The sequence below is a fragment of the Anaerovorax odorimutans DSM 5092 genome, from assembly GCF_000426305.1.
GTDB lineage: Bacteria > Bacillota > Clostridia > Peptostreptococcales > Anaerovoracaceae > Anaerovorax > Anaerovorax odorimutans.
The window spans coordinates 1-56,882 of record NZ_AUFC01000021.1 but is presented as its reverse complement, the minus strand read 5'-3'; the positions used below and the strand labels follow the sequence as shown (position 1 = coordinate 56,882).

Genomic DNA, 56,882 nt, shown 5'->3' with positions numbered 1-56,882 from the left:
CCAAATGATAAGGCACTTTTAAAGTCCCTTTATCTTGCTACACTTCAAGCCACAAAAAAATGGAGCCAGCCACTTAAAAACTGGGGTAAGGTATATGGTGAATTTTCAATTATGTACGAGGAAAGATTCCAATTTTAAAAGCAGCAAAATATGGTAATAAATTACATCTTTATTAAAGATGTTCTTGACATGCTTAGAAAAATTTAATATATTGAAAACAGTTAAGGTCAGCTCAAATGAGCCGACCACATTTAAAATCTTATCATAGAAAGTTAATTTACAGACTTTTTTTCATACACTCTATATAATTTTATTTTCAGGAGGTTAATGTATATAAATTAATATATTATAAGGCAGAACACGTAAGTGGTGAACTGCCCTTTTTTCATTAGGTGATTTTTATTTATATTTATTCATGCATTCCTTTGTATTTTTTTTGTGTAGCCAATCCACCTCTAATATGTCGTTCAGCCTTATTGTTATCTAAAACGGTCTTTACTTCATGGGCAAGCCCCGGATTTATTTCAAGGAGCCGTTCTGTTATATCTTTATGTACTGTTGATTTTGAAACTCTAAATTTTTTTGCTGCCGCACGTACCGTGGCATTTGTCTCAAGTATGTATCTAGCTAACTCCATTACACGTTCTTCTATGTAATCTTTCATAATACACTACACTCCTTTAAATATAATTCACATGCACTTGATAACTTTTAGACAGTGCAAAATTGATTCATTATCCTATGTATATGAATCTAAGGACGAGGATATGAACTTTGATTATAAAATAGTTGAATATGAATATAGTTTAATTTTTCAGATAGGTATTATTTCTGTTAATCTAAAGGTAGTCTCCGTTTATAATACATAGAAAAAGATCAGGGCTAAATAAGGAAGAAATTAAATAGGCTAAGGTTGTTATTTTACTAAGAAATTTATACATATTATATGAATTAATTTATAACATGTATTTTATTGTTATTTTTATAAAAACAGGTATAATAATATACAAATGAATATTTAAGAGGCGGTGTATTTATGGGAAATGTAAAAAAACGGGAAAGTTGGGATATTGCATATGGCTTGATCAAAGTTGATGGATTAGAACCAACGCCTGAATTTAATAAATTAGTTGAAAAAGAAAAACGTGGAGAAATTAAAACAAAAGATATTATAAAAGAATTAAATAAAAAATATACAATGAAGGTATAGATATGAAAGATCCATATGTTTATCCAAATACAGATGTATTAATTAATAAACTGGGAACTAGAGATATAGAAAAGTTAAACAATGCTGAAGCAGATTTCACTGTAGTAAGGATGAAAGAACTTGATGAAAATCCAATTAAAGGGCAGTTTGATTATGAGCATTTAAAGAAAATTCATGCTTATATTTTTCAAGATATTTTTGAATGGGCAGGATTTGAAAGGACAATTAATATTGAAAAACCAGAATATGCTTTAAAAGGGATTTCTGTTGATTATGCAAAAGTAACTCAAATTACTCCAATGATAAATAAAGCATTGATAATTTTAAATGAAAATAATTGGCAAGTAATAAATCGGGAAGAAAGAGTACTAAAATTTACTAGGTTACTTTCCGATGTATGGCGTATTCATCCTTTTAGAGAAGGAAATACCAGAAGTATTTTAATGTTTTTTTATCAATTTGCTGAAATTAAAAATATAAGATTAGATAAAAAATTATTAAGTGATAATAGTGAGTAAGAAGTGCATTAGCTGTATCAGCTTTTTATTTAGAAGGAGAAATAGAAAGAAACTTTGATTATCTTATTAGAATTATGAAAGATGCTATGAAATAAAATATAAAAGAATAGAAGATAGAAAAAATGAACGGCTAAATTCTAACAGATTTAGTCGTTTATTTTTTATCATCTTTATGTACTATTGAACTTTGATTATAAAATAGTTGAATATGAATATAGTTTAATTTTTCAGATAGGTATTATTTCTGTTAATCTTAACATATAAAATTTATTAGAAAGTTTGGAAACTTTTAATAATTTAAAAAATTAGATTGACATTTTGCGTTAATTGTGTACAATTAATACAATACACAAATGTCAGAAAATTTTTAATTTTGCTAAAAATGCTAAAATTTGGTTTTTTCGAAATTCGTTATTATTACTATTTTATTATTATTACCTATTATTACTATTTTATTATTATTTAAAAAAGAAAAGACATTTGTGTAATAAATCTAATCATAGTATCTATGTGAGAAAGAGGAGGAAGAAGTATGGCAGATAAAATCGAAAATGCTGGCAATGAAGAAGTCACTTTACAACGTGACATAAAAGGTTGGCAAGTAGGAATGATTGCGCTTGGAGGAGTAATAGGTTCTTGTTACTTCTTAGGAGTAGGTTGGACTATAAGCGTTATGGGGCCGGCTGTATTAATAGCCTATGGACTTGTTGGGTTCATAGTATACGGACTTATGATTGCCTATGGTGAACTATTGGTTAATCTACCTCGTAAAGGCTCATTTGTTGCATACACAAATGAATTTTTAGGTGGAACTGTATCTGTTGGCTTTGGATGGGCATTTTGGTTTAATTGGGTTGCATATGTACCATCAGAAGCTATTGCAGTATCCATAGTGTTAAACTCCCTCGTACCTGGTAATATGTTCATGTATTCAATAGGAGCATTAGCAGGTATTACAATCTTAAATTCTCTTCCTGTAAAAATGTTTGCAAGAGTAGAATCAACTTTAGCTATGATTAAGGTTATTGCTATTGTTACATTTATAATTGCAGCTTTCGGTATATGGATTGGATTATGGGGACATAACGGATATTTAGGCTCTCAAAACCTTATTACAGATCCAATGAGTGGTATTTTTGACAACTTATTCCCGTTTGGAGGTCTTATAATTATTACACTTATGGTTACTGTTTTAGTATCATTCCAAGGTACTGAGATTGTAGGTTTGGCAGCTTCTGAAGCCCAAAACCCTGATAAAAATGTACCAAGAGCATGTAAAAGTGTTACTTATCGTATTGTAGGATTATATTTAATCCCAATTGCATTAGTAATACTACTTGTTCCTTATAACCAAGCAGATTTAGAAAATGGTTCCATATTTTCTTTTGCCCTTGCAAAATATGGATTGAACGGAGTGGCTGCGGTTATATCAGGAATTGTAATGATTGCAGCATTTAGTTGTGCAAATGCCGGGTTGTACGGAACAGTTAGATGCCTTTACGGCTTATCAATAGAAGGCCTTGCACCTAAATTCCTTTCCAAATTAAGTAATAAAGGAACCCCAAGAAGATGTGTTTTCTTTACTATTATTCCAATGTGGTTGGTTTTGATGTTAGGATATTTTTTACCGGATTCAAACTTTTATGCATACCTTTTGACAATGTCAGGATTTACGGGAACTTTGGCATGGGTTGGTATTATTGCATCACAGATGGTATTTAGAAAAAGATTGAGAAAAAGAGGTTATGTTCCGGAAGAAATGTTAAGAGCGAAAGTAAAACATGAGTGGATACCTGTTTTTGCCATGGTGGCGCAATTAATAGGCTTGGGAGCACTTGCATTTGATCCTGAAATGGCTCCAGTATTTCCACTGGCGGTTAGTGCTGTAATAGGACCTATGATAGTTTATCAAATTGTTAAAAAAATGGGAAAAACAAGAGAAATTGCTGCCTTAGATCCTGATGAAAAGACATTTGATCAAGCTTATCCGCCAATTAAATAAACAAAAGAAGATATTTTATAATTTTATAAAAAGATAAAAGACTCCTTCTGATAATTAACGCAGAAGGAGTTTTTTTAATGAAAACTAAAGCGCAGAATATAAAAATTTAAAAATTAATAAAATGGGCATTCACGTAGAGCTTTTAAATTAAATATTAAAGTAACAGTTAAAAATCAATTGACACAGATTTAAAATAATGTTATCATATAATTAAGTTAGCGTTAGCTAACTAATTTAATTATAATTTTTATAGCGCCATTTAGGCGCTTTCAAAAAGCTAAACGGTTAGCAAATGCTAACCAAGAACAAAAATTAAATAAAATAAATATTATATAAAAGCTCAAATTTGTGATAAAGGAGCATACAGCATAATATGCGGAGGTGTTAATATGTCAAAAGAATTAATTATCAGACACTGCTCACCAACACTGGCAGGACTTAAAACTGGAAGTATTTTTAATTGTTTTTATGAGAGTGAAGATGAATTGAATATGCAAATTGATATATGGAATAACGATTTAAGTTTAAAGGGGGTAAAAATAACTTTATTGAGAAAAAGCGGGGAAAAAGCACTGCTTTATGTTTATAGACCTAAAAAGCTTGAAAACGATTTAGCTCAAGCTGATGCAAAAAAATTTCTTATGTGTCATGGGTATTCTTCTTGCAATGTTCAAGATTGTATTGAGATACTATCAAATAAACTGATTGATTGCGAAGAGTTTCCCCATGAAATTGGTTTGTTCCTAGGATATCCACTGTCAGATATAAAAGCTTTTATTACAAATAAGGGCAAGAACTTTAAGTGTGTTGGCTGTTGGAAAGTATACTTTAATGAATGTGAAGCTATGAAAATTTTCGCAAAGTATAAAAAATGTACAAATGTTTACTGTAAAATGTTTACTCAAGGGGCATCTATTTTAAAATTAACGGTAGCAGCTTAAAATGTTGTTACTATAAAAGAATAATGTAGAAAGAGCCCAACGGATATTACTGTGTTTTTTTAATGAACAGAGTTGTAACAGGGTTGTTTCTGTATGGAAATAGATGTTATAATATTTTAAAGTAAATATGCTGCATTTGATTAATCTAGCGTGCTGAAAATAAGGGATCATTGAATCATATTTGCAATTATTAAACAGTTTGAGATTACATGTTCCAATGATTCCTATAATTCAAATAGCTTCACCGCAAGTTGTAAATCATTAAAGCCGTAAAAGTCATTAAATCATATTTTGTTATGCAGCATGAATATATAATATAGTACAAAGGAATAAAAGGATGGTTGGATATTAATGAGAAAAATTAAGATTCCCAAATCAGTAAAAAATGTACTTAATATACTTGAAGATAACGGATTTGAAGCTTATATAGTGGGAGGATGTGTAAGAGACAGTATCGTAGGGAGAACTCCAAAAGACTGGGATATATGTACTTCTGCAAGACCTATGCAGTATCTTAAATGTTTTGAAAATTTTCATATAATACAAACAGGTTTAAAACACGGAACTGTAACAGTGGTTTCGGATAATGAATTTGTGGAAGTCACATCTTTTAGAGCAGATGGCACTTATTCAGATAAAAGACGGCCAGATAATGTAATATATATAACATCTCTTGAAGACGATTTGAAAAGAAGAGATTTTACAATGAATGCATTATCATATAATGAAAAAGATGGACTTCAAGATTATTTTAGTGGGTTAAAGGATATTGAGAAAAAACAAATAAAATGTGTGGGAGATCCTGAAAAAAGGTTTGCTGAAGATGCATTGCGTATATTGAGGGCATTGAGATTCTGTGCGGAATTAGGGTTCGATATTGAAAATGAAACACTAGAAGCAGCTAAGATGCATGCAGAAAAACTTAAAAATATATCTGTTGAAAGAATATATAATGAATTTGCTCAGATGATTTGCGGTAAATATTGCAAAAAGGCTCTAATCTTGGGTGAAAATATTATAGAAGAATTTATTCCTGAAATAAATATTTTGATGAAAAACTGTAAATGGAATGAAACTTTAGATGTGTTAGACTTAAGCTCAAATAATAAAGTACTTAGGCTTGCCATTTTTTTCTGTAAATTTGATATTAAAGATAGAATTGAGATAGCATATAAAGTTTTAAAGAGATTGAAATGCGATAAACAAACGATGGAAACAGTAGTTACATTGATTAAATCTTTTAATGAAGAAATATACTCAAACAGAATAAGTGTAAAAAGATGGCTTAATAAATTGGGAGAGACAAATTTCAAATTATTGTTAGAATTTCATCTTGCTGATGTAAATACAGAGATTAAAAATGAGGAGAAACGTAAAAATTCAGAAGATATAAAGCAGGCTTTATTGATTCTGGATGACATTATAAATTCAGGGGAATGTTATAGTTTACGGGATTTAAATGTTGATGGAAATGATTTAATAAAAATAGGGGTGCCATATGGAAAGATGATAGGCAGTATACTTCAAAATCTTTTGGAAATGGTTATTAATGAAGATTTAAAAAATGACAAAGAAATACTTCTGAATCAGGTGAATATATGGCTAAAAAGTAATTATAAATTATTTGAAAAAATTTGTTGAAATTTATTACGGGAGGTGTATAATAGAAAGGATAGAAAAAATTATAGGAGGGGAAATTATGCTGTTTAATAAACTTATAATACAAAATAAAGATAAGAATAAATTATTTTTTTTTAATTGTTTATTAAATAATATAATTAACTTCTGTATTAATATTAAAAAAATTTATATAAAAAAATTAAGTAAAAACTTATTATTGATTAATATTTTAAGACCATTGGCGTAAGATATCGTCAGTGGTCTTTTAGCATTATAAAAAGTAATATTTGTATTATACAAAAAAATGAATAAAAAATGAATAAAAAATGAAAAAATATGCAAATGCCATTAATAATATACAAAAAACGTTGACTTTATGCAAAAACATTGTATAATTATAATAAAAAGTATTAAAAGGTAACAGTTATTATAAAATTATAAATGACAACGTAAGGGAAAGGAAAGAAACAATGGCTTATAAAGTTTTCATTGACGGACAGGAAGGTACTACAGGATTAAAAATATTTGAACGTTTTCAGCATAGAGATGATATCGATGTGATTACAATTGAAAGCGAAAAACGGAAAGATTTAAAAAGACGTTTGGAAATGATGAAAAAGGCTGATATTACGTTTCTTTGCTTACCGGATACTGCATCAAAGGAAATAATTGCTGAAGCTCCGATTTCTGCAAGAGTTCTAGACACATCCACAGCACACAGAACGAATAAGGATTGGGTATATGGATTCCCTGAGCTTAATAAAGAACAAAGAAAATTAATTAAAGAATCAAACAGAGTAGCTGTGCCAGGATGTCATGCCACAGGTTTTATATCTTTAGTTAACCCTTTAATTAAGTTAGGAATAGCAAATAAAGATTATCCTTTTACATGCCATTCCATTACAGGTTACAGTGGTGGCGGCAAAAAAATGATCGCAGAGTATGAATCCTCAGACAGAGATAATGAATTAAACAGCCCAAGAGAGTATGGACTTTCTTTAAAACATAAACATTTAAAAGAAATGAAAGCAATTACGGGAATTGATTATGCTCCGGTTTTTAGTCCTATTGTAGCAGACTATTATAGCGGAATGCTTGCCAGCGTCCCTATTCATACAAGAATGCTGAATAAAAAAATAACTCCAAAGGAGCTTCATGAATTACTGTCAGAGTACTATAGCAATCAAAATTTTGTAAAAGTAAAGGCATATGGTAAAGAGCCAGAAAGCGGTTTACTAGGATCAAACAATTTGTCAGGTAAAAATACCCTTGAGATTTTTGTCTTTGGAAATGAGGAACAGATTTTGCTTGCAGCTAGATATGATAACCTTGGTAAAGGTGCATCAGGTGCAGCTATGCAGTGTATGAATATAATGCTTGAATTGCCGGAGCAGACGGGACTTATATGAGTCCGGAGCTGATTTAAGAATGGCTGGTTTGCTTGATTTATATAGAATCAATAGTAAGGAGAAAAATTATGTATATAGAGTTTATAGATGGCGGTATTTGCGCTCCCAATGGATTTAAAGCTTCAGGAGTCCATTGTGGGATAAGAAAAAATAAAAGAAAAAAAGATTTATCTCTTATTGTCAGTGATATACAGTGCAATGTAGCTGCTGTATATACGAAAAATAAAGTAAAGGGAGCACCTATTTATGTTACAAAAGAAAATATAAAAGACGGACTGGCAAGAGCTATTGTATGCAACAGCGGAAATGCCAATACATGTGCCCCTAATGGTATGGAAATAGCACAGCAAACGTGTAAACTTGTAGCAAGAGAATTAAAGATAAGTCCTGCTGATGTAATCGTAAGTTCCACAGGAGTAATAGGGGAACCTATGTGTATAGAACCATTTGAAAAAGGCATACCAAAGGCAGTTAAAAAACTTAGCTATGAGGGTTCATCAATGGCTGCTGAAGGAATTATGACGACTGATACTGTGAAAAAAGAATTGGCAGTATCTTTCATATTGGGTAATAAAGAATGTCATATTGGCGGTATTGCAAAAGGAAGCGGTATGATCCATCCTAATATGGCTACTATGCTTTGTTTTTTAACTACAGATGTGGCTATTTCACAGGATATGCTGAAAAAAGCACTTAAATATGATATAGAAGATACATTTAATCAAATAAGTATAGATGGGGATACTTCTACAAATGATACCGTAGCAATAATGGCAAATGGTATGGCAGAAAATCCTATAATAGATGCAGAAGGTGAAGATTTTGAGTTTTTCTGTAAAGCTTTAAATACTATTAACGCAGAATTATCAAGAAACATTGCAAAAGATGGTGAAGGTGCAACAAAACTTTTGGAATGTATAGTTTCAGGGGCTCCAGATGTAAACACCGCAAGGATTATTTCAAAATCTGTAATAACTTCCAGTTTATTTAAAGCTGCCATGTTTGGAGAAGATGCAAATTGGGGCAGAGTTCTTTGTGCCATTGGTTATGCAGAAGTGGATTTTGATATAAATAAAGTTGATGTTGTTCTTTCTTCATCAAAAGGGAATGTGGAAGTTTGTAAATCAGCGGCATATAATCCTTACAGCGAAGATGAAGCAGCAAAGATTTTGGCAGAAGATGAAATAAAAATATTGATTTCACTAAACCAGGGCACAGCGAAGGGAAGATCTTGGGGATGTGATTTAACATATAATTATGTTAAAATTAATGGAGATTACAGAACGTAAGGAGATAATAATGCAAGAGACTAAAAATAGGGCTCAGGTGCTTACAGAAGCACTTCCATATATACAGAAATTTTTCGATAAAATAATCGTTGTTAAATATGGTGGCAACGCAATGATAAATGAAGAATTAAAAAATGCAGTAATGAGAGATATTGTTCTTCTTTCCATAGTAGGCATTAAAGTAGTACTTGTTCATGGTGGTGGTCCTGATATAAGTACAATGCTGAAAAGAGTAGGAAAAGAATCTAAATTTATAGATGGTCTCAGATATACAGACAAAGAAACAGCTGAAATTGTAGGTATGGTGCTTTCAGGTAAAGTAAACAAAAGTCTTGTTTCCATAATACATCATAATAACGGTAAGGCAATCGGGCTTTGCGGTGCAGACGGAGGAATGATACAAGCTGTTAAGATGAAGGGTAATGTGGATTTAGGTTATGTAGGTGAGATTACAAAGATTGATGCAGCACCAATTGAACTTGCAATGGACAATGGATTTATTCCTGTGATTGCCACAGTAGGAGTAGATCATGAAGGACAGATTTATAATATAAATGCAGATACTGCGGCGGCGGCAATAGCCGGCGCATTAAAAGCAGAAAAACTTATTTCCATGACGGATATAAGGGGACTTTTAAAAGATATAAAAGATGAAGAATCATTAATTACGAGAATTAAGACCACAGAAATTCCTAAATTGATAGAAGAAGGAATTATTTCAGGAGGAATGATTCCTAAGATAGAAAGTTGTGCTGAAGCAATAGAGAACGGACTTAAGGAAGCAGTTATAATTGATGGAAGAATAAAGCATTCAATTTTAATAGAGCTTTTTTCAGATAAAGGAATAGGTACTTTATTCTATTAGAAAGGATGATAATGTAAATGAATACTGAAGAAATAATGAAAAGAGATGCCGAAAATGTTATGGGTACTTATGCAAGATATGATCTTTGCTTAGAAAAGGGAAATGGTGCAACATGCTATTCTCCAGAAGGTAAAAAATATATAGATTTTTCATCAGGAATTGGTGTTAATTCCTTAGGATTTTGTGATAAAGGCTGGGTAGAGGCTATAACTAAACAAGCTAATATGATACAGCATATCTCTAATCTTTTTTACACGTATCCTTGCAGTAAGTTGGCTGAAATGGTATTGAAAAGAACCAGTATGCAGAAAATGTTCTTTGCAAATTCAGGAGCAGAAGCTAATGAAGGTGCTATTAAAACTGCAAGAAAATACAGCTTTCAAAAATATGGTGAGAACAGATATGAAATAATTACTCTGGTCAATTCATTTCATGGAAGAACCATGGCCACTATTACAGCTACTGGTCAAGAAGATTACCATAAATATTTTGCCCCATTTGTAAAGGGATTTTCTTATGCTAAGGCAAATGATATAGATGATGTTAAATCAAAGATTAATGAAAAAACTTGTGCAATTATGTTAGAACTAGTACAAGGTGAAGGCGGAGTTGTACCTCTTGAAAAAGATTTTGTTTCTAATATAAGTAAAATATGCAAAGAAAAAGATATAATATTTATTGTTGATGAGGTTCAAACGGGAATAGGAAGAACAGGTACCTTGTTTGCCTATGAGCAGTTTTCTATAGAGCCTGATTTGGTAACATTAGCTAAAGGTTTAGGTGCAGGACTTCCAATAGGAGGCATACTTTTCGGCAAGAAAACTTGTGATGTATTAAAGCCTGGGGATCATGGTACAACCTTTGGAGGAAATCCAATTACTTGTGCTGGAGGCATTGAAGTTTTAAAAAGAATAGATGATGCATTTTTAAAGGAAGTGTCTGAAAAAGGAGCTTATATAAAAGATGCAGTAGAAAAAATGGATAATGTGGTAAGTGTAACGGGTATGGGAATGATGTTAGGTATAGAAGTAAAAAATAAGACGGCAAAAGATGTAGTTAAAACTTGTATAGAAAATGGTTTGATTCCACTTACTGCAAAAGAAAAAATCAGATTATTACCACCTTTGACAATAACTTATGAAGAATTAGATGAAGGATTAGAAATACTAAAAAAAGCATTAAGTAATTAAATTGATTTGTTTAGCTTGTTTAAATTGAATTTATAACAATTGGTAGTTAAGGAGTAAGAAAAAAATGGAAAAAAGCAGTAAGGAAAAAGAGAAAAAAGATAAGAAGGCTTATTTAATCCTTGCAGATGGGACAGTGTACGAAGGTTACAGTTTTGGTGCAAGCGGTACATCTGTTGGTGAAGTTGTGTTTACAACAGGAATGACAGGTTATCAAGAAACCTTAACAGATCCAAGCTACTATGGTCAGATTGTAACACAGACATTTCCTTTGATTGGGAATTACGGATTGAATGATACAGATAAAGAATCTGCAAAGGTTTGGGTTAAAGGATATATTGTTAGAGAGGCGTGTGAAGAGCCTTCGAATTTCAGAAGTAAATATACAATTGATGAATATTTAAAATCTCAAAATATTATAGGATTATATGGAATAGATACAAGAGCTTTAACAAAAAAAATCAGAGAATATGGCGTAATGAATGGCGCTATTACTACCGAAATGCCAGTTGATTTAGACAGTTTTATTTCAGAACTTAAGAATTATGTAATAAATGATGCAGTAAAATCCGTATCGTGTAAAAAGGCTAAACGTTATAATTCAGAGGACAGTAAATACCATATTGTTCTATATGATTATGGATATAAGGCAAATATTTTAAGAAGTCTTATGGACAGAGGATGTGATGTGACAGTTGTTCCATATAATACCAGTTTGGCTGAAATAAAGACATTAAGTCCAGATGGTATTATGCTTTCAAACGGTCCTGGAGATCCTACCGAAAATATAGAACCAATTGCAATTTTAAAAGAACTTATGAAACTTAATATTCCTGTTTTGGGAATCTGCTTAGGTCATCAGCTTTTAGCCCTTGCTAACGGAGCTAAAACGGAAAAGCTTAAATATGGACACAGAGGTGCAAATCAACCTGTGGTAGATGTAAATTTAGATAGAATCTTTGTTACTAGCCAAAATCATGGATATGCAGTAATAGGCGATACAATACCAGAAGCAGTTGGGTTTGTAAGTCATTTCAGTGCAAATGATAAAAGCTGTGAGGGTATTGAATATTCCAATGGAAATGCATTTACAGTTCAATTCCATCCGGAAGCTTGCGGAGGACCTCAGGATACACAATACCTATTTGATAAGTTTATAGCAATGATGAGTGAGAAAAAGTAGAGGTGCAGTGAAAATGCCATTACGTAAAGATATAAAAAAAATACTTGTAATTGGATCAGGTCCGATTATTATTGGTCAGGCTGCTGAATTTGATTATGCAGGAACTCAAATGTGCCGTTCTCTTAAGGATGATGGACTTGAGGTGGTTTTAGTAAATTCAAATCCTGCCACAATTATGACAGATAAAACTATGGCGGACAAAGTATACATTGAGCCGCTTACTATTCCAGTATTAAAGAAAATTATCAGTGAAGAAAAACCAGACAGCATACTTCCCACTATGGGAGGACAGACAGCTTTAACACTTTCCATGCAGCTTGCAAAAGAAGGTTTTTTAGAAGAGGAGAATGTAAAGCTTTTAGGTGCTACACCGGAAATCATAGATAAAGCTGAAGATAGACAATTATTCAAAGATATGCTGGAATCCATAGGAGAACCAGTAATTCCTTCAAAGGTAGTGACAAATATAGTAGATGCCCTTGAATTCGCAGAAGAAATCGGGTATCCCATTATCGTAAGACCTGCTTATACTCTTGGCGGTACAGGCGGAGGAATTGCAAAGAACAGAGAAGAACTAACAATTATTGGTGAAAATGGTTTAAGATTAAGCCCTATAACACAAATATTAATAGAGAAGTGCGTTTCAGGATGGAAAGAAATAGAATTTGAAATTATAAGAGACAGTAAGAATAATACTATAACCGTTTGTTCCATGGAAAATGTAGATCCTGTAGGTGTTCATACAGGAGATTCAATTGTAATTGCTCCTGCTGTTACTCTTTCTGATAAGGAATATCAGATGCTTCGTACTGCATCTATAAATATCATACAGGCACTTGGCGTGGAAGGAGGATGCAACTGTCAGTTTGCACTAAATCCACATAGCTTTGAATATGCAGTAATTGAAGTAAATCCAAGAGTTTCTCGTTCATCTGCATTGGCATCAAAGGCAACAGGCTATCCAATAGCAAAGGTTTCCACAAAGATTGCAATAGGCTATACTTTAGATGAGATATTAAATTCTGTTACAGGTAAAACATATGCTTGCTTTGAGCCTGCACTTGATTATGTTGTTGTGAAATTTCCAAAATGGCCGTTTGATAAATTTGTCTATGCAAAAAGAGAACTGGGAACACAGATGAAAGCCACTGGCGAAATCATGGCTATTGGTACTTATTTTGAACAGGCTATGATGAAAGCCGTTCGTTGTATTGAGCTTGGACTTGATACATTAAATTTACCAAAATTAAAAAATAAAAAAACCAAGACTATTTTAGAATTGCTTCATAATTGTGATGATGAAAGAATCTTTGTAGTATATGCAGCATTAAAAAGAGGAATTGACATAGATACTATTCATGATATAACAAAAATTGATAAGTGGTTCATAAGTAAGTTAAACAATCTTGTTAACTTGGAATTGGAATTGGCACATGGTGAGCTTACAGAGGAGAAATATAAAAAAGCTAAGAAATTTGGATTCTTAGATACTACTATAGAAAAAATAAGTGGACAAAAGCCACCGCTGAAATTGTATGCATCTTATAAAATGGTAGATACATGTGCAGCGGAATTCTCAGCAGAAACACCATATTTCTATTCTACTTATGATGATGAAAATGAGGCTGCAGAGTTTATTGAAGAACATGAAAGCGGAAAGAAGAAAATTATTGTATTCGGTTCAGGCCCTATAAGAATAGGACAAGGTATTGAATTTGATTATTGTTCGGTACATTGTGTCACAGCATTGAAAGAAGAAGGCTATGAAGCGATTATTGTAAACAATAACCCAGAAACTGTATCTACAGACTTTGATATTTCAGACAGATTATATTTTGAGCCCCTTACTCCGGAAGATGTGGAGTCTATTATAGAGACAGAAAAACCATGGGGAGTAGTAGTACAGTTTGGAGGGCAAACTGCAATCAAGCTTACTAAATTCTTAAAGAAAAAAGGTATGAATATTCTTGGAACATCTGCCGACAGTATAGATGAGGCTGAAGACAGAGAACGTTTTGATAAGCTTTTGGAAAAATGTGCAATTCCAAGACCAAACGGAAAGATGGCATTTACTACAGAAGAAGCAGTAAAAGAAGCTAAAGAATTAGGTTTCCCTGTACTTCTCAGACCTTCATATGTGCTTGGCGGTCAAAACATGATCATTGCTTACAAAGAAAGTGATGTTGTAGAGTACATGAATATTATTACTTCTGTTGAACTTGAAAATCCTGTGCTGATTGATAAATATTTAATGGGTACGGAGCTTGAAGTAGATGCCGTTTGTGACGGAGAAGATTTCTTGATACCGGGAATTATGGAACATATTGAACGCGCAGGTGTACATTCAGGAGATTCCATTTCTGTTTATCCGCCACAGACCATTTCTGAAGATGTAAGAAATTCTATCATTGAATATACAGGCAAACTAGCAAAAGAGTTAAAGGTTTTAGGTTTAGTAAATATCCAATATGTTTTATATGAAGGACAGGTATATGTTATTGAGGTAAATCCTCGCTCATCAAGAACTGTTCCATACATCAGCAAAGTTACCAATGTTCCAATAGTTGACTTAGCTACAAAAGTTATGCTTGGAGCAAGTCTTAAAGAGCTTGGTTACAAGAGTGGCGTTTGTGAAGAAGGTGAATATGTTGCAGTAAAAGTACCGGTGTTTAGTTTCCCTAAACTGCATGATGCGGATAATCATTTGGGACCTGAAATGAAATCCACAGGTGAAGTACTTGGAATTGATAAAGATTTTGAAACGGCATTATTTAAAGGATTAATCGGTGCAGGATATGAACTTCATAAAGTAGGTAATTGTGTCTTAATAACTGTAAAGGATGCGGATAAACCCGAAATAGTACCATTGGCTCAGAAATTTATAGATTTCGGATATAAAATTTGTGCAACAAAGGGCACAGGTAAATATCTCATGGCTAATGGAATTCCTGCAATTGTCATAAACAAAGATGGAGGACCATCTCCTAATACTACGGATTTATTTGACAGCGGTGAAGTTGATTTTGTTGTATCAACTTCAAAAATCGGAAGAAAACCGGCAGTACAGTCAGTAAAAATGAGAAGAAAAGCCATAGAACGTAACATTGCTTGCTTAACATCAATAGATACAGCGAATGCTTTAGCAAATTGTTTGTTAATGAATAAGTCAATTGAAGATTTTAAAATGGTTGATATTGTAAAAATCTAAGAAATTTGTGTACATTTTGTGAAATAGCAAAATAAAAATTGATAAATATGCAAATAGTATATATAATATTATGACGAGGATAAAAGATAATATAGACTTATAATTATAGAAGTACACATTGTGAATTTTCTGTAAGGCACCTATTAGTATTTGTTTTATAAATTACTTAGGTGCCAATTGAGCTTATTATAGATTTTACTATTGAGAACCAAATTAAAAGGAGTGATTATTTTGGCATTTACAGATGAAGTTGGCATTGACTTAGGTACAGCTAATGTTCTAGTTTATATAAAAGGCAAGGGAGTGGTTTTAAATGAGCCTTCTGTGGTTGCCATAAACAGGGATACGAATGAAATACTTGCTGTAGGTGAAGAGGCAAGACAAATGCTTGGAAGAACACCGGCAAATATTGTTGCGGTAAGACCGCTTAGAGATGGAGTAATCTCAGATTATGATATTACAGAAAGAATGTTGAAACATTTTATTAGAAAAACTTGTGGAAGTAGTAAATTTTTTAAGCCGAGAATTATGGTGTGCGTGCCTAGCGGAGTAACAGAAGTTGAAAAGAGAGCTGTTCGTGAGGCGGCAACTCAGGCAGGTGGCAAAGCTGTATTTTTAATGGAAGAACCTGTAGCGGCGGCTATAGGCGCAGGTCTTGATATTTCTAAACCAGATGGATCAATGGTTATTGATATCGGTGGAGGAACAACAGATATTGCTGTTATTTCGTTAGGAGGTATAGTTACAAGTACTTCTGTAAAGGTTGCCGGTGATAGATTTGATGAAGCAATTATTAAATATATGAGGAAAGAGCATAAATTATATATTGGTGAACGTACAGCAGAAATAATTAAAATGACCATAGGTACAGCTTATCCTAGAGAAGAAATGATTGTCAAAGAGTGTAGAGGCAGAGATTTGGTTACTGGATTGCCAAAATCTGTGGAAATCACATCTAAAGAGATGATGGAAGCACTTGATGAACCATTGCAGGTTATATGTGAAGCAGCACATGGAGTATTGGAAAGAACTCCTCCGGAACTTGCGGCTGATATTAGTAACAGCGGAATAATTATTACCGGCGGTGGAGCATTACTTCATGGAATTGATGAAAGAATTCAAGAAAGAACGGGTATACATGTAAGTATTGCGGAAAACCCAAAGGATTGTGTTGCCATAGGTACAGGAAAAGCATTAAATTCAATTGATGCAATTGAGAACAATTCTATGAACAGAAAAAGATCTTTTATCTAAATTTATAAATTAAACGAAACGGGCAGTTACCATTAGTAACTGTCTGTTTTATATAAGAAAGGTTTATTATATTATGAAACTGGAAATTATAGCTACTGCCACATTTGGTCTAGAAGCAATCGTAAAAAGAGAAGTTGAGACACTTGGATATAAAATCATAAAGTCAGAAGATGCAAAAATAACCTTTATGGGAGATGAAAGAGCTATTGTGAAATCAAACTTATGGCTTAGATGTGCAGACCGAGTGCTCCTGAAGATGGGAGAATTTAATGCATTTTCTTTTGAAGAACTGTTTCAGCAGACAAAAGCTTTGCCTTGGGAACAGTGGATACCTGAAGATGGTAAGTTTACTGTAACAGGGTCTTCTGTAAAGTCAAAGCTTCACAGTGTACCTGATTGTCAAGCTATTGTAAAAAAAGCTATTGTAGAAAAATTAAAAGAGGTATACCATTGTGACTGGTTTAAAGAGACTGGATCAGAATATACTGTAAAGATAACTATTTTAAAAGACAGAGTAACGCTTACTATAGATACAAGCGGAGCAGGTCTGCATAAGAGAGGATACAGAGTAGAAGATGTGGCCGCTCCAATTAAAGAAACTCTGGCATCTGCCATGGTTCAATTATCTTTTTGGAAAGAGGGAAGGCTTTTGGCAGATCCTATGTGTGGTTCAGGTACTATTGCCATTGAAGCTGCAATGATTGGAAGAAATATTGCGCCGGGACTATCAAGAAAATTTGCTTCTGAAGGATGGTCAGCTATTTCTGAAAAATTATGGAAAGAAGAGAGAAAAAAAGCGTATGAAGCTATTAAATATGATGCGGATATTAGGATTAAGGCATCAGATATTAATCCTGCTGCTGTAAAGGCTGCGAGAAAAAATGCAGAGGAGGCAGGTGTAGATGATTGTATTGAATTTTCCGTTGTACCATTTAGTAAATTTAAAATAGAGGAAAATTACGGAATAATGATTTGTAATCCCCCTTATGGAGAAAGAATCGGTGAAAAAGAAGATATTCATAAGATTTACAGGGATTTAAATTTATTTTTTAAGAAAAATCCAACATGGTCACTTTATCTTGTAACTACAGATAAAGAATTTGAAAGATTAACTTTTAACAGACCAGCAGATAGAAGGAGAAAACTATATAACGGAAGACTCGAGGTATGTTATTATCAGTATTATGGCGCAAAGCCGGTAAAAGCTTAATTACAATATGATGATTTAATTTACAGATATGAAATAAATAGATTTAAAAATTTTAAGGATATCTTATGTTTGAGTTTTAATAAACATACAGATATTCTTTTATTTTAAATAGAACAGCAAGTTATTTTAATACATAAATTATAATTAAAAAGATAAACATAAAAGTGGAATATTAAAACAAAATTTATGAAGGAGAAGGGAATATTGTTTTCAAATCATAGATATTGGTTAGGTTTTTTTGCACTATTTTTGCCTATAATTGTTGGAGTTTCTATAGTTATTGTACTCCAATTCATGCTAGAAAGTTTTGATTCAATGTGGATTAGTTTTACAGGAGCATGTGTGGGGTCATTGATAAGTGGTCTTATGATGATTTTGATAATGTGGATTACTAAAGATACAAGTGAAATCAGTCAAAAAATGAATGAAAAAAAACAATACTGCAATGAATTATCAGATTTGGTGGCAGAATATTGCATATATGCAAGTTATATAAAGACCCAAATATTATTAAAAAATTCTGGTACAAGTGAGTATATATCTTTGCTGAACAGATATGTAGAAAAAGTGGATTTAATAAGTTTCAAGTTACAGATGAAGTTAAAAATAGCTGAGTGCGGAGAAGAAATAGCAAATAAACTTGAGGAAATAAAAGAATTAATAATAGGCAAAGATGCAACTCCTGAAAAAATAATGAAAGGCACAGATGAGCTGAGAAAATTAACAATTGAGTTTATTAAAAACTATACAAATTAAAATATTAGGTATTATAGAATCAATATGTATATGATTGACATATAGTATAACAAACAATATAATGAGGTTATAATAACTAGATATAAATAGTTTGTTGGAGGTTTAATAAATGAGACATGAAGAATATATGAAAAATATTATAGAAGATTTTTTAAACAATAATAAGCATGATACTGATTCTTTTCCTGATATGGATTTATATATGGATCAAGTATCTAATTTTATGAATAAAAAACTGGAAATTTATAAGAGAAATGAAAAAGATAAGGTTCTTACTAAAACGATGATAAACAATTATGTGAAACATAATTTACTTCCAAGGACAAAGAACAAAAAATATAATAAGGATCATTTAATTATATTAACATTAATTTATTATTTAAAAAATACTTTTCAAATGGGTGAAATTGAAATGTTAATGAAACCTATCATTGATAATTATAATTCAGAATTTGATGATAAAATTGATTTGGAACTTCTTTATAAAAGTATTGTTGATGTACAAAAGGATAATGAAAATGAAATGGCAAAATCAGCAATTGATGATATACAGCATTTAAAAAAATCATTGAGCGATGGAGGCCTTTATGATGATGATATGATTGAACTTTTTACTATTATAGTTAATTTGACTATAAAAGCTGATTTTGAAAAATATTTAGCACAAAAATTACTTAATGAATATTTTATAAAATCGAAGAAACAAAAATAATAAATATGCAATATTATTAATAAAAATATAAAAAATACAGCATTTATTAAAGATTTTCTAATAAATGCTGTATTTTTATGCAAAAGTATATTATAATTATAAACGTAAATTCAAAATTAGTATACTTATTGGTAATAAAGGTAAAAATATATAAGGAGAAAAAATATTATGAAAATAAATTTAAAAGGTAGAAGTTTCTTAACTTTAATGGATTTCTCAAAAGATGAAATAAGATATATGCTTGACTTGGCACATGAACTGAAAGCAAAGAAAAAAGCAGGAATTATAGATTATAAACTAAAAGGGAAGAATGTAGTACTATTATTTGAAAAAACATCGACAAGAACAAGATGTTCATTCGAAGTTTCATGTTTAGATGAAGGTGCGCATGTGACATATTTGGATTCAGGAAGTTCTCAAATGGGTAAAAAAGAGTCTTTAGAAGATACTGCAAAGGTACTTGGAAGATTTTACGATGCAATAGAATACAGAGGATATGAACAAAAGGTTCTTGAGGATTTATCAAAGTTCTCAGAAGTTCCTGTATGGAATGGACTTTCTGATGTAGATCATCCAACTCAAATATTAGCAGATATGATGACTATGGAAGAGCATATGTCAAAACCGTTAAATGAAGCAAAAGTTGTATTTTGTGGTGATATAAGAAATAATATGTCTTATGCATGGATGTACGGATGTGCAAAGATGGGTATGCATTATGTTGCGTATGGTCCTGACTCTTTAAAAGTGGATGAAGAAGTTTTAGGGAAGGTAGAAAATGCAGCCAAAGAATCAGGTGCAATAATTGAAATTTCCAGTGATCCAAAGTGCTTAAAAGGCGCAGACGTAATATACACAGATATATGGGCTTCCATGGGGGAAGAGGATAAAATAGCAGAAAGAGTAAAATTATTATCACCATACAAAGTAACCATGGATTTAATTAAAGCAACGGAGAATCCAAATGTAATCTTTATGCATTGTCTACCGGCATTTCATGATTTTGAGACTACAGTAGCAAAAAAATGTTTTGAAAAAGGTCTGGATATAAGAGAAGTATCAGATGAAGTTTTCAGAAGTAAATATTCAGTTGTATTTGACGAAGCTGAAAATCGATTACATTCAATAAAAGCTGTTGTTGTTGCAACGTTAGGATAAATTATTAAGGGGAGAATTTAAACATGAAGTTAGGGGTAAATGTTTATTCTGAAATTGGGAAGCTGAACAGAGTTATGCTTCATAAATTAGGGGAAGAAATAGAAGGATTGGTACCAGATAATTTTGAAAGATTATTATTTGATGATATACCTTATTTAAAAGCAGCTCAGCATGAACATGACTGCTTTGCACGAGTTTTAAAGCAAAATAATGTGGAAGTATTATATTTTAAAGAACAAGCAATTAAAGCTTTAAGCAGTGATGAAATAAGGAAACAATTTTTAAAAGAATTTCTTAGGGCAAGTGAAATTCATTCAAATAAAGTAAGAGATGCATTGCATGAATTTTTAATGAGTCTAAGCGCAGAAAATATGGTAAATAACATTTTAGCAGGTATAAAGAAAAAACAGTTATTTATAAAAACTAATTCCTTGGCTGATTTTATTACAGAAGAGTACCCTTATTATACAGATCCTATGCCAAATCTTTATTTTACAAGAGATCCCGGTGCTTGCATCGGTGATGGCTTATGCATAAATTCTATGAATACAAGAGCAAGGAAGAGAGAATCACTTTTATTAAAATACATGTTTATGTATAATAAATATGTATTTCCTGATGAGACTAATAAATGGTATGATTATGGTATGCCACACAGCATTGAAGGTGGAGATATACTAGTTTTATCTAAAAAAATTGTTGCAGTGGGATATAGTCAAAGAACTTCAGCCGATGCTATTGAAATATTAGCTAACAGGATTTTAGGCTATAAAGATTTTCAAAAGGTACTTGTATTTGAAATACCTAAATGTCGTGCATTTATGCATTTGGATACAGTGTTTACTATGGTGGATTTTAATAAATTTGCCATACATTCAGAGATCGAAGAACCTTTGAATATTTATGAAGTTACATTGGACAAAGATAAAAAGCCTTTATTCAGTAGTAATTATGATAACTTAGAAATTATCTTAAAAAAAGAGTTAAATTTACAAGATGTTGAATTAATACGCTGTGGGGGTAATGATAAAATAGCAGCACAAAGAGAACAATGGAGTGACGGTTCCAATACATTAGCCATATCTCCCGGCACTGTTATTACTTATGATCGAAATTATGTAACAAATGAACTTTTAGATAAACATGGAGTAAAAGTATTGACTATTTCCAGCTCGGAACTGTCAAGGGGAAGAGGTGGCCCAAGGTGTATGAGCATGCCAGTAAACAGAGAAGATATATAATAAATTCCCTGCAAATATAATTATTAGAAAAATAAATCATTTTATAAGATAGTTATTAATTGGAATAAATATATTGCTTGTTTTACTATAAACTAATATAATATTTTAGGCTAAGGTTTTTAGTTAAATAACATTAGTAAAAGGATGATAAAAAATGGAAAAATATGATATTATTATAGCAGGGGCAGGTGCCAGCGGTGTATTTATGTCTTATGAAATGACAAAGATTAAAAATAATGCCAAAATACTTATGATAGATAAGGGTGCAGGAATAGAAAAAAGAGTTTGTCCAATTAAGCTTGGCAGTACGACAAATTGTATTAAATGTAGTCCTTGCCATATTATGAATGGGTATGGTGGTGCTGGTACTCTTTCTGACGGAAAATATAATATTACAAATCAATTTGGAGGGGATCTTCATAAATACGTAGGTAAAGAAGAAGCCTTAGAATTAATGGAATATGTAGATGAAGTTTTATGCAGTATGGGTGGTGCCGATGCTAAATTATATTCAACTGCCAATTCACAATTAAAAACAACGGCACTTAGAAATAATCTGCATCTTTTGGATGCTAAAGTGAGACATTTGGGTACTGACCGTAACGTTAAAATTATCGAAAGAATTTTTGAATATACAAAAAAACGGATAGAGACACAATTCTATACTCAGATTATAGATGTTGATAAATTAGATGATGGTAGATTTTGTGTTACAACAGATAAGGGCAATAAATATGAATGTAACGATTTAGTTCTCGCAACAGGTAGATCAGGTTCTAAATGGATATCTACAATATGTGATAAAATGAACATTGAGCTGAAAAAGAACAGAGTAGATATTGGAGTTAGAGTTGAACTACCCGGTGAGATTTTTAAACATATTACTGATGAAGTATATGAGAGTAAAATAGTATATAAAACAGATAAATATAATGACATGGTACGAACTTTCTGTATGAATCCGTATGGTGAGGTAGTAGCAGAAAATACAAATGGCATTGTTACAGTAAATGGGCATAGTTATGCTGATCCAAGCCTGAGAACAGAAAACACAAATTTTGCTCTATTGGTTTCAAATACATTTACAGAACCTTTTAAAAACAGTAATGAATATGGAGAATCTATTGCTAAATTAAGTAATATGCTTGGAGGCGGAGTTCTTTTACAAAGATTTGGAGATTTGGTAAAAGGAAGAAGAAGCAGTGCAAGACGTATGGAAAAATGTTTTACAAGACCTACTTTGAAAGCAACTCCGGGAGATTTAAGCTTAGTTATTCCGAAAAGGCAGTTAGATAATATTATAGAGATGATATATGCTCTTGATAAAATTGCTCCGGGTACTGCAAATGAAGATACTTTATTGTATGGTGTTGAAGTTAAATTTTACAATTCTAAAGTTCAAGTAGATAATAATTTAGAAACAAAGGTTAAAGGTCTTTATGCATTAGGTGATGGATCGGGAGTGACACATTCTCTGTCTCAAGCATCGGCAAGCGGGGTTCATGTTGGAAGAATATTAGCTGAAAAATATGCAATTTAAATTTTATGGAAAATAGAAAGTTCGTAAAAATACGAACTTTCTTAAATTCTATGTCAAAAATATTAAATATTTGGCAAAAAACCGCTTTACTAAACAGATACCAAATATTATAATAACGTTGTTGCCGAAAGTCAGTAATAATTATTAAAAAAATGTAAAAATTAATATATATATATTTAATTAAATATATATGAAATAAATAGTAGAATGCTTAGGAGACAAATAAAATATGCAAGCATTAAAGAACAGAATTATCAAAGATGGCGTAGCCATAGGTACGGAAATTCTAAAAGTAGATTCATTTTTAAACCATCAGATAGACGTTGAATTTTTAAGTGAATTAGGTAAAGAATTTAAAAACAGATTTAAAGATAAAGAGATTAATAAGATTTTAACAGTTGAAGCTTCAGGCATTGCCATTGCCTGCATGGCAGCTGAATATTTCGGAAATCCATTAGTGGTATTTGCAAAGAAAACATCACCCAATACTATGACAGATGAATTTTACGGAGCAGAGGTAAAATCCTTTACAAAGGGGACAACCTCCATCGTAAGAGTATCGAAAAAATACATAGAAAAAGGAGATAAAATCCTTATTTTAGATGATTTTCTGGCTCATGGTGAAGCAGCTATGGGGATGGCAGAATTGGTTGAAATGGGAGGAGCAGAAGTTGTAGGTATTGGAGCAGTTATTGAAAAACAATTCCAAGGGGGAAGCAAGAAATTAAAAGAAAAAGGATATCAAGTTGAAAGCTTAGCTGTAATTCAATCAATCAACGATGGAATTATAAATTTTATATAGTTATTTTGGGGATTATTCCCCTTGTTGATAGTTTTTAATTAAAAGAAGGAGAGAAAAAATGAAAAAGTTTTTAGCAGTTGTACTGATATTAGTATTAGCTATGACGGCAATGACAGGTTGCGGAGACAACAAAAGTGATAAAACAAAAGATGACTCGAAAGCAGGTGAACCAGAATTAACCGTTGGATTTATCTATGTTGGACCAGTTGATGATGGCGGATTTACAGAATCACATGATAAAGGTAGACTTGCTATTGAAAAAGAGTTTGGAGACAGAGTTAAATGCCTTAAAATTGAAAATGTTGCGGAAACAGTAGAAGATGTTGTTTCAGCAGGTGAGACTTTAGTAGATCAGGGAGCACAATTAATATTTTCTGTAAGCTATGGCTTTATGGATGGAACAGAAGCTCTTGCTAAAGAATTCCCAGATGTCAAATTTATGCATTTTTCAGGTACCAAATCAAACAATACAAATTTTGGAAATTATATGGGAGCTATGGAGCAGCCAAGATATCTTTCTGGTATAGTTGCAGGTATGAAGACTGAAACAAATAAAATTGGATATGTTGCAGCATATCCTATTCCAGAAGTAGCTATTGGCATAAATGCTTTTACCCTTGGTGTACAGTCAGTTAATCCTGATGCAACAGTTACTGTAGTTATGACAAACAGCTGGTATGATCCTGCACTTGAAAAAGCATCAGCAGTTTCACTTCTTGAACAGGGATGTGATGTAATTGCACAGCACTGTGATACAGCAGGTCCTCAAATTGCAGCACAGGAAGCAGGAAAATGGGCAATCGGGTATAATTCAGATACTCGTGATCAGGCTCCAAAAGCATTTATGACTGCGCCTCTTTGGGATAATGCTACTTTCTATACAGGAAGAGTACAAGCTGTTCTTGACGGAACTTGGGAACCAGGAGTATACTATGGAGATATGTCAGATGGCTATGTTACTCTTGCTCCATTATCAGACGTTGCTCCTGAAGGTGCGAAAGCTAAGATAAAGGAAGTTGAAGATAAATTCCTTGCGGGAGAACCTGTATTTGTGGGACCTATTAAAAAACAGGATGGTACAATAGCAGTACCTGAAGGTGAATCTTTAAAAACAAAAGATGAGATTTGGGCAATGGATTATCTTGTAGAAGGAGTAATCGGAAATTATAATATAAAAAATGATTAATTTAATCGGAGGATATACTATGGAAGAATTCAATAACAATATTGCTATTGAAATGAAAAATATATCCAAGTCCTTTGGTTCAATAAAAGCAAATGAAAACGTTAATCTGACCGTAAACAACGGAGAAGTATTGGCTCTGCTTGGAGAAAACGGTGCAGGTAAGAGTACTTTAATGAACATGCTGTCAGGGATTTATCACCCTGACAGCGGTTCTATTTTTGTATATGGAAAAGAAGTTCGCTTTTATTCACCGAAAGAACCAATAAAGCTTGGAATTGGAATGATCCATCAACATTTTAAACTAATTGACGTTTTTTCAGCTAAACAAAATATTGTTCTTGGACAAAAGGGAACTTTTGTGCGTGGTCAAAACTTATCAAAAGAGATAAAGAAACTATCGGATAAATATGGTCTTGATGTAGATCCTGACAAAAAAGTTTATGATATGTCTGTGGGTGAAAAACAGACTTTAGAAATTATTAAAGTATTATACAGAGGTGCGAAAATACTAATTTTAGATGAACCTACGGCCGTATTAACACCACAAGAAATAAAAAGGTTGTTTAAAATTATTAAAAATATGAAAGAACAGGGATGTGCGATTGTCATTATTACTCACAAATTAAACGAAGTAATGGAGATAAGTGACAGAGTTACTGTTCTCAGAAAAGGAAAATCTATCGATACTGTTGAAACAAGTAAAGTAACAGTACCAAAGCTTATTGAGATGATGGTAGGTAAAACCGTTGATTTATCCATTGACAGGACAGTTGTTCCTGATAAAAACCTTCTCCTTGAAGTAGATAATCTAAGTGTTGTAAACCATGAAGAAGGACATTCTCTTAAAGAGATAAGTTTTAAGCTGTATGGCGGAGAAATTCTTGGAGTTGCAGGAGTTGCAGGAAGCGGACAAAAGGAACTCTGTGAAGTTATAGCAGGTTTGCAAAAATCTGAAAAAGGAAGAATTTTCTTTGAATCTGAAAATATTATCGGCAAAACACCAAGAGATATTATAAAATTAGGTATTCGCATGGGCTTTATTCCTGAGGATAGATTAGGGATGGGTCTTGTTGCTTCCATGGATATGGTATATAATTTAATATTAAAGGATTATCAATTACAGCCGGGGATTATGTTGAAGAAAAAAGCATCCATTGAGAAGGCAAAAAAAATTGTAGAAAGATTAGATATTCAAACTCCTAATATTTATACTCCTGTAAGCAGATTATCAGGAGGAAATATTCAAAAAGTACTATTAGGAAGAGAAATTGATTCCAATCCAAAAGTTCTTATTACAGCATATCCTGTGAGAGGACTTGATATCGGAGCATCATATAAAATTTATGAATTGTTAAATGACCAGAAAAAGAATCATGTAGCGGTATTATTTATAGGCGAAGATTTAGATGTTTTATTAGAACTGTGTGACCGAATTATGGTAATTTGTGATGGAGAAATAACAGGAATCGTAGATGCAGATAAAACCACCAAGGAGGAACTAGGTCTGCTTATGGTAGGCGGAAAGCAGATGGAGGTGGCAAATGATTAATATAACAAAAAGAGAAGATCTGTCAAAACAAAAAGGTATAATAATTAGAATTGCTGCTATAATTCTTTCCATTTTATTTACAGGTATTTTTATAAATCTTTTAGGATATAATTCAATAGATGTATTTTATAATATGGTAACAGGTGCTTTAGGCAGTGAAATGAGACTTCAAAAAACCATTGTAAAAGCTATTCCTATTGCTGTTGCATCACTTGGTATTTTAGTTGCCTTTAAAATGAAATTTTGGAATATCGGCGGAGAAGGGCAGATTATGATGGGAGCCATGGCTGCCACATTTGTTGCTCTAAATTTAGATGGATTTCCTAGGGCTTTAACCTTAGTACTGATGATGCTAGCCGCATTTTTTTTCGGAGCTGTTTGGGCTTTTATACCGGCATTTTTTAAAGTTAAATGCGGTACAAATGAAACTATATTTACCTTAATGATGAATTATATTGCAATAAAGTGGATTACTTATTTGCAATTTGGACCATGGAAGGATCCTAATGCAGGAGGATTTCCTAAAATTGCAACTTATCCGGATAATGCAGTTCTTCCCGAAGTATTTGGTATTAATATTGGCTGGATAATAACTATTATAGCTGCTGTAATTGTTTATATTTTTATGAACCATACAAAGAAAGGTTATGAAATCTCTGTTGTTGGTGAGAGCCTTGCAACAGCAAAATATGCAGGTATGAATGTTAAAATGGTAATTATTACAGCAATGCTTGTATCAGGAGGTTTGTGCGGTCTTACAGGGATGATAATGTCTTCATCTATAGAAAAAACCCTTACTATTTATTTATCTAACGGTATAGGTTATACTGCAATAATTACTGCATGGCTGTCGGGACTTTCCGCACCGTTTGCGGTTATTTCATCCTTTGCATTTGCTGTGTTGATTCAAGGGGGAAAATTTATTCAGATTGCACTGCAAGTACCGGCTTCTGTAGCTGATATGATACAAGGTATGATTTTATTCTTTGTTTTAGGCAGTGAATTTTTCACAAGATATAAAATTTCATTTAAAGGACAGAAAGGGGGAGAAAAATAATGGTATCTTTTTTATGTGCAGCGGTTATTGCTGGCATGCCTCTTCTTTTCGCAACCCTAGGTGAATTAATAACTGAAAAAGCCGGTAACTTAAATCTTGGTGTGGAAGGTATGATGCTTATGGGGGCATCATGTGGATTTATTGCAGGATATATAACAGGAAATCCAATAGCTGCAATATTGGCAGCTATTATAGCAGGTGGAATCGGAGCAGCAATCTATGCTTTTCTTACTATTACACTTATGTCTAATCAAGTAGTGACAGGTTTAGCTCTTACTATTTTTGGTACAGGTTTTGCCAGTTTTGTAGGAAAGGATTATGTAGGTAAAGTTCTTCCTGATACTATAAAAACCTTTTTTATGAAGGTGGAAATTCCAGGACTTTCAGATATACCTGTGATAGGGCCAATGTTTTTTAAACAGGATATTTTTGCTTATGGAGGATATGTAATTATCATACTGATAAGTATATATTTATATAAAACAAGAAAAGGCTTAAATCTTCGTGCAGTAGGAGAAAATGCAGCTTCAGCTGATGCTTCAGGAATAAATGTTACATTATATAAGTATGTCCATATTCTTATAGGTGGTGCTTTATGTGGTCTTGGAGGCGCATATATGTCACTTGTTACTGTTCCTGTTTGGCAAGAGGGAGTTACAGGTGGAAGAGGGTGGATCGCTGTTGCATTAGTTATCTTTGCTTCTTGGAATCCTGTAAAAGCCTTTGCAGGTTCTCTTCTCTTTGGGGGATTATCTATTTTAGGAATAAGACTTCAAAGTATGGGAATTCATATTTCACAATATTTAGTGGATATGCTCCCATATTTGGCTACAGTTGTAGTGTTGATATTAAGTACGTATAAGAGTAGAAAAGAAGATCAGCCGCCTAAAGATTTAGGTAACGCTTATTTTCGTGAAGAGCGCTAAATTATGATATAGTAAATATTCTTGTGATTTAAACTTATTTAAAGGTCACAAGAATATTTCTATATAAGAACATAAAAAATAATGATATTATCTTGCACAGTTGGAGTCATTTCCTTGTAAGATATCAAGACCATGCTTTACAGAAGGAATTATATATTCCAAAGTTTCTTCTATAGCTTTTGGGCTTCCCGGTAAATTAATAATTAATGTGTTGCCGCGAATTCCTGCTTCAGCTCGGGAAAGCATAGCTCTAGGTGTTATTTTAAGAGAAATACTGCGCATTGCTTCGGGTATTCCCGGTGCTCGTTTTTCAATAACTGAAAGTGTTGCTTCAGGAGTTACGTCTCGTTTTGAAAAGCCTGTTCCTCCTGTTGTTAAGATTAGATCTATATTATTTTTATCTGCCATGTTTTTCATTTCATTAGATAAAAGATTTATATCATCAGCAAGCATAATATATTTCTCTACTTTAAAATCTTGAAATTTATTAATGATTTTCTCTATGGCAGGACCGCTTAAGTCAACCCTTTCGCCGATAGAACCTTTATCACTTGCAGTAATAATTCCTACTTTATATGTCATAGTAACCTCCAAATGTGAAAATTAATGTATAAATGTATAATTTTAAAGAACTTTAAGATTTAATCTTGTAATTACGTGAATATTTTATATTATATATGTATAAAGTACAAGTAAACTAATAAAAAATCGTTATTTTTATCTAAGAGTATTTATATATAGTAAAAAGTTTTAATGGGGATTGTAAAAATGAGAGTAATGTATAGAATTTTTTTTGGAGCACTTATTTTAATTATACCACTTATATCAATTATAGGAGCTGGTAATATTGTGCTGAGAATGCCGGATGTGTATACATATCAGTTTAATAGTATGGAATTTTCCGGAGAAGTAACTATTGATAAGACAAATGAAGAATTGGGGGACTTTATTTCGAGTTTCATGTTTGGAAAGATAGAAAACTTTGATTTACGAGGATATTTTGAAGATATTGATAAAGATATATTTAAAACAGAAGAAAATGTAATTATGAATAATTTTAGAAGTTTTTTAAATAAATCCATGATAATTTTTACTATTATTACAATAATAGCCGTAATAATGTATGTTATTTTATTTAGAGCAGATCGTAAATTGGCTCTGAGGATTTCTTTTAAGATAACATTTATTTTTTATTTAATGTTAGTTATAGCAGGTGTTATATGTTTTATTCTTTCTAAAACGAGAGAATATATATATTATATTATATTTAAAAATCCGCTTTTAGAAGACGGAGCATTGGCATCAATAATGACAAATGAGTTAGCTAAAATGTGCGTAATTGGTATTATTATTGTTTCAGCTATTATTTTGGCAGGATTGGCGTCATTAACGTGGAAGATTACTAGACCAAGGAGAATGTTTTCACAATAATTACATAATTTTATCTCTAAAGAGAGGAGTTTTTATGTATTATTTAGGCATTGATTTAGGTGGCACAAATATAAAAATGGGTATTGTAAATGAAAAAGGTGAGATTTTATTAAAAAATCAAGTTTATACAAATGTGGAATCAGGATCGGATAATATTATTTCAAATATTATTAGTTTAAGTAAAAAACTTATAAAAGATGGAGAAGATTATAATTATATTGTTAAGGCTGTTGGAATGGGAGTACCGGGACCTGTTGATGAAAATGGAGTGGTAATTAATTGTATAAATTTAAATTGGTCAGAGATTCCTATCGTTCAAATATTAAAAAAAGAATTAATGCTGCCTATTTTTGTTGAAAACGATGGTAATGCAGCAGCTGCTTGTGAATTGGAGGCAGGTTTACTTAGGGGAATTAATACAGGCATTGTGTTAACCCTTGGCACTGGAATCGGCGGTGGTATTATAATTGATGGCAAAAGTTATACTGGATTTCATAAGATCGGAGCTGAAATAGGTCATATGATAGTAGGTGAGAATTTTTATAATTGTAATTGCGGAAGAAATGGATGTTTAGAAACATTTTCTTCAGCAAATGCTTTGATTAAATATGTGAAAGAGCTTTTGTCTAAAGGAGAGAAAAGTAGCAGCTTATATAGTATGTGTAATGGTGATTTTAGTAAAATACATGGGGCTATGATTATAAGTGCTGCAAAGGAAGGCGATAAAACGGCTAATAAAGCTGTGGAAAGAGCTGCATTTTATTTAGCCAGAGGAATTATTAACTTAGTTGCTGTTTTAGATCCAGAAAAAATTGTAATTGGGGGAGGAATGTCTAAAGCAGGAGAATGGTATTTAGATAAGATTAAAAAGTTTACAGAAGAAGAAAGATATTTTCAGGAATTTCCTATTCCTGAAATTGTTATATCAAATTTTAAGAATAATATAGGTATTGTGGGCGCAGCAATGATTGCAAAATTAAATTATATAGAAAAAGCGGAGGAGGATTAATTATGGTATATGTACATTTAGCAGATGGGTTTGAAGAAATTGAAGCTGTGACTATTGTTGATGTTTTAAGGAGGGCTGGCATAGAAACCAAAACAATCTCTATTATGAGTAAAAAAGAAGTTACTGGTGCACATGGGATGACTTTATCTGCCGATATTTTGTTTAGAGAAGCAGATTATGAAAAATGTGAAATGATAGTTTTACCAGGAGGGATGCCGGGAACAACTAATTTAGGAAATCATAAAGGACTTACAGAAAATATTAAATACTTTGCAAAGCATAATAAATGGATAGCTGCAATTTGCGCTGCACCTATGATTTTAGGACAATTGGGACTTTTAGAAGGTAAAGATGCTACTATATATGTTGGAATGGAATCCTATTTGACTGGTGCAAATTATTCTGAGAAGAAAGTTGTAGTGGACGGAAATATTATTACTTCAAAAGGACCCGCTACGGCTGCTGCTTTTGCACTTGAGTTAGTTACACTTTTACTGAATAAAAATTCTTCAGATAAAGTAAAAGAAGGTATGCTTATAGAATAATTGATGTAAAATTAATGTATTCTAATTCAGCAAAATAAAGTATATCTTTTGGAGAAATTTCATAATGGAACGTTGGAAAATTAATCTATATACTATTTGGGTATCACAAATTTTCAGTTTAATGGGATTTGGATTCGCCATACCTTTTATTCCATACTACTTACAGCATTTAGGTGTTACAGTAGGATCAGAATTAAATTTTTATATAGGTTTAGCATCTACTTTACCGGCAGCCACCATGGCAGTTGCGGCACCTATTTGGGGAATGGTATCTGATAGGTATGGAAGGAAAATGATGCTTTTAAGAGCAATGATAGCCGCATCAATTCTTTTAATTATAATGGGAAGTATTCATTCTGTTTTTTTATTTATGATTCTGCGTGGGCTACAAGGTATTTTTACAGGTACAATAACAGCATCCATGGCATTTGTTTCTGCCAATACTCCGGAAAATAAAATGTCTTATGCTTTAGGTTTTATGACCTCATCAAACTTTTTAGGATATTCTATAGGTCCTTTTGTAGGTGGGTTTTTAGCTGAAATAATAGGATATCGTTTGTGCTTTGCTGTAGGAGGTGTTATTTTACTTTTTGGATTTTTGCTCGTTTTATTTCTAGTAAAAGAAGACCCTAATACATTTGGAGATAAATTAAAAAATATAAAATTAAAAGATGAAGATGAGAAAGAAAGTAAGCTGCTTACACCTTTTATTATCAGCATTTTGATAGTAATTTTTGTAGGAAGAATAACTAGAACAATATTTATACCTTTTGTTGCCTTATATGTACAAGATACTTTGGGAACTTTATCTGGCGCATCTACTTTAACAGGGATTATAAGCGGAGCTACAGGTATAGCAACTGCCATCTCAGCAGTAACTATTACAAGACTAGGAGATAGGTTTAGTAAATTCAAGTTAGCGTTTATACTTACGATAATTTCATTACCAGTTGCATTATTATTAATTCCAAGATATTCAATTTTCTTATTTATCTTTATATATGCGGTATATTTTTTTATTGTAGGTTCTGTTGAGCCTATATTAACATCTGCTGCATCGGAAGCAACAGATTATCGTAAAAAGGGAGCATTATTTGGAATAATGGGCACAGTTACATCAGCAGCTATGATGGTTTCTCCTATGCTTGGAGCGGCTATTTCAGTAAATGCAGGAATTCATGCAATTTTAAATTTTATTCCAATTTTTATAATTATGCAGCTTGTGCTGATTTATATTAACAAGAGGAAAGGGAATGGTGAAGATTAATGGTTGATTTTCATTTACATACTTATTATTCTGATGGTAGTATGTCACCTAGAGATTTAGTTTACAGGGCAAAAAAACAAAATACGGATATAATAGCCATTACGGATCATGATGGCTTAAAAGGCATAAATGAGGCTATAGAAGCAGGAAAAGAGTTTGGTGTAAAGGTTATACCAGGGATTGAATTTTCAGCTGCTTTAGAAGAGGGAAATATATTTAATAGAAATGCACAGCAGGGTCAAGAAATTTATATGCACCTTTTAGGATATGGTTTTGATACAAATAATAAAGAAATAAATTATGCTGTAGAAGAAATTCAAAAAAAACGTAAAGAACGAAACCAAAAGATGTTAAAAGCTTTACGAGATTTAGGCTATGATTTAAATAGAGAAGATTTTCAGGTTTATCCTATGCAGGAATATGTGGGAAAGCCTAACTTTGCAAGAGGACTCTTAAAAAAGGGTTATGTAACTTCAATTAAAGAGGCTTTTAAAAAAGATAAGTTTTTAGGCCATCCTAAAGTTAAATCAATTTACAGAGCAAAAATTGATGCCAAGAAAGCAATTGAACTTATTTGCCAGGCGGGAGGTGTGCCCGTTTTGGCACATCCTATGAAAATAAGCTATAAAGGAAAAAATGAAGAGGGTAGTTTTTTTGATAAACTAGAGCCTCTTCTGTTAAAGTTAAAAGAATTTGGTCTTATGGGTATGGAATGTTATTACAGCAGTCATTTAGTTTATGAAACGGAAAGACTGTTGGAAATTGCTGATAAGTTAGACTTATTAGTTACAGCAGGTACAGATTTTCATGGAAAAGAAGTAAAAGAGGACATTGAGATAGGTGAATTTCCTGTATTACCTGATATGAAAGTTTTAAGTAAATTCTTAAATCACTTTTAATGTCCAGTCTTCTACATTCCAAATATCAGTAACCCAGCTTTCGTAAAAATCAGGTTCATGACAAACTAGTAAAACTGTGCCCTTAAATTCAATTAGGGCTTTTTTTAATTCTTCTTTTGCTTCTATATCTAAATGATTTGTGGGCTCATCTAAAATCAACCAATTTGCTTCTCTTTGCATAAGCTTACAAAGTCTGACTTTAGCATTTTCACCACCGCTCAATACACGCATTTGACTTGTAATATGTTCAGTTGTCAATCCGCATTTTGCTAAAGCAGTACGTACTTCTGCATTAGTATAAGATGGAAATTCATTCCATATATAGTCTAATGCAGTGATTTCAGAGTCTCTTTCAGCTTCTTGCTCAAAATAACCCGGAATAATAAATTCACCAAGTTCTATTTTACCTGAGATAGATTGAATTTTTCCAAGAATTGTCTTTAGTAGAGTAGTCTTACCAAGACCGTTAGTGCCTGTAACTGCTATCTTTTGATTTCTTTCCAGTACAAAATTCACAGGTTTTGTAAGAGGATCATCATAGCCTAACACTACATTTTTTCCTTCAACAATAAATCTGCTAGGGGTACGGGCTTCATTAAAAGAAAAAGATGGCTTAGGCTTTTCTCTTGGTTTTTCAAGTACTTCCATTTTATCAAGCATTTTTTGTCTGCTGTTTGCCATGCCACGTGTAGCTACTCTGGCCTTATTTCTTGCAATAAAATCTTCCATGCGTTCAATCTCTTGCTGTTGTTTCTCGTAAGCCTTTATTTCTTGACTCTTTTTAACTTCATACATTTGCTTGAACTTTTCATAGTTCCCGGTATACCTTGTTAATTCTCCATCATTAACGTGATAAATAACGTTTATAACAGAATTTAAAAATTCCATATCATGAGAGACAAGAATAAACGAATTTTCATATTCTTGCAGATATCTTGTTAGCCATTCTATATGTTCGTGGTCTAAATAGTTAGTAGGCTCGTCTAATATTAAAATTGACGGATCTTCAAGGAGCAGCTTAGTGAGCAGTACCTTTGTACGTTGTCCGCCACTCAAATCTGAGACATCTTTATCAAGGCCAATGGAGGATAGACCAAGACCATTGGCAACTTCCTCGATTTTAGCATCCAATGTGTAAAATCCACTATGTTCTAATATTTGCTGGATTTCTCCTGCTTCTTCCATCATTTTTTCCAATTCATCAGCATCAGTATTAGCCATATCTTCATATAGTTTAAGCATTTCGGCTTCAAGAGTGAACATTCCTTTAAAAGCACCTTTTAGGGTATCTCTTATTGTCATTCCTTTTTTTAACGATGAATGTTGGTCAAGATATCCTACGGTTACTCTTTTGTTCCATTCTACCGTTCCTTCATCAGGCATCAATTGTCCTGTAATTATATTTAAAAAAGTAGATTTACCTTCGCCGTTTGCTCCAATAAGTCCTATATGTTCACCTTTCAATAATCGAAAGGAAGCATCTTCTAAAATTCGTCTGGCCCCAAAGCCATGTGTTACATTTTTTACATTTAACATTTAGTTATTCTCCTTTATACAGGTAATTAGATGAATCTAACGCTGTTATACATTTTATATGCTGTATATCGTTATGTAAAGATAGAAATTTTATTATTATTTTATCATTGACATTTATTTACATATATTATACAATTAATACAAAATATGTAAATAAACAGATAAAAAATTTAAAAAAGAAAGGAATTAAAGGAAATGCCAACAAAAGAAAAAGACAGAGAAGTTACATTTGAAATAACTGAAAAAATCGGAGTAATAGGAAAAAATAATTCATCGGGATGGAAAAGAGAATTAAATTTAGTTTCCTGGAATGGAAATCCGGCAAAATATGATATTAGAGATTGGGATGAAAATCATAAACTTATGAGTCGAGGTATCACTTTAAATAAAGAAGAGGCAAATGTATTGTGTGAGTTACTTAAAGAAGAAAAATTATCTTAAAAGAGAATTAAAAATATCAAATCAATCAAGCGAAATTATAGTAGCGAAAATGGGTGAGGCGCAGTATATACTGCGCCTTACTTTAAGGAATATATAGTTCTCTTATTTCTGTAACATATCCGTCTTTAGTAGTTATTTTAAATGGAATTTGTATATTTTCTTTTTCAAAAGTATTTATTGAATCTTTAATTTTTTCTAAGCTTACTTCTTTTTCATATAAAGTTTCACTGCTTGAATTTATTATATAGTATTTACTTTTTTCATTTATTTGAAAATAATCAGGATATGTTGCGGGATTGTAAATATAATATCCATTATTAAGGGTTTTAGGATCTATTTTTAACTCTTTTAAACGTTCAATGTCTTTTGCAGAAGTGAGCCATTCAACTCTGTCTAAATAAAAATATGTTTTATCGTCTTTCAAAAAATTTGAGATATAGCCTATATATTCACTGACGGGAGTGTCATAAAATTCTTTTAATTCTATATTATCTTTGATTTTTAGATTTAGTTGTTTTATTGTAAATGGCTGATTTAATACATCATTTATATAATTTAATGATACAGCTTTAGGATCTTTCAGCCATTTATAGGATTCTTCATTTGATAGCTCTTGAAGATAGTCATAGTAAGCTTCTATACTTTTATCGGTATCTGGAACTTCATAATATATAGCGCCATTGCCGTCCATCCATCTTTCAACACTCCAAATTCCATCGCTGCTTTGTTTTATGGGTTTTGACAAAAGAAGTCTGCTTGTCTCGCCTGTTGACATTGTAAAGTCTGCAATGGCATGTTTTCCTTTATAACTTTCTTTAGGAATCAAACCATTTTCTTCAAGAAATACTCTAGTTAAAATTTCTTTTCCTGCTTTAGTATAAATATTACCGTTTGAATCATCACCGCTCCACATATTGCCTAAATATTTATATTTTTTATGTTTATTAGTAAATACAAGTAATGGTTTACCCATACTGCTTTCTTCCGTGAGCCACCCATCTATTTCATTCATACCTCCTGCTAATATAACTTTAGAAATATCATCAGGTTTTAATCTATATTTTAATTGCCAAATTTCTACGGAGTCTTTCATAAGATTATCAAACTGTGCAATTTTTTCAAGCTTAGTAATTTTTTTATCTGTTATTTTTATACTGTTATCATTATATTTTAAGTTCTCATAATTTTTCATTTCTTGTTTAATATATAAATTTGCATAGTCTTCTACGGTGGTAACTTTTGCTTTTGGATTTGCAAATAATCCTATTAAAATATAAATAATTAGTATAATTAATAATATTAGAAACCAAAAAGTAGGCTTTTTATAATTAAGAGTATTTTTTATTCTTGTTTTTATATCTCCTTCCCCGAAGAAAAGGGGACCAGCTTTTATATTGTTTTGTTTTGATGCAAGATTTAGCAAGGAGGAAGCATAATCCTTTCTTATATCAGAATCAGTATGTTTTAATACACTTTCATCACAAGACATTTCCATATCCTTCATTGCAAAGATAAAAGCTGCCCAAACAAGGGGATTAAACCAATGTACACATAATATAAAAAAACTTAGTATTCTAATGATATGATCAAACCTTTTTATATGAGTTTTCTCGTGCAGCAATATGTAATTATTTTCTTTTTCATTTAGTCCCAAAGGAATATAGATATTAGGTTTAAAAAATCCCAATACAAAAGCTGTATCCAATCCATCTATGCCATAAACGTTATATTCTATTTTTATTTTCTTTGAAGCTTTAAGTTTTCTTCTTAGAGAAAATAAAGAAAAAAGACTGTGAATAAAAAGTATTGAAATTCCCAGAATCCATATTGTTTTACCTATTGGTATCCAATCTTGAGCTTTATTTATATTTGATTTAACTGTAGGTTGAAGTAAGACTTCATTGTCTGAGTTAGTAATTTTAGCATTTGTATTAATCTCATGACTTTCCATAGACACAATATCATATGAAATAGAGTCAACTTTTGATGGAACAAAACTAATATTACTTTCAAAGGAAAATGGGCATATCAATCTAAAAAGAACGACACTCCAAAGAATATAGGAAAATAGCTTGGGACATTTTTTTAGAAATAATCTTACAAATAGAACGATTATAATAACAAAACTTGCTGTAAAACTCATTTTCAGTATTTGTAAAAATAAATTATCTAACATATAATTTATTCCTCCTTACTATTTTCAATAAGCTTTTTAAGTTCTTCAATTTCTTTTTTGCTAAGTTTATTTCTACGTATAAATGCTGCAACAAATTTAGGAAGAGATCCACTGAAATTTCCTTTTAAAAATAATTCACCTTGCTGAGTCTGAAAATCTTCTTTACTTATGAGAGATATTACTATTCCATTATCATTTTTAAAAATATTTTTTTCACATAATCTTTTCAGCATGGTATAAGTTGTTGATTTTTTCCAGTCAAAGTTTTTTTCGCATAATTTTACAAGTTCTCCCGAAGATATGGGTTCGCTTTTCCATATTAAATCAGCAAATTTGTTTTCCATTTTACCTAAATTAAATCCATTCATTTTTTCTCCTTAAAATTTTTTGTTTATTTTGGACTACAATGATTAGACTTGACGTTAATATTAAGTCTATCATTTGTAGACTTAAATATCAAGAAGAGTTTATTAATAATTTAATAATGATAAATATTTACTGTGTATAATGAAAAAACTGACTCCATTATACTGGAATCAGTTTTTGATAACGTAAATTACATTTTTGAAACAATTGTATATTTATCACTTATTTTATTCTAATACTTCAATGGCTTTTTTTGGATCACTGACTTTTAAAATTAACGGAGCCTTTCCCGATTTTGAATATCCATACATATACGACAAATTAATTCCGTTATCCGATAATTTTCTTAATATTTTATGAAGTTCACCTGAATTATCAGGAACTTCAATACAAATGACATCTGTAATCTTAATGGAAAAATCACATTCTTTAAGAGCTTCTGCGGCTTTATCCGTATCACTTACAATCATTCGTAAAATCCCATATTCAGCGGTTTCAGCAATACTGAGTGCAGTAATATTAATATTATTTTTATAAATCACATCTGTTGCTTCTTCAAGTCTGCCTAATTCATTTTGCAAAAATACAGATAGTTGTTTTATAATCAATTCAGTCACCTCTTTCTATATCTTACGCTTGTCAATTACTCTTTGAGCTTTACCTTCGCTTCGTTTTAAAGTTTTATGTTCTACTAAACTAATTATAACACTAATTCCCAAAATACTCTCTACTTTTTGTTTGATTTTTTTACGAATATGTTCTAATTGAGCCATTTCGTCAGAAAAATATCTGTCATCAATTTCAACTTGGATTTCTAAAGTATCCATAGTTCCCTGTCTGTCTACAATAAGCATATAGTGAGGTTTTGCTTCAGGAATATCAAGAAGTACACTTTCCACTTGTGAAGGGAATACATTAACTCCTCTGATAATAAGCATATCATCGGAACGACCTAATATTTTAGACATTCTGACATTTGTTCTTCCACATTCACACTTATCATATGTTAATTTGGAAAGATCTCGGGTTCTGTATCTTATAAGAGGCATTGCTTCTTTTGTAATAGTAGTAAAGGTCAATTCACCTGCAATACCGGCATCAACAGGAGCTAATGTATCCGGGTTTAGAATTTCAGGAATAAAATGATCTTCTGCAATGTGCAATCCGCTATGATGTTCACAGCTGCAAGCAACTCCGGGACCAATGATTTCACTTAAACCATAAATATCATGAGCAGTAATGTTCAAACCTTCTTCAATCTTCATTCTCATTTCTTGGCTCCAAGGTTCTGCTCCAAAGATACCAATTCGAAGTGGCAGTTCCTTAGCATCAATTCCTGCATCTACCATAGCTTCTGATAAATAAAGTGCATATGATGGGGTACAAGCTAAAATCGTAGTACCAAAATCTTTCATAAGTGTAAGTTGCTTAGAAGTATTACCTCCGGAAATAGGTACTACTGTTGCTCCCAGTTTCTCTGAACCGTAGTGTATCCCAAGACCACCGGTAAATAAACCATAACCGTAAGCAATCTGAATAATATCATTTTTTGTTCCTCCTGCACAGCAAAGGGCGCGAGCAACTACTTCTGCAAAAGTATTTATGTCTTTTCTTGTATAAGCAACTACTGTTGGCTTGCCTGTTGTTCCTGAAGATGCATGAAGTCTGATAATTTCACTTTTAGGAACAGCAAATAAACCAAAAGGATAGTTGTCTCTTAAATCTTTTTTAGTTGTAAAAGGTAATTTAACCAGGTCTTCAATAGTATTAATATCTCCTGGTTCAATACCTAAACTTTGCATTTTTTTTCTGTAAAATTCAACGTTGTGATAAACACGCGTAACCATATCTTTAAGACGGTTATTTTGTAAATTTATCATTTCATCTCTGCTCATCGTTTCCATTGGTTCATTCCAAATCATTTTCTTTTCTCCTTATTAAAAAAATCTACTGTTTTGAAACTTAAAATAATGTGTCCTTTGGGGGAACTATAATGCCTTACAGAGGCTTTTTATATTTTATCAATATTGCTTTGCAATATATTATACCTATAAAAATAAAAAAGGCTCCTATCTCATAAGAGACGGGAAACCCGCGGTACCACTCTAATTGCTACTAAGCCACTCAGGACAAATATATCCATATCCTTGTAACGGAGGAAACCGTACACACCTACTTATATTTTGTTCAATGTGTAAGCTCGAGGGGGAACTTGGGCTAATATTTCGTTATCGGCTCTCACCCAAACAGATATTTTATCTTACCGATTCTCTGTAAACTAAAAAATATAACTTACTTTACCCTGTCATCACTTTTAATTTATTATAATATTATTATAATATTCCTCAGATAAAAAAATGTCAAGGAAAACAAAAGATTTTTTTTAAGCTTATGGAATAAATTGAATTAGTGTAACCTATTTTTTTTAATAGCATATAGTAATATAAAATTAACCTAATTAAAAGGGAGGTATTTCCATATGAGATTTAATGGTTGTGGAGGCATTGATGATAGCCTATTGTTCTTTTTCTTATTACTAGTGGTTATATTCTGTCAGCCTAGCTTATGTGGCTGCAATAACAGTTGTAATGATAACTGCTGCTGCTAGAAGACGTAATAAAGAATCCGGTACATAAAAATGTACCGGATTCTTTAAATTAAAAAAAAAATAAAAAGGAGTGTCTTTATAGAAATATATTCTATTAGAGAACACTCCATTTTGTTTTAGGGCTCTATCTTTTAACCCCTTTTAGGACTGCATAGTATGACGATTTCTGAAAAAGAATGAAATAGCATATATTCCGGCAAGACCAACGATGGCAAATATAACTCTGCTTACAACTTCTAAGTTGCCGCCAAATATACTAGATACTAGGTCATATCTAAAAAATCCTATTAGTCCCCAGTTAATTGCACCAATAATAACTAAAATAAGAGCTAAATTTCTCAAAGATATCACTCCTTTCAGATACTATTTTGTACAATTTAAAAAAAAATATGATATAATATAAAAATATTTATTTTTAATTAGGTTAAATTTTGAATTTAATAGAAGTTTAAAGGGAAAAATACTTTAAAAATTATATATTTTGAGGGAGAATTATGGAAATAGATGTTAATATTAAAATAGAACCTAGAAGTGATTTTATAAAAAGAACTATTGAAAGTGGAACTAAACTTGAAACTATTGCAAACGAATTTCAAAAAGATTTACCTTATACTATTTTAGCAGCTAAAGTAAATAATAAACTGGAAGAACTTACTAAAAAAATTGAAAAGCCCAGTAAAATAGAACTAATTGATATGAGAAATCAAAATGGAAATTTGATTTATCAAAGGAGTATCTCATTAATTTATTTAAAAGCAGTTCATGATGTTTTAGGAAATAGTTTTGTAAGAATTGAAAATTCTTTGAGCAAAGGACTATATACAGATATTAAATGTAAGGAGAATATTACTTATGAAACTTTGAAATTAATTGAAGAAAGAATGAGACAGATTGTAGAATTGGACCTTCCCATTATCAGGCAAGTTATGCCTAAGGAAGATGCAATGAAATATCTCATGGAAGAAGGATATAAACAAAAAGCAAAAATGCTTGAAAAAAATAAAGATGTTAAAAAAGTAAAATTCTACTCCTTAGATGGCTTTAGAAATTTTTTCTATGGTCTGATGGTACCCTCAACAAAGTATATACAATATTTTGAACTTGTAAAATATAGAAGAGGAATTATCTTGAGATTTCCACATCCATCTACACCTAATGTAATTCCTAAGTTTGTGGATGAATCTAAGCTGTATCAGGCTTTTGGAGAAGCAACAAATTGGGGAAAACTTATGGGTATTTCATTTGTTGGAGATTTGAATGAAAAGATTGAAAGCGGAGAATATAAGGAAATAATACAAATCTCAGAAGCTTTGCATGAAAAAAAGATAGCTCAGATTGCTGATATGATAAAAGCGCAGAAAAAGAGGATTATTCTTATTGCAGGACCGTCTTCATCAGGGAAAACTACTTTTGCAAGAAGACTTTGTATACAGCTTAGGGTAAATGGCTTGGAACCCCTTTATATGGGTACAGATGATTATTTTGTAGAACGTGAAAATACACCTCTTGATGAAAATGGAGAACCTAATTTTGAAGATTTAGAAGCTCTGGATATTGATTTGTTCAACTCAAACATGAATAGCTTATTAAATGGAGATACAGTAGATTTACCGACTTTTGATTTTCTAAAGGGTATTAAAATATTTGGAAAAAGGATAATAAAAATAAAGAAAAATCAACCAATAGTTATAGAGGGAATTCATGGTTTAAATAAGCAATTAACAGAACAGATTGATGATAAAGAAAAGTTTAAAATATATATTAGCCCATTGACACAATTGAATATAGACAATCATAATAGAATTCCAACTACAGAAGCAAGAATGATAAGAAGAATGGTGAGAGATTCTCAATTCAGAGGGCGTAATGCACAGACAACGATAAAGGAGTGGCCAAAAGTAAGAGCAGGGGAAGATAAAAATATTTTTCCGTTTAATGGAGAGGCTGATGTGTTTTTCAATTCAGAACATATTTATGAATTAGCTGTTTTAAAAAAATATGCTGAGCCGCTTTTAGAGAATATTAAAAAAGAAGAACCTGAATATGGTGAAGCAATAAGTATGTTAAAATTTTTAAAATTTTTTAATACAATAGAAGATGATTCAATTATAGTAAACAATTCGATTATCAGAGAATTTATAGGAGGAAGTATATTTGTATGAGTAAGATAGGAGTAATTGGAGGGGCTTCAGCAAACATTGAAGCAAGTGCATATGGTCAGATAATGAAGGGAGAATCAAATTCCGGTACAATAGGAATGTCTTTCAGTGGATCCGGGAGAAATATTACAGAGAACCTTGCAAGGATAGGTGAGGATGTAGTTTTTGTTTCTACTGCAGGAGATGATTTTTCAGGAAAAAGTGTAGTAAGGGAATTAAAAGAAGCTGGCGTAAATGTGGATTTTGTTAAACTTTTACCTGGCCAAAATACTGCTTGCAATATATCAATATTAAATATGATTAGTGATTTAGAAATGGCATTATCTAATATGGATGTTATGGAAAAATTAACAAATGATATGATTGATGAAGCTTTAGAAGAGTTACAAAACTGCAAAGTTATTGGTATTGATGCTACTTTAAGTGAAGATACATTAAAATATGTTATTGAAAAATTTGAGGGCATACCTTTGTTTTTAGACCCTGATTCAGAAGAAAATGCAAAGAAAGTTAAAGAATTTGTTGGACAGTTTCATACTGTAAAACCAAACAGAAGAGAGGCAGAAGCCATTACAGGTCTAACCATATTAAGTGCAGATGAATTAGAAAAGGCAGGAGAATGTCTGATTGAAAAAGGAGTAAAGAGGGTATATATTACTCTAAGCGGCGGAGGAGTCTATTATACAGACGGAAAAGAAAAGGGTTTTATGAGAACTGAAAGTCCTAAGCCTGTAAGCGAAGCCGGAGCGGGAGATGCTTTTTCAGCAGCTATTTTGAGAAGTTTAGCAAATGACTGCGATATAAAAACTTCAGCACAATACGGAATGGCAGCCGCATCTATTGCATTGGAAACAAAATATGATGTTAATAATCAAATCTCAAGCGAAAAAATAGAAAAGAGATATAAGGAACTTTTTTAAATTTGCAAAGCGCCTAAAAGAGATTTGATGAATAATTATAATATGTTATTTACATAGATTATTTGTGAATAATTATTATAAAATCAAAGAAAGAAGGGTTTTAAGATGAAAGATTTAAAAGGTACTAAGACATTAGAAAATTTACTTACTGCTTTTGCAGGAGAATCTATGGCAAGAAACAAGTATACATACTATGCCTCAAAAGCAAAAAAAGAAGGTTATGTTCAGATTTCTAAGATTTTTGAAGAAACTGCCGCAAATGAAAAAGAACATGCGGAACTTTGGTTTAAGTTGGCTGAAGGAATAGGCACAACAGCTGAAAATCTTAAACATGCAGCTGAAGGTGAAAATTACGAATGGACAGATATGTATGCTAATTTTGCAAAAGTTGCAAGAGAAGAAGGCTTTCCTGAAATAGCTGAGCAAATGGAAGGTGTAGCATCTGTAGAAAAAGAACATGAGGAAAGATATAAGGCTCTTTTAAAGAATGTTGAAGATGGTTCGGTTTTTGCTAAAAAAGAAGAAGTGGTATGGCAATGTGCTAACTGCGGATATGTTTATACAGGAAAAGAAGCATATGATGTTTGTCCTGTATGCAAACATCCAAAAGCTTATTTTCAACTTAAAGCTGATAATTATTAATTCTTAAAAAGTATTATATTAAAATAAAAACTAAAAGGGATTTTTTGCTAAAAAATTCTCTTTTAGTTTTTTTATGGGATCAATGTCATTTTTCATATTTTGCATAATATTTGTTGATTAGATTTTGGATTAAAACAGGTGTTCATTTTCTTTTTTTATGATACAATATAGGCTATTGAAGGAAGAAATGAAAAGGAGATTTTAATGGATTATTTAGATAAATTAAATCCGCAGCAAAGAGAAGCTGCTGTACATAAAGAAGGTCCGCTGCTTATTTTAGCAGGTGCAGGGAGTGGGAAAACCAGCACAATGACACATAGAATAGCTTATTTAATACGTGAGGAAGGTGTTTCTCCTTATAATATACTTGCTGTGACATTTACAAATAAGGCAGCTAAAGAAATGAGAGATAGGGTGGAAAATTTTATCGGTAATAATATTAGTATGTGGATTCTTACCTTTCACTCCATGTGTCTTCGTATTTTAAGGAAACATGCTGATTTACTTGATTATACAAATGATTTTGTTGTTTATGATCCTACAGACCAAAAAGTAGTGATGAAAACTTGTCTAAAAGAATTAAATGTTGATGATAAAAAATTTTCTCCGGCATACGTACTAAGTATTATAAGTGACTGCAAAGAAAAAAATATTTCACCTGCAAAATTTTTAAATATAAATGGTTCAGATTTTAAAAGCAAAACAATTTCAGAATTATATAAAGCATATGAAAATGTACTTAAGAAAAATAATGCAATGGATTTTGATGATTTGATTTTAAGGACAGTACAGTTATTTGAAAAATATGAGGATGTTCTTGCAGAATATCAAAACCGTTTTAAATATATTATGGTAGATGAATACCAGGATACAAATTATACACAATACAGAGTAATGAAGTTACTTGCAGAGGCACATTCCAATATATGTGTTGTAGGAGATGATGACCAATGTATTTATCAATGGCGTGGAGCTGATATTAAAAATATTTTAGAATTTGAAAAGGATTTTAAAAATACAAAAGTAATTAAGCTGGAACAAAATTATCGTTCACATGGTAATATTTTAGAAGCGGCACATTCAGTTATAGAAAACAACAGAGGAAGAAAGCATAAAAAGTTATGGACTGTAAAAGATAAAGGAGAAAAGCTAAAGTACTATCGTGCTGATGATGAAAAAGATGAAGCCAGATATATATCGCAGGAAATTGACAGATTGCATAATAACGAACTAAAATATAAAGATTTTGCAATTCTTTATAGAACAAATGCGCAGTCCAGAACCTTTGAAGAAGCTCTTATGGCAAGGGCTATACCTTATAGAGTTCTTGGAGGAATTAAATATTACGACAGAAAAGAAATTAAGGATGTTATGGCATATATGAGACTTGTTCTTAATACATCTGACGATTTATCATTAACAAGAGTAATAAATGAGCCTAAAAGAGGTATAGGAGAAAAGACCCTTGAAAAGTTAAAGTCTTTGGCAGATGTAAGAGGAGAAAGCTTATTTATTACCCTTACTGATGATGATATTGTAGAGGGTCTGCCTTCTAAAGCGGTTGACAGTGTAAAAGAAATGGTATCTGCCATTTGTGAGTTTAATAATGAAAAAGATAATTTAAAAGTTTCGGATATATATGATGGACTTTTAATTAAAACAGGTTATTTAAAAAGTTTAGAAAAACAGGATACCATTGAAGCAGAAGGCAGAATAGAAAATCTTTTAGAATTTAAATCTGTAATTTTTGACTATGAAAAAGAAAATCCTCAATTAGCATTGTCCGAGTTTTTAGAAAAGGTAGCATTAATCGCTGAAATTGATAATCATAATGCAGATGAAGATGCAGTTGTATTAATGACTATGCATAGTGCAAAAGGATTAGAATTTCCGGTTGTTTTTATTCCAGGCATGGAAGATGGATTGTTCCCGGGATGGCGTTCTCTTGAAAAACCCGATGGCATTGATGAAGAACGAAGACTTTGCTATGTGGGAATGACAAGAGCTATGGAAAAACTGTATCTAACAAGTGCGCAAATGCGTACATTGTATGGAAAGACTGATTATACAAGGGAATCTCAATTTTTAAAAGAGCTAGATAAATCACTTGTTGACGGCGATGCTATTTTTAGCAAAAAGCCTAATGCAAATATGGGATACAGCAATGGAGGTCAAAATGATGGTTACAGTAGTGGAAAGATTTTCAGACCTTTTGATCAGCTAAAATATATAAAGAAAAATATAACTGCAAGTAAAGCATCTGACAAAGATAGTGATGATGATTTCAAAAATGGTGATAGAGTAAAACATAATAAATTTGGAGAAGGTCTTGTTATGGATGCAGATGATAAGACTGTTACGGTTATGTTTGATTCTGTTGGAAGAAAGAAATTAGCTAAAGATATTGCACCATTAAAAAAGATCTGATTAATCATAAATTTTTAAAATAGATAAGGGTAATTATATGAATGACAAATTAGAGAAAATGAAGGCTATGGTAGCCAAGCTGAATGAGGCAAGAAGGGCATACGAGCAAGATAATATAGAAATAATGTCAAATTTTGAATATGACAAGCTATATGATGAATTGCTTGAATTTGAAGCTGAAACAGGAATTGTTTTATCAGGCAGCCCTTCAATCAATGTGGGCTATGAAGTACTAAGTGATCTGCCTAAAGAAGCCCATGAAAAGCCTATGCTTTCTTTAGACAAAACAAAGGAAGTGGGGCGTTTAAAAGAATGGCTTGGATCTAATGAAGGATTGCTATCATGGAAATTAGATGGTCTTACAATTGTTCTTACTTATGAAGAAGGGAAATTAAAAAAAGCAGTAACAAGGGGTAATGGTATAGAAGGAGAGGTTATTACAAATAATGCAAGGGTATTTGTAAATTTACCTTTAAATATTTCTTTTAAAGGTAGCTTAGTGATAAGGGGCGAAGCTATTATTCGTTATTCCGACTTCGAAAAAATAAATAATGAATTTGAAGATATCGATGCTAAATATAAAAACCCGAGAAATTTATGCAGTGGTTCTGTACGCCAATTGAATAATAAGATCACAGCTCAAAGAAGAGTGAATTTCTTTGTTTTCTCAATAGTTAAAGCGGAAGGAATTGATTTTAAAAATTCAAGAGCAATACAAATGGATTGGATTAAAAAACAGGGATTTGATGCAGTAGAATATGAAAAAGTCACAGCTGATTCCATTGAAAAAGAAGTAAATACTTTTTCTGAGAAAATCCAAACTAATGATTTTCCTTCAGATGGATTGGTCCTTACATTTGATAATATATCATATGGACTGTCTCTTGGTTCTACTTCCAAATTCCCAAGAGATTCCATTGCATATAAATGGCGCGATGAAATAAAGGAGACTACTTTAAATAAAATAGAATGGAGTGCATCAAGAACAGGAGCTATTAATCCCATAGCAATCTTTGAACCTGTGGAACTGGAGGGAACTACAGTAAGCAGAGCAAGTGTTCATAATATAAGTATTATGGAAGAACTTAAACTTGGTATTGGTGATAAAATAAGTGTTTATAAAGCCAATATGATAATTCCTCAGATTTCAGAAAATTTAACGCAAAGCGGTAATGTTGAAATTCCAAATACTTGTCCTGTATGCGGCAGTAAAACTAAAATCAAGCATGAAGAAACAAAAACTTCAAGTGGCGTAAAGGTACTTTATTGTCCTAATGAAGAATGTATGGCAAAACAGATAAAATCTTTTACTCATTTTGTTAGCAGAGATGCCATGAATATAGATGGTTTATCTGAAGCTACTATTGAAAAATTCATTTCAAAGGGTTTTGTAAAGGAACTTGCAGATTTGTTTCATTTAGATGAATATAAAGATATTATTGTTGAAATGGAAGGTTTTGGAGAAAAATCTTTTACTAATCTTATAAATTCAGTAAATAAGGCAAGAAAAACTACTGCGGTTCGGTTCCTTTTCAGCTTGGGAATACCAAATATCGGTCTTGCAAATGCAAAAAATATATGTAAAGCATATGATTATGATTGGGATAAAATTTGGGAACTATCTGTAGAAGAATTAGTAGAAATCGACGGCATAGGTGAGATTATGGCGCAAGGCTATGTTAACTTTTTTAATAAAGATAAGAATAGAAAAAGAATAGAAGATGTGCTAAAAGAGATAGAGTTTGAGACAGTAAACATTTCTAGTTCAGAACAGATATTTAATAAAGTAAACTTTGTAATTACAGGCTCTTTAGAAAATTTTATAAATAGAAATGAATTAAAGCAAATAATAGAAGATAAAGGCGGTAAGGTAACAGGAACCGTAACAACAAAAACAAATTATTTAATAAATAATGACAATTTATCCAATTCCTCGAAAAATAAAAAAGCTAAAGAGCTGGGAATTGATATTATTACAGAGAAACAATTTATTAGTCTTTTAAATGGCAAAAACATTGATGAATAACATATATTTAATCGAATAAAGATAAATCCTTAAAACCTTCATTGCAATAATGAAGGTTTTCCTTTATACTTAAATAGATGTAATTAAGGAGAAATAGTCATGTTAAAAACTGGTAAATTAGATAGCGAATTATTAAAAAAAATTGTATTTGATAATATAAAATATAGACGCAAAGAAATTATTACAAGACCGGGAATAGGTGAAGATTGTGCCGTAGTGGATTTTGATGAATATGAATGTGTTTTGTCCACAGATCCCATTACTGCCGCAGTCAGTGAAATTGGAAGATTAGCAGTACATATTTCCTGTAATGATATAGCATCAAATGGAATAGAGCCTTTAGGTATTATGCTTGCAGTTATGCTGCCTGAAGGAACAACAGAAGCAGAAATTGATGAAATGATGCGTCAGGCAGGAAAAGCTTCAGAAGAACTAGGGGTAGAAATTATAGGGGGGCATACTGAAATTACACCGGCAGTATCTAAACCTGTTATTGTATCAACAGCTATAGGACGAGGTAAAAAGGGAGCATCACAAAAGGCTGAAGATATGAGACCTGGAGATTATATTTATATTACGAAGAAAGCTGGCTTAGAAGGTACAGGAATAATTGCGTATGATAAAAAAGAAGATGTAGAAAAACTGCTTACAAAAGAAGAGCTGGAAGAAGCTAAATCAATGCTTGATCAAGTAAGTGTAGTAAAAGAAGGTGTTATTGCAGGTAAAATAGGTACTGCAGGAATGCATGATATTACTGAAGGAGGCGTACTTGGAGCAGTTTGGGAAATGTGTGATATAGCAAAATTAGGAGCAGAAGTATGGGTAGATAAAGTGCCAGTTTCTCATATAACTAAAAAAGTATGCAGTCATTTTAATATTGATTATTTAAGATTAATTTCAAGTGGATGTATGATGATTATGGTACATCCTGAAATGAAAGAGGAATTAGAAAATAAAATTACTGATGCCGGAATTGAGATTTCATGTATAGGAATTATTAAAAACCTTGAAGATGGGGTTTGTATGATATGGGAATCTAAAAAAATGGAAATAGAACCGCCAACAAGTGATGAACTGTATAAAGTTATTTAATTTTTCTATAAATAGCATAAATAGAAAATATTTTCATTGACTTTATGAAATAAAATAAATATAATAATATAGCACATGTAAAAAAAGCTTATAAATAATGAGTGTAAATGTTGTATGTAACCTTTTTATTTAATTTTAAATTAATCGGGTACAAATAGATAATTACCTTTTGTTAGCTTCGTTGGCCTAATTTGGGTCCTGCGCAATAAGAATCTGTGAACCTCGTCAGGTCCGGAAGGAAGCAGCGATAAACGGAACCTCTTATGTGCCGCAGCTCAGCCTATCTTAGTTCCTGCGAAGCTAACAAAGGGTAATTTTATTTAATGGAAAATTTATATTAAAAATATAAATTGAAATTTGAGGTAAAAAATGTATACAGCTTTATATCGATCTTTCAGGCCTGAAGTCTTTGATGAAATTTTAGGTCAGGAACATATAGTAAAAATATTGAAAAATCAAATTAAAACAGGTACAACTAGTCATGCGTATTTGTTTTGCGGTACAAGAGGTACGGGTAAAACTTCCACAGCAAGAATTTTAGCTAAGGCTTTAAATTGTGTTTCTGAAGATCCTCAGAAACCATGTGGAAAATGTAGTAACTGCATCAGTATAAAAGAGGGTACTTTTATGGATGTAGTTGAAATTGATGCAGCCTCTAATAATGGTGTGGATAACATTAGAGAACTTCGTGAAAGTGTAAAATATCCACCTGTAATAGGTCGTTTTAAAGTGTACATTATTGATGAAGTCCATATGCTGTCTACAGGGGCTTTTAATGCACTTTTAAAGACTTTAGAAGAACCACCTGAATATGTTATGTTTATCTTGGCAACAACAGAACCACAAAAATTGCCGGCAACTATATTGTCACGGTGCTTAAGATTGGACTTTAAGAGAGTAGCGGAAAGTATATTAAAAGAAGGCATGAAAAAGATTTGCAAACAAATGGATGTAGAGATATCTGAATCAGCCTTAGGTTTGATTGCAGCAAATGCAGATGGTTCAGTGAGAGATGGATTGAGTATTTTAGATCAATGTATTTCTTCCGGTGAAAACTCAATATCCAGGGAGGATGTATTAGAACTCCTTGGTACATCGGGAGAAGAAGTTTTTATAGAGATTACAGATTATGTCAAAAATCACAATGTATCTGATGCTATATTGCTTCTTAATAAAATTTTAGAAGAAGGTAAAGATGTCAGACAGTTTATGAAGGATTGGGTAGAACATTTCAGAAGTTTGCTCATGACTAAATTTATTAAAAATCCCGAAGATCTTTTAAATATGTCATGCGAAAATGTTGATAGAATTCGAAACCAAAGCGAACAACTTGATTTAGAAGTGATAAATGACAGTATAATTGAACTTTCAAAAACCCTTTCAGACGCAAAATGGTCCACACAACCCAGAATTTTACTGGAGCTTTGTATTGTAAGACTTGCAACGGGAGGGCTTGTAAAAAGCAGTTTTCAAAATAAGCAAAAAACTTTAGAACCTGCAATTACTTACGAGCAGAATAAAGTTAATAATAAAGACATTAAAACTAAAACGGAAGAAAAAGTTAAGACACAGCAAAAATCATCATCTGAAGCAGTAAAAGAAAATATAGATAAGTCAAAATTATGGCATATAATATTTGAAGAGGGTGAGACGCAAAAGTGCAGTTTTAACTTAATTCGGACAGGTACAGTTTTAAAAGAAGTTTTAGAAAATACTTTTGTTGTTGAAGTATCCAATGAATTAACGATGAAATTTGTAAAAGAGAACGCTTCCACATTAGAATCTCTCATGCAGAAGCACTTAGGAAGACCATTAAAATTGGAATGTTATACAGCAGGTGAGGTTCAATCAAAGTCGCAAGAAAAGATAGCAGAAGATCTAGCAGAGTCCATTGGGAATCGGCTTGGTATTAGTATAGAAATAGAATAAAGATTATTCTTATAAATAAAAATCAGATATATATGGGAGGAAATGAAATGGGAAAAGGTATGAGAGCTGGTAAAAAACCTAGCAGCGGCGGTAATGCAAATATGCAGAAACAAATGAAACAAATGCAGCAGATGCAGAAAAAGATGGAAGAAATGCAGGCAGAATTAGAAGAAAAAGAAGTGGAAGCCACTGCGGGCGGTGGTGCTGTCAGCGTTACAGTAAATGGTAAAAAGGAAATTGCTAAAATAAAAATTAAACCTGAAGTTGTTGATCCTGATGATGTGGAAATGTTGGAGGATTTAATTTTAGTAGCTGTAAATGAAGGGTTAAGACAGATTGAAGAGATGTCACAAAATGAAATGGGTAAGTTGACCGGTGGATTATCTATTCCGGGATTAATGTAATGAAATACTATGCAAAATCATTAAGCAGATTAATAAGTGAGCTTTCAAAGCTTCCAGGAATTGGCGGTAAGACAGCTCAAAGGCTTGCTTTTCATATTCTTTCAATGGAAGATAAGGATGCAGTAGCTATAGCTGATTCTATTGTTGAAGCAAAGAAAAATATGAAGTATTGCAGTATATGCGGTAATCTTACGGATATAGATCCTTGCAGTATATGCAATGATCCTTCAAGAGATCAAAGTGTTGTTTGTGTAGTGGAAAGCCCGAGGGATGTTTTTGCCATGGAAAGAATGAAGGAATTCAGAGGCCTTTATCATGTCCTTCATGGTGCAATTTCTCCTATGGATGGAATAGGGCCTGAAGATATCAACTTAAAACAGCTTATTGTAAGATTACAGCAAAATGATATTAAAGAGGTAATTTTAGCTACAAATCCTAATATTGAAGGTGAAGCCACAGCTATGTATACTGCAAGACTTATAAAGCCTGCAGGAATAAAAGTTACAAGAATTGCTCATGGGGTTCCCGTAGGCGGTGACTTAGAGTATGCAGATGAAATTACACTTTCGAAAGCTATGGAAGGTAGAAGAGAATTATAGGTGCAATAACATAAAAAACATCTAAATTATATCCTTGACAGATCAATATTGAGTAAAGTATAATTTAAATATAATTGAATAGGACTTTTATTACTGACGGGTAATTGTGGGAATAACCACAGGGGAATAAAAGTCTGTTAACAGCCGACCGTCTGGGCAACATTTGAAATTAATGAATGTTGCTCTTTTTTATTTTAAAAGAGCAGCGGAATAAAAAATACAAAGCTATTTTGTATTTAGTCAGAGTAATAAATTTGTTAAAGACAATATAAGTCCAGTAGGAGGTAATTAAAGTGGAAAGAGCATGGAGAGGATTTAAATCCGGTAATTGGGGAAATAATATTGATGTAGATAATTTTATTCAATTGAACTATACACCTTATGAAGGTGATGAGACATTTTTGGTAGGTGCTACAGAAAGAACTAAGAAGGCTACTAAGATTGTAGAAGATTTATTGATAGAAGAAAGAAAAAATAATGGAGTCTTAAAGATTGATACTGACCGTATTATGACAGTGGACGCTTTTGAACCCGGATATATTGATAAAGATTTAGATATAATTGTAGGATTGCAGACAGATGAGCCATTAAAGAGAGGTGTATGCCCATTTGGTGGAATCAGGATGGCAAGACAAGCTTGTGAAGCTTACGGTGTAAAATTAGGTAAAGACATTGAGAAAACATTTGAGCATGTAAAAACCCATAATGATGGAGTATTTAGTGTTTACTCAGATGAAATGCTAATGGTAAGAAAAGTTGGCTTAATTACAGGCCTTCCGGATGCTTACGGAAGAGGAAGAATTATTGGAGATTATAGAAGACTTGCACTGTATGGTGTTGATTATTTGATTGAGGAAAAGAAAAAAGATCATAAACTTCAAAGTAATCTTCCTATGACAGAAGAAAATGTCAGATTAACTGAAGAAATTCAAAAGCAAATTGAAGTTTTAGGTAAGCTTAAGAAAATGGCAGCTTCTTATGGATGTGATATATCAAAACCAGCTGCAAATGTGAAGGAAGCTATACAATGGGTTTATTTTGCTTATCTTGGCGCTATAAAAGAAGAAAATGGTGCAGCTATGTCTCTAGGGAGAACTTCCACTTTTATAGATATATATGCAGAAAGAGATTTAAAAGAGGGAATTGCAACAGAAGAGCAAATTCAAGAATATATTGACGATTTTATTTTAAAGCTGAGAGTAGCAAGACACTTAAGACCTCCTGTATATAATGAACTGTTTGCAGGGGATCCTATGTGGATTACAGAAGGTCTTGGAGGAATGGGTGCTGACGGCAGAACTCTTGTAACAAAGAATTCTTTCAGATATTTAAACACACTGTATAATTTAGGACCGTCACCGGAGCCAAATATGACCGTGCTTTGGTCTGAGAAACTTCCAGAGAAATTTAAGCAATTTTGTGCACAAGTTTCTATTGATACTGATTCAATACAATATGAAAATGATGACGTCATGAGAAAAGATTATGGAGAAGATTATTCCATAGCTTGTTGTGTATCTGCAATTAAGATGGGAAAACAAATGCAATTCTTTGGTGCAAGATGTAATTTGGCAAAAATACTTCTTCTTGCACTTAATGGTGGAAGAGACGAGCTTACAGGTATTCAGGTAGGACCTAAAATGGAACCTATTACAGGGCAGTTGGATTATGATGAGGTAATAAAAAGATTTAACTTTTATAGAGACTGGTTATGCGAATTATATGTAAATATTATGAATATCATTCATTACATGCATGATAAATATGATTATGAAAAAATTCAAATGGCGTTTTTAGATACCCACCTTTCAAGGTTAATGGCGTTTGGAGTTGCAGGTCTTTCAGTAGCGGCAGATTCCTTAAGTGCAATTAAATATGCAAAGGTTACTCCTATATTTAATGATGATAACTTGATTGTAGATTTTGATATTAAAGGTGAGTTTCCTAAGTATGGAAATGATGACGATAAAGTTGATAATATAGCATCTGCACTGGCAAAAGGAGTTACACAAAGTTTGAAACTTCATCCAGCGTACAGAAATGCAAAGCATACATTATCTATTCTTACAATTACTTCAAATGTCGTTTATGGCAAGAAGACAGGGAATACTCCTGATGGAAGAAGATCAGGTGAACCTTTTGCGCCGGGAGCTAATCCAATGCACAGCAGAGATACTATGGGGGCGCTTGCTTCTCTAAATTCTGTTGCTAAAGTTAAATTTGATGATTGTCAAGATGGCGTTTCATGTACATTCAGTATAACACCTGAAACACTAGGAAAAAATAAACAGGATCAAAAGAATACATTGGTAAATTTAATGAGTGGTTATTTTACTCAAAGAGCTCATCATTTAAATGTAAATGTATTAAACAGAGCTAAATTAATAGAAGCTAGAGATAATCCTGAAAGATATCCAAATCTAACAATAAGAGTATCAGGTTATGCGGTTAAATTTAACAGTTTAAGTAAAGCTCATCAAGAAGAAGTAATTAATCGTACAATTCACACTGCTATCTAGTTCTGTTAATTAAGGCTATTATATAGGAGGAATTATGACAGGATATTTACATTCGATAGAAACTATGGGTGCGGTTGATGGTCCTGGCATCAGAACCGTAGTATTTATGCAGGGATGCTTTGCAAGATGTATCTATTGTCATAATCCAGATACTTGGAAATTAAATGGTGGAAAGGTTTATGAAGCTAATGAAATTGTTAAAATAGCTAAAAGATATAAACCATATTATGGGAAAGATGGAGGAGTAACTTTTTCCGGAGGAGAGCCTTTATTACAAGGTGAATTTATAACAGAATGTATGAAGGCTTTAAAGAAAGAAGGGATAAACTCCATTATTGATACAAGCGGTACTTATTTTGATGAACATACTGCTTATGCTATAGAACAAGCACAGATGATAATCTTGGATATAAAACATTGGGATGCAAAGTTGTTTAAAGAGATTACATCAATTTCACAGAAAAATCTTTTAAAAATAATTGAAATTATTAATAAAAAAGAAAAGCCTGTTTGGATTAGACAAGTAATTGTACCGGGAATAAATGATACAGAAAATAATATTAAAAGATTAAATGAATTTATAAAAAATATAAAAAATATTGAAAATATAGAACTACTTGGTTATCATAATTTGGGCGAGGCTAAATGGGAAAAATTAAATTTAAAATATAGATTAAAGGGAACGCCTCAAATGGACCCTAAAAAATTAGAGAAATTAAATAACTTACTCAACTTTCCCACTAGGGAAATGTTAATGCACCTTGAAAAATGAATATGAATCTGCTTTAGGATATATAAAAAAGTCCTAATTTTTGATATAATGGAAATAACGACAAACCCATAAATATCAAAGAAAGTAGGACTTTTTATGAATTCCATTATAGCAGAAAATTTACGCACTGAACAGACTGTAAACTCTAGAATCGACTTGTTTTTTTCTAAGATAGGAATATCTGAACTTTTAAAACAGTCAAATTTTTATAAGGAATCAGGAATTCCATGTGTTATTGTATTGAAAACAATATTTACTTTAGTTTTTACAGAAAGAAATCTATATAGAATAC

Annotated in this window: 49 protein-coding genes, 1 other RNA gene, 2 pseudogenes, 1 riboswitch and 1 other annotated feature; of the genes and pseudogenes, 44 read left to right on the top strand and 8 right to left on the bottom strand. The window is 31.9% G+C overall.

Annotation, left to right across the window (positions count from 1 at the left end; all coding sequences use genetic code 11):
• A pseudogene (locus K292_RS19630) lies at positions 1-138 on the top strand (IS256 family transposase); the annotation flags it as partial.
• A gap of 271 nt (positions 139-409) precedes the next feature.
• Here K292_RS19630 and spoIIID read toward each other — a convergent pair.
• Positions 410-664, bottom strand: coding sequence for a sporulation transcriptional regulator SpoIIID (spoIIID, locus tag K292_RS0108975; RefSeq protein WP_027399555.1), 255 nt, complete (start codon positions 662-664; stop codon positions 410-412).
• Positions 665-1,036: 372 nt separating this feature from the next.
• Between spoIIID and K292_RS18835 the strand changes: the two genes are divergently transcribed.
• The 23 genes from K292_RS18835 (at position 1,037) to K292_RS0108855 (ending at position 28,823) form a co-directional block, all read left to right on the top strand.
• The gene (locus K292_RS18835) at positions 1,037-1,210 is read left to right on the top strand and encodes an antitoxin VbhA family protein (RefSeq protein WP_169515449.1); all 174 of its coding nucleotides are present in this window, start codon (positions 1,037-1,039) and stop codon (positions 1,208-1,210) included.
• Between the two features lie 2 nt (positions 1,211-1,212).
• Positions 1,213-1,728, top strand: coding sequence for a Fic/DOC family protein (locus K292_RS16605; protein ID WP_051280572.1), 516 nt, complete (start codon positions 1,213-1,215; stop codon positions 1,726-1,728).
• A 532-nt stretch (positions 1,729-2,260) separates the two neighbouring features.
• A complete protein-coding gene (locus K292_RS16600) occupies positions 2,261-3,730 on the top strand; it encodes an amino acid permease (RefSeq protein ID WP_051280570.1) in 1,470 nt (489 codons plus the stop codon).
• 389 nt (positions 3,731-4,119) lie between these two features.
• Positions 4,120-4,671 (top strand): DUF3793 family protein, encoded by a 552-nt coding sequence (locus K292_RS0108955; RefSeq protein WP_027399554.1) that lies wholly within the window; start codon positions 4,120-4,122, stop codon positions 4,669-4,671.
• A gap of 351 nt (positions 4,672-5,022) precedes the next feature.
• The gene (locus K292_RS0108950; RefSeq protein ID WP_027399553.1) at positions 5,023-6,312 is read left to right on the top strand and encodes a CCA tRNA nucleotidyltransferase; all 1,290 of its coding nucleotides are present in this window, start codon (positions 5,023-5,025) and stop codon (positions 6,310-6,312) included.
• Positions 6,313-6,761: 449 nt separating this feature from the next.
• Positions 6,762-7,700: an N-acetyl-gamma-glutamyl-phosphate reductase gene (gene argC, locus K292_RS0108940; RefSeq protein WP_027399552.1), complete on the top strand. Its 939-nt coding sequence runs from the start codon at positions 6,762-6,764 to the stop codon at positions 7,698-7,700.
• A 68-nt stretch (positions 7,701-7,768) separates the two neighbouring features.
• Entirely contained in the window at positions 7,769-8,989 is a 1,221-nt protein-coding gene (gene argJ / locus K292_RS0108935; protein WP_037372904.1) for a bifunctional glutamate N-acetyltransferase/amino-acid acetyltransferase ArgJ, read from the top strand.
• 10 nt (positions 8,990-8,999) lie between these two features.
• Complete coding sequence (argB, locus tag K292_RS0108930) at positions 9,000-9,854, top strand: acetylglutamate kinase (protein WP_027399550.1); 855 nt, start codon at positions 9,000-9,002, stop codon at positions 9,852-9,854.
• Positions 9,855-9,871: 17 nt separating this feature from the next.
• Entirely contained in the window at positions 9,872-11,044 is a 1,173-nt protein-coding gene (locus K292_RS0108925; protein ID WP_027399549.1) for an aspartate aminotransferase family protein, read from the top strand.
• 64 nt (positions 11,045-11,108) lie between these two features.
• Positions 11,109-12,224, top strand: a complete 1,116-nt coding sequence (locus tag K292_RS0108920; RefSeq protein ID WP_027399548.1) for a carbamoyl phosphate synthase small subunit — start codon at positions 11,109-11,111, stop codon at positions 12,222-12,224.
• Positions 12,225-12,237: 13 nt separating this feature from the next.
• Complete coding sequence (gene carB / locus K292_RS0108915) at positions 12,238-15,432, top strand: carbamoyl-phosphate synthase large subunit (RefSeq protein WP_027399547.1); 3,195 nt, start codon at positions 12,238-12,240, stop codon at positions 15,430-15,432.
• Between the two features lie 231 nt (positions 15,433-15,663).
• The gene (gene mreB, locus K292_RS0108910) at positions 15,664-16,686 is read left to right on the top strand and encodes a rod shape-determining protein (protein ID WP_027399546.1); all 1,023 of its coding nucleotides are present in this window, start codon (positions 15,664-15,666) and stop codon (positions 16,684-16,686) included.
• 73 nt (positions 16,687-16,759) lie between these two features.
• Complete coding sequence (locus K292_RS0108905) at positions 16,760-17,896, top strand: THUMP domain-containing class I SAM-dependent RNA methyltransferase (protein ID WP_330364947.1); 1,137 nt, start codon at positions 16,760-16,762, stop codon at positions 17,894-17,896.
• 204 nt (positions 17,897-18,100) lie between these two features.
• Complete coding sequence (locus K292_RS0108900; protein ID WP_027399544.1) at positions 18,101-18,652, top strand: hypothetical protein; 552 nt, start codon at positions 18,101-18,103, stop codon at positions 18,650-18,652.
• 109 nt (positions 18,653-18,761) lie between these two features.
• The gene (locus K292_RS16595; RefSeq protein WP_051280568.1) at positions 18,762-19,364 is read left to right on the top strand and encodes a DUF1836 domain-containing protein; all 603 of its coding nucleotides are present in this window, start codon (positions 18,762-18,764) and stop codon (positions 19,362-19,364) included.
• 168 nt (positions 19,365-19,532) lie between these two features.
• Positions 19,533-20,522 (top strand): ornithine carbamoyltransferase, encoded by a 990-nt coding sequence (gene argF, locus K292_RS0108890; protein WP_027399543.1) that lies wholly within the window; start codon positions 19,533-19,535, stop codon positions 20,520-20,522.
• A gap of 23 nt (positions 20,523-20,545) precedes the next feature.
• Positions 20,546-21,763 carry an arginine deiminase gene (locus tag K292_RS0108885; protein ID WP_027399542.1) on the top strand — a complete coding sequence of 406 codons (1,218 nt, stop codon included), beginning with the start codon at positions 20,546-20,548 and terminating at the stop codon, positions 21,761-21,763.
• A 154-nt stretch (positions 21,764-21,917) separates the two neighbouring features.
• Positions 21,918-23,303: an NAD(P)/FAD-dependent oxidoreductase gene (locus K292_RS0108880; RefSeq protein WP_027399541.1), complete on the top strand. Its 1,386-nt coding sequence runs from the start codon at positions 21,918-21,920 to the stop codon at positions 23,301-23,303.
• 229 nt (positions 23,304-23,532) lie between these two features.
• Positions 23,533-24,105, top strand: a complete 573-nt coding sequence (locus tag K292_RS0108875; RefSeq protein WP_027399540.1) for a xanthine phosphoribosyltransferase — start codon at positions 23,533-23,535, stop codon at positions 24,103-24,105.
• Between the two features lie 58 nt (positions 24,106-24,163).
• Positions 24,164-25,291 (top strand): BMP family ABC transporter substrate-binding protein, encoded by a 1,128-nt coding sequence (locus K292_RS0108870; protein WP_027399539.1) that lies wholly within the window; start codon positions 24,164-24,166, stop codon positions 25,289-25,291.
• 19 nt (positions 25,292-25,310) lie between these two features.
• Complete coding sequence (locus K292_RS0108865; protein ID WP_027399538.1) at positions 25,311-26,840, top strand: ABC transporter ATP-binding protein; 1,530 nt, start codon at positions 25,311-25,313, stop codon at positions 26,838-26,840.
• Positions 26,833-27,897 (top strand): ABC transporter permease, encoded by a 1,065-nt coding sequence (locus K292_RS0108860; protein WP_027399537.1) that lies wholly within the window; start codon positions 26,833-26,835, stop codon positions 27,895-27,897. The genes K292_RS0108865 and K292_RS0108860 overlap by 8 nt, the downstream gene beginning before the upstream one ends.
• On the top strand, positions 27,897-28,823 hold the full coding sequence (locus K292_RS0108855; protein ID WP_037372902.1) for an ABC transporter permease: 927 nt from the start codon (positions 27,897-27,899) through the stop codon (positions 28,821-28,823). Before K292_RS0108860 ends, K292_RS0108855 begins: the two co-directional genes overlap by 1 nt.
• 87 nt (positions 28,824-28,910) lie before the next feature.
• Here the strand turns inward: K292_RS0108855 and K292_RS0108850 are convergent, their stop codons facing one another.
• Complete coding sequence (locus tag K292_RS0108850) at positions 28,911-29,405, bottom strand: MogA/MoaB family molybdenum cofactor biosynthesis protein (RefSeq protein WP_027399535.1); 495 nt, start codon at positions 29,403-29,405, stop codon at positions 28,911-28,913.
• A 186-nt stretch (positions 29,406-29,591) separates the two neighbouring features.
• Here K292_RS0108850 and K292_RS0108845 point away from each other — a divergent pair, with 186 nt between their 5' ends.
• From K292_RS0108845 to K292_RS0108825, 5 genes are all read left to right on the top strand, one after another.
• Positions 29,592-30,254: a hypothetical protein gene (locus K292_RS0108845; protein WP_027399534.1), complete on the top strand. Its 663-nt coding sequence runs from the start codon at positions 29,592-29,594 to the stop codon at positions 30,252-30,254.
• Between the two features lie 34 nt (positions 30,255-30,288).
• The gene (locus K292_RS0108840) at positions 30,289-31,263 is read left to right on the top strand and encodes an ROK family protein (protein ID WP_027399533.1); all 975 of its coding nucleotides are present in this window, start codon (positions 30,289-30,291) and stop codon (positions 31,261-31,263) included.
• A gap of 2 nt (positions 31,264-31,265) precedes the next feature.
• Positions 31,266-31,808 (top strand): DJ-1 family glyoxalase III, encoded by a 543-nt coding sequence (locus K292_RS0108835; protein ID WP_027399532.1) that lies wholly within the window; start codon positions 31,266-31,268, stop codon positions 31,806-31,808.
• Between the two features lie 64 nt (positions 31,809-31,872).
• The gene (locus tag K292_RS0108830) at positions 31,873-33,075 is read left to right on the top strand and encodes an MFS transporter (protein WP_027399531.1); all 1,203 of its coding nucleotides are present in this window, start codon (positions 31,873-31,875) and stop codon (positions 33,073-33,075) included.
• The gene (locus K292_RS0108825) at positions 33,075-33,974 is read left to right on the top strand and encodes a PHP domain-containing protein (protein WP_027399530.1); all 900 of its coding nucleotides are present in this window, start codon (positions 33,075-33,077) and stop codon (positions 33,972-33,974) included. Before K292_RS0108830 ends, K292_RS0108825 begins: the two co-directional genes overlap by 1 nt.
• Here K292_RS0108825 and K292_RS0108820 read toward each other — a convergent pair.
• Positions 33,960-35,510 carry an ABC-F family ATP-binding cassette domain-containing protein gene (locus K292_RS0108820; RefSeq protein WP_027399529.1) on the bottom strand — a complete coding sequence of 517 codons (1,551 nt, stop codon included), beginning with the start codon at positions 35,508-35,510 and terminating at the stop codon, positions 33,960-33,962. The genes K292_RS0108825 and K292_RS0108820 overlap by 15 nt on opposite strands.
• 195 nt (positions 35,511-35,705) lie before the next feature.
• Here K292_RS0108820 and K292_RS0108815 point away from each other — a divergent pair, with 195 nt between their 5' ends.
• Positions 35,706-35,951 (top strand): YdbC family protein, encoded by a 246-nt coding sequence (locus K292_RS0108815; RefSeq protein WP_027399528.1) that lies wholly within the window; start codon positions 35,706-35,708, stop codon positions 35,949-35,951.
• An 82-nt stretch (positions 35,952-36,033) separates the two neighbouring features.
• Here K292_RS0108815 and K292_RS17870 read toward each other — a convergent pair whose 3' ends face one another.
• The 4 genes from K292_RS17870 to K292_RS0108790 form a co-directional block, all read right to left on the bottom strand.
• Positions 36,034-38,127, bottom strand: a complete 2,094-nt coding sequence (locus tag K292_RS17870; RefSeq protein WP_051280566.1) for a M56 family metallopeptidase — start codon at positions 38,125-38,127, stop codon at positions 36,034-36,036.
• A 5-nt stretch (positions 38,128-38,132) separates the two neighbouring features.
• Complete coding sequence (locus K292_RS0108800; RefSeq protein ID WP_027399527.1) at positions 38,133-38,495, bottom strand: BlaI/MecI/CopY family transcriptional regulator; 363 nt, start codon at positions 38,493-38,495, stop codon at positions 38,133-38,135.
• A 225-nt stretch (positions 38,496-38,720) separates the two neighbouring features.
• Complete coding sequence (locus K292_RS16585) at positions 38,721-39,101, bottom strand: ACT domain-containing protein (protein ID WP_051280564.1); 381 nt, start codon at positions 39,099-39,101, stop codon at positions 38,721-38,723.
• Positions 39,102-39,116: 15 nt separating this feature from the next.
• Positions 39,117-40,415 carry a phenylacetate--CoA ligase family protein gene (locus tag K292_RS0108790; protein WP_027399526.1) on the bottom strand — a complete coding sequence of 433 codons (1,299 nt, stop codon included), beginning with the start codon at positions 40,413-40,415 and terminating at the stop codon, positions 39,117-39,119.
• Between the two features lie 154 nt (positions 40,416-40,569).
• Positions 40,570-40,811 (bottom strand) — a binding site (T-box leader).
• A gap of 161 nt (positions 40,812-40,972) precedes the next feature.
• Here K292_RS0108790 and K292_RS19290 point away from each other — a divergent pair.
• On the top strand, positions 40,973-41,101 hold the full coding sequence (locus K292_RS19290; RefSeq protein WP_281168542.1) for a hypothetical protein: 129 nt from the start codon (positions 40,973-40,975) through the stop codon (positions 41,099-41,101).
• A gap of 141 nt (positions 41,102-41,242) precedes the next feature.
• Here the strand turns inward: K292_RS19290 and K292_RS0108780 are convergent, their stop codons facing one another.
• The gene (locus K292_RS0108780) at positions 41,243-41,452 is read right to left on the bottom strand and encodes a DUF378 domain-containing protein (RefSeq protein WP_037372900.1); all 210 of its coding nucleotides are present in this window, start codon (positions 41,450-41,452) and stop codon (positions 41,243-41,245) included.
• A gap of 143 nt (positions 41,453-41,595) precedes the next feature.
• On the opposite strand from K292_RS0108780, the gene K292_RS0108775 reads away from it, so the two are divergent.
• From K292_RS0108775 to K292_RS0108720, 13 genes and pseudogenes are all read left to right on the top strand, one after another.
• Complete coding sequence (locus K292_RS0108775) at positions 41,596-43,263, top strand: nucleoside kinase (protein WP_037372899.1); 1,668 nt, start codon at positions 41,596-41,598, stop codon at positions 43,261-43,263.
• A complete protein-coding gene (locus tag K292_RS0108770; protein ID WP_027399523.1) occupies positions 43,260-44,180 on the top strand; it encodes a carbohydrate kinase family protein in 921 nt (306 codons plus the stop codon). Before K292_RS0108775 ends, K292_RS0108770 begins: the two co-directional genes overlap by 4 nt.
• Positions 44,181-44,285: 105 nt before the next feature.
• Entirely contained in the window at positions 44,286-44,822 is a 537-nt protein-coding gene (gene rbr / locus K292_RS0108765) for a rubrerythrin (RefSeq protein ID WP_027399522.1), read from the top strand.
• Positions 44,823-45,026: 204 nt separating this feature from the next.
• Positions 45,027-47,249, top strand: coding sequence for an ATP-dependent helicase (locus K292_RS0108760; protein ID WP_027399521.1), 2,223 nt, complete (start codon positions 45,027-45,029; stop codon positions 47,247-47,249).
• Positions 47,250-47,286: 37 nt separating this feature from the next.
• Entirely contained in the window at positions 47,287-49,275 is a 1,989-nt protein-coding gene (ligA, locus tag K292_RS0108755) for an NAD-dependent DNA ligase LigA (protein ID WP_027399520.1), read from the top strand.
• 99 nt (positions 49,276-49,374) lie between these two features.
• Positions 49,375-50,367 carry an AIR synthase family protein gene (locus K292_RS0108750; RefSeq protein ID WP_027399519.1) on the top strand — a complete coding sequence of 331 codons (993 nt, stop codon included), beginning with the start codon at positions 49,375-49,377 and terminating at the stop codon, positions 50,365-50,367.
• A 189-nt stretch (positions 50,368-50,556) separates the two neighbouring features.
• Positions 50,557-50,656, top strand: an RNA gene (gene ffs / locus K292_RS18265) — signal recognition particle sRNA small type.
• An 80-nt stretch (positions 50,657-50,736) separates the two neighbouring features.
• Positions 50,737-52,296 carry a DNA polymerase III subunit gamma/tau gene (gene dnaX / locus K292_RS16580; protein ID WP_037372898.1) on the top strand — a complete coding sequence of 520 codons (1,560 nt, stop codon included), beginning with the start codon at positions 50,737-50,739 and terminating at the stop codon, positions 52,294-52,296.
• Between the two features lie 47 nt (positions 52,297-52,343).
• Complete coding sequence (locus tag K292_RS0108740) at positions 52,344-52,700, top strand: YbaB/EbfC family nucleoid-associated protein (protein ID WP_156900507.1); 357 nt, start codon at positions 52,344-52,346, stop codon at positions 52,698-52,700.
• Positions 52,700-53,299, top strand: a complete 600-nt coding sequence (gene recR / locus K292_RS0108735; RefSeq protein ID WP_027399517.1) for a recombination mediator RecR — start codon at positions 52,700-52,702, stop codon at positions 53,297-53,299. The genes K292_RS0108740 and recR overlap by 1 nt, the downstream gene beginning before the upstream one ends.
• A 79-nt stretch (positions 53,300-53,378) precedes the next feature.
• A riboswitch (ZMP/ZTP riboswitch) is annotated at positions 53,379-53,464 on the top strand.
• A 128-nt stretch (positions 53,465-53,592) separates the two neighbouring features.
• Positions 53,593-55,818 carry a formate C-acetyltransferase gene (gene pflB, locus K292_RS0108730; RefSeq protein ID WP_027399516.1) on the top strand — a complete coding sequence of 742 codons (2,226 nt, stop codon included), beginning with the start codon at positions 53,593-53,595 and terminating at the stop codon, positions 55,816-55,818.
• 34 nt (positions 55,819-55,852) lie between these two features.
• Positions 55,853-56,590 (top strand): pyruvate formate-lyase-activating protein, encoded by a 738-nt coding sequence (gene pflA / locus K292_RS0108725; RefSeq protein WP_037372897.1) that lies wholly within the window; start codon positions 55,853-55,855, stop codon positions 56,588-56,590.
• Between the two features lie 96 nt (positions 56,591-56,686).
• Positions 56,687-56,882 (top strand): annotated as a pseudogene (locus tag K292_RS0108720) (hypothetical protein); the annotation flags it as partial.

What these genes read in the sequence shown, in the direction of transcription:
- K292_RS0108865 (WP_027399538.1), top strand. Translation starts at nt 25,311, where the DNA reads ATGGAAGAATTCAATAACAATATTGCTATTGAAATGAAAAATATATCC.
- K292_RS0108800 (WP_027399527.1), bottom strand. Translation starts at nt 38,495, where the DNA reads ATGAATGGATTTAATTTAGGTAAAATGGAAAACAAATTTGCTGATTTA.
- K292_RS0108870 (WP_027399539.1), top strand. Translation starts at nt 24,164, where the DNA reads ATGAAAAAGTTTTTAGCAGTTGTACTGATATTAGTATTAGCTATGACG.
- K292_RS19290 (WP_281168542.1), top strand. Translation starts at nt 40,973, where the DNA reads ATGAGATTTAATGGTTGTGGAGGCATTGATGATAGCCTATTGTTCTTT.
- K292_RS16595 (WP_051280568.1), top strand. Translation starts at nt 18,762, where the DNA reads ATGAGACATGAAGAATATATGAAAAATATTATAGAAGATTTTTTAAAC.
- K292_RS0108880 (WP_027399541.1), top strand. Translation starts at nt 21,918, where the DNA reads ATGGAAAAATATGATATTATTATAGCAGGGGCAGGTGCCAGCGGTGTA.
- K292_RS0108885 (WP_027399542.1), top strand. Translation starts at nt 20,546, where the DNA reads ATGAAGTTAGGGGTAAATGTTTATTCTGAAATTGGGAAGCTGAACAGA.
- argF (WP_027399543.1), top strand. Translation starts at nt 19,533, where the DNA reads ATGAAAATAAATTTAAAAGGTAGAAGTTTCTTAACTTTAATGGATTTC.
- K292_RS0108825 (WP_027399530.1), top strand. Translation starts at nt 33,075, where the DNA reads ATGGTTGATTTTCATTTACATACTTATTATTCTGATGGTAGTATGTCA.
- K292_RS0108770 (WP_027399523.1), top strand. Translation starts at nt 43,260, where the DNA reads ATGAGTAAGATAGGAGTAATTGGAGGGGCTTCAGCAAACATTGAAGCA.
- K292_RS0108820 (WP_027399529.1), bottom strand. Translation starts at nt 35,510, where the DNA reads ATGTTAAATGTAAAAAATGTAACACATGGCTTTGGGGCCAGACGAATT.
- dnaX (WP_037372898.1), top strand. Translation starts at nt 50,737, where the DNA reads ATGTATACAGCTTTATATCGATCTTTCAGGCCTGAAGTCTTTGATGAA.
- K292_RS0108830 (WP_027399531.1), top strand. Translation starts at nt 31,873, where the DNA reads ATGGAACGTTGGAAAATTAATCTATATACTATTTGGGTATCACAAATT.
- K292_RS0108740 (WP_156900507.1), top strand. Translation starts at nt 52,344, where the DNA reads ATGGGAAAAGGTATGAGAGCTGGTAAAAAACCTAGCAGCGGCGGTAAT.
- K292_RS0108855 (WP_037372902.1), top strand. Translation starts at nt 27,897, where the DNA reads ATGGTATCTTTTTTATGTGCAGCGGTTATTGCTGGCATGCCTCTTCTT.
- K292_RS0108750 (WP_027399519.1), top strand. Translation starts at nt 49,375, where the DNA reads ATGTTAAAAACTGGTAAATTAGATAGCGAATTATTAAAAAAAATTGTA.
- K292_RS0108920 (WP_027399548.1), top strand. Translation starts at nt 11,109, where the DNA reads ATGGAAAAAAGCAGTAAGGAAAAAGAGAAAAAAGATAAGAAGGCTTAT.
- K292_RS0108860 (WP_027399537.1), top strand. Translation starts at nt 26,833, where the DNA reads ATGATTAATATAACAAAAAGAGAAGATCTGTCAAAACAAAAAGGTATA.
- K292_RS0108815 (WP_027399528.1), top strand. Translation starts at nt 35,706, where the DNA reads ATGCCAACAAAAGAAAAAGACAGAGAAGTTACATTTGAAATAACTGAA.
- K292_RS0108950 (WP_027399553.1), top strand. Translation starts at nt 5,023, where the DNA reads ATGAGAAAAATTAAGATTCCCAAATCAGTAAAAAATGTACTTAATATA.
- K292_RS18835 (WP_169515449.1), top strand. Translation starts at nt 1,037, where the DNA reads ATGGGAAATGTAAAAAAACGGGAAAGTTGGGATATTGCATATGGCTTG.
- recR (WP_027399517.1), top strand. Translation starts at nt 52,700, where the DNA reads ATGAAATACTATGCAAAATCATTAAGCAGATTAATAAGTGAGCTTTCA.
- K292_RS0108835 (WP_027399532.1), top strand. Translation starts at nt 31,266, where the DNA reads ATGGTATATGTACATTTAGCAGATGGGTTTGAAGAAATTGAAGCTGTG.
- carB (WP_027399547.1), top strand. Translation starts at nt 12,238, where the DNA reads ATGCCATTACGTAAAGATATAAAAAAAATACTTGTAATTGGATCAGGT.
- K292_RS0108925 (WP_027399549.1), top strand. Translation starts at nt 9,872, where the DNA reads ATGAATACTGAAGAAATAATGAAAAGAGATGCCGAAAATGTTATGGGT.
- K292_RS0108760 (WP_027399521.1), top strand. Translation starts at nt 45,027, where the DNA reads ATGGATTATTTAGATAAATTAAATCCGCAGCAAAGAGAAGCTGCTGTA.
- K292_RS16605 (WP_051280572.1), top strand. Translation starts at nt 1,213, where the DNA reads ATGAAAGATCCATATGTTTATCCAAATACAGATGTATTAATTAATAAA.
- rbr (WP_027399522.1), top strand. Translation starts at nt 44,286, where the DNA reads ATGAAAGATTTAAAAGGTACTAAGACATTAGAAAATTTACTTACTGCT.
- ligA (WP_027399520.1), top strand. Translation starts at nt 47,287, where the DNA reads ATGAATGACAAATTAGAGAAAATGAAGGCTATGGTAGCCAAGCTGAAT.
- K292_RS16600 (WP_051280570.1), top strand. Translation starts at nt 2,261, where the DNA reads ATGGCAGATAAAATCGAAAATGCTGGCAATGAAGAAGTCACTTTACAA.
- K292_RS0108875 (WP_027399540.1), top strand. Translation starts at nt 23,533, where the DNA reads ATGCAAGCATTAAAGAACAGAATTATCAAAGATGGCGTAGCCATAGGT.
- K292_RS0108905 (WP_330364947.1), top strand. Translation starts at nt 16,760, where the DNA reads ATGAAACTGGAAATTATAGCTACTGCCACATTTGGTCTAGAAGCAATC.
- spoIIID (WP_027399555.1), bottom strand. Translation starts at nt 664, where the DNA reads ATGAAAGATTACATAGAAGAACGTGTAATGGAGTTAGCTAGATACATA.
- K292_RS0108840 (WP_027399533.1), top strand. Translation starts at nt 30,289, where the DNA reads ATGTATTATTTAGGCATTGATTTAGGTGGCACAAATATAAAAATGGGT.
- K292_RS17870 (WP_051280566.1), bottom strand. Translation starts at nt 38,127, where the DNA reads ATGTTAGATAATTTATTTTTACAAATACTGAAAATGAGTTTTACAGCA.
- K292_RS0108850 (WP_027399535.1), bottom strand. Translation starts at nt 29,405, where the DNA reads ATGACATATAAAGTAGGAATTATTACTGCAAGTGATAAAGGTTCTATC.
- argC (WP_027399552.1), top strand. Translation starts at nt 6,762, where the DNA reads ATGGCTTATAAAGTTTTCATTGACGGACAGGAAGGTACTACAGGATTA.
- K292_RS0108845 (WP_027399534.1), top strand. Translation starts at nt 29,592, where the DNA reads ATGAGAGTAATGTATAGAATTTTTTTTGGAGCACTTATTTTAATTATA.
- pflA (WP_037372897.1), top strand. Translation starts at nt 55,853, where the DNA reads ATGACAGGATATTTACATTCGATAGAAACTATGGGTGCGGTTGATGGT.
- K292_RS0108790 (WP_027399526.1), bottom strand. Translation starts at nt 40,415, where the DNA reads ATGATTTGGAATGAACCAATGGAAACGATGAGCAGAGATGAAATGATA.
- argJ (WP_037372904.1), top strand. Translation starts at nt 7,769, where the DNA reads ATGTATATAGAGTTTATAGATGGCGGTATTTGCGCTCCCAATGGATTT.
- K292_RS0108955 (WP_027399554.1), top strand. Translation starts at nt 4,120, where the DNA reads ATGTCAAAAGAATTAATTATCAGACACTGCTCACCAACACTGGCAGGA.
- K292_RS0108775 (WP_037372899.1), top strand. Translation starts at nt 41,596, where the DNA reads ATGGAAATAGATGTTAATATTAAAATAGAACCTAGAAGTGATTTTATA.
- argB (WP_027399550.1), top strand. Translation starts at nt 9,000, where the DNA reads ATGCAAGAGACTAAAAATAGGGCTCAGGTGCTTACAGAAGCACTTCCA.